We start from the raw sequence: 57,671 nt of genomic DNA, 5'->3' as shown, positions 1-57,671 counted from the left end.
ACGGTATCGACGCGCAGCCCCGGCAGATTGGCATCAATGTTGATATCCCGCGTGCCGCTGCCGGTGTTGCCACTGGCGTTGGTGACCGAAGCGTTAATGGTCAAATCGCCATTGCCCAGTGCCTGGAGATCGGCTGCCGGAACGCTGACGCTCCAGCTTAAATCGACCTGAACTTGTGCAGTATAAGTATTGCCACCCAGCGTGACAGTAACCGTATCGCCTGCGGCGGCGCGGGTCACCGCCCCACTGATGGTTTGATCGGCGCCCGCTTCAGCGGCGTTGATAATATCGTCGCCCGCCACGGTGTTGATGGTGACGCCCGGCAGGCCGCTGTCGACCAGTAAATTTGCCTGGCTGCTGACCGTGTTGCCCACTGCACTGGTGGCGCTGGCGCTGACGGTATAGTTGGCCTGACCTAAGGCTGCCAGATCGCTCGCTGGTACGGTTAACGTCCAGTTGCCTGCTGCGTCGGTGGTGGCACTGTAGTTATGACCGTTAAGCGTGACGGTCACCTGTGCGCCGGTCGCCAGCCCGGAGCTGCTGCCGCTGATGGTCAACGGCTGGCCTTTTTCATCGGCGTTCAAAACGTTATCGCCGCTGATGGCGTTAAAGGTAATTGATGGCAGACCGGTATTGACCGTCACCTGATGGGTGGCGCTGCCGCTGTTTCCGGCGGCATCGGTGACACTGGCGTTAATGGTGACCGTACCGTTCGCCAGCGCCGAGACGACGCTTGCCGGTACGCCGACACTCCAGTTACCGCTGGCATCCAGCACGGTGGTAAAGGTATTTGTGCCGATAGTCACCGTGACGGTGCTACCGGTTGCCGCGCCAGTGGCGGAGCCGCTGATAATCTGCGCCTGGGCGTGTTCTGTGGCATTGATGACATCATCGCCCGCTACCGTGTTGATGGTGACGAGCGGAACGGAAGTATCAACGGTCAGATTGTGGTTAACGGAGGCCGGGTTTCCGGCTTTGTCGCTCACCGCCGCGCTGACGGTGTAGTTACTGGCGGTCAGGGCGCTTAACGCTGTTGGCGGCACGCTGACGCTCCAGCTACCGTCCGTTTGTACCGTGCCGGTATAATTTGCGCCATTGAGCGTGACGGTCACCGTTTGCCCCACTTCCGCCGTACTGCTGCCGGTGATGGTCAGCGCCGTACCGGCTTCGGCGGCATTAAGAATATCGTCGCCCGCAATAGTGTTGATGGTCACCGTTGGCGCGCTGGCATCGACGCTGTAAGCGTGGGTCGTGGTGGCGCTGTTGCCGTTAACGTTGCTGACGCTGGCCTGCGCGCTGGCATCGCCATCACGCAGGGCGGCCATATCCGCCGCCGGAACCGTGGTACTCCACGAACCATTCGCAGCCACCGTGGCGCTGTAGGTTTTGCCGCCAAAGGTGACGGTGACCGTTTGCCCGGCTTCCACGCCGGACGTGCTGCCGGAGAGCGTTAACGCCGCGCCTTTTTCGGCGGCGTTAATCACATCATCGGCGGTAATGGCGTTGATGCTGACGGCAATCGCCGTGAGATCGACGGTGACCGGATGCGTGACGCTGACCGGATTTCCGGCAGTGGTGCTACCGCTCGCCGTAATCGTGACCGTCCCCGCAGGCCAGGCGCTGACATCCGCCGCCGGAACACCGACGCTCCATGAACCATCGGCTAAAACCGTTGCGCTATAGGTCTGGTTATTAATCGAAACCGTGAGTACCGCACCCGCAGCCAGACCGGAGCTGCTGCCGGTAATCACCAGCGCCTGCCCGTGCTCGATGATATTAACCACATCATCGCCCGCGACAGTATCGACCCGCAGACCGGGGAGATTCGCATCTATGGTGATTTCACGCGTGCCGTTACCGGTATTGCCTACGCTGTTCGTCACCGTGGCTGAAATGGTCAGCTCGCCGTTGCCCAATGCCTGTAAAGCGGCTGCCGGAATATTAATACTCCAGCTTAAATTCGCCTGCACCGTGGCGGTGTAAGTCGCTCCGCCGAGCGTGACGGTCACGGTGTCGCCCGCCGCCGCGCCCGTCACCTGACCGCTGATGGTTTGATCTGCCCCGGCTTCGGCGGCGTTAATAATATCGTCCGTTGCCACAACGTTAATGGTGACGCCTGGCAGCGCGGTATTGACCTGTACGTTATGGCTGGCGGAACCGCTGTTGCCATCAACATCGGTTGCGGTGGCGGTCACCGTATAAGTCGCTTCACCAAGCGAACCCACCGCAGACGCCGGAACGGTCACGCTCCAGTTCCCGGAAGAATCGGCTGTGGTGGTGTAATTTTGCCCATTGAACGTGACGGTTACCTGCGTGCCCGCAGGCTGGTTGCTGGTGCCGGAAATCGCCAGATCCGCGCCTTTCTCCGTGGCGTTGATAATGTCGTCGACGGCAATCGTGTTAATGCCGAGCACGGGTGCGCCGAGCGCCACGCTAACGACGTGCGAGGCCGTGCCGCTGTTGCCTGCGGAGTCGGTGACCGTGGCGGTAATGGTTACATCGCCCTGCGCCAGTGCGGAAATCACGCTGGCAGGCACGCCGATGCTCCAGTTGCCGTTGGCGTCCAGCACGGTGGTATAGGTGGTCGTGCCAATGGTAACGGAAACCGTGTTACCGGTGGTCGCGCCCGTTGCCGAGCCGCTGATAACCTGTGCCTGGGCGTGTTCTGTGGCATTAATCACGTCATCGCCCGCCACCGTGTTGATGGTGACAACCGGAGCGGCAAGATCTACCGTCAGGTTATGCGTTGCCGAGGCCGGGTTGCCTGCTTTGTCGCTGACCGATGCACTGACCGTATACGAATTAGCTGTGAGGTTAACTAAATCGCCAGTCGGTACGCTGACGCTCCAGCTACCGTCTGCCTGTACATTGCCGCTGTAATCGACGCCGTTTAGCGTCACGGTCACCGTCTGCCCGGCTTCTGCCGTACTGGTGCCGCTGATAGTCAGCGCCGATCCCGCTTCAGCGGCGTTAAGAATATCGTCCGTGGCGATGGTGTTGATGGTGACAGAGGGCGCGGTGGCATCGACACTATAAACATGCGTTGCCTGGGCGTTGTTACCAGCTACGTTGCTGACGCTGGCTTGTACGTTTGCTGCGCCATCTGGCAAGGTTGCGAGATCCGCCGCCGGAACTGTCAAGCCCCAGCTACCGCCCGTTGCCACGGTGGTGGTGTAGCTTTTGCCGCCGAAAATAACGGTAATGGTCTGCCCCGCTTCCACGCCGGAGGTGGTGCCGGAGAACTGCAAATCACTGCCTTTTTCGGCGGCGTTAATCACATCGTCGCCGGAAAGTATATTGATGGTGATAGCGACGGCGGCGAGATCGACGGTGACCGGATGGCTAATGCTGGTTGTCGTTCCGGCGGTGTTGGTGCCTGTAACCGTAATATCGACCGTCCCCGCAGGCCAGTTAGCGACATCCCCAACCGGAACGCCCACGCTCCAGGTGCCGTCGGCTAATACCGTTGCGCCGTAGGTGACGCCGTTGATTTCCACTGTCAGTGGCGTTCCCGCCGCCAGTCCGGTGCTGCTGCCGGTGACCACCAGTGCCTGACCGTGTTCGATAATATTAACCACATCATCGCCTGCCACGGTATCGACGCGCAGACCAGGCAGGTTAGCGTCTATCACAATGTCGTGCGTTGCGGTGCCGGTATTGCCTGTGGTGTTGGTCACCGAGGCGCTGATGGTCAGTTCACCGTTGCCCAGCGCCTGCAAATCTGCCGCCGGTACGCTGACGCTCCAGCTTAAATCTGGCTGCACGGTGGCAGTGTATTGGTTGCCACCAAGCGTGACCGTCACCGTATTCCCCGCTTCTGCCGTTCCCGTTACCTGCCCGCTGATGGTCTGGTTAACGGCGATTTCAGCGGCGTTGATAATGTCATCGCCTGCTACGGTATTAATGATCACCCCAGGCAGCAGCGATTCGACATTCACCGTATGCGTTGTGCTGCCGCTGTTGCCCGCGCTGTCGGTAGCGGTGGCGCTAATCGAATAAACCGCCTCGCCCAGCGCACCGACCGCCGAAGCTGGCACGGTAACGCTCCAGTTACCGGAACCATCGGTGGTGGCGCTGTACGCCAGGCCGTTCAACATCACAGTGACCGTGGTGCCGGTCGCCAGACCGCTGGAGCCGCCGCTGATGGTCAGATTCTGGGTTTTCTCGGTATTGTTAATGATGTCATCGCCGGAGACGGTGTTGATGGTCAGCGTCGGGCCACTGAAATCAACGGTCACATCGTGAGTCGTGCTGTCGCTGTTGCCCGCGCGATCGCTCAGGCTGGCGGTGATAGTCTGGCTGCCGGTGGCCAGCGCCGTGACATCTGCCGCCGGAATGCCGACGCTCCAGTTACCGGAGGCGTCCAGCGTGGTGGTGTAGTTTTTACCGTTCAGGTTAACCGTGACCACATCGCCCGCCGCCGCGCCCGTGCTGGTTCCGCTGACGACCAGCGCCTGCCCGTGTTCGATAGCGTTGATGATGTCATCGCCCGCAACGGTGTTAATGGTGAGATCAGGTGCGGTAACGTCCACTGCCAGCGCATGGTCGGCACTTGCCGGGTTACCCGCTTTGTCGCTCACCGTCGCAGTCACGGTATAGCTGCTGGCGGTTAATCCGCTTAAGTCCGTTGCCGGAACGTTCACGCTCCAGGTGCCATCCGCCTGAACGGTGGTCTGGTAAGTGTTGTTATTCAGCGTAACGGTCAGCGTCTGTCCGGCCTGCGCCGTGGTGGTGCCGCTGATGGTTATCCCCGCGCCAGCTTCGCTTACGTTGAGAATATCGTCGCCAGCGATGGTGTTGATGGTCACAAGCGGCGCGGTGGCATCGACGCTGTACGCGCGATCCGCCTGGGCGCTGTTGCCGTTAATGTTGCTGACGCTCACCTGCACGTTGCCCGCGCCGTCCGGCAACGCAGCGAGATCGGCAGGTAACACGTTCACCGTCCAGCTACCGTTGGCTTCCACGGTAGTGGTGTAATTTTTGCCGCCAAAGGTGACGGTCACCGTTTGCCCGGCTTCCACGCCGCTGGTGCTGCCGCTCACCACCAGCGTTTCGCCTTTCTCGACGGCGTTGATCACATCATCGCCGGAAAGGGTGTTAATGGTGATGGCAACCGCCGCCAGATCGACGGTGACCGGATGGGTAATGGTGGAGGTTGTTCCGGCGCTGTTGGTGCCGCTTACCGTAATATCCACCGTACCCGCAGGCCAGTTGCTGACATCCGCCGCCGGAACACCGAGGTTCCATGTGCCGTCGGCTAACACCGTCGCGCCATAAGTGACGCTATTAATCACGACCGTTAACGCCGTTCCCGCCGTCAGCCCGGTGCTGCTACCGGTGATCACCAGCGCCTGACTGTGCTCAATGCTGTTAATGACATCGTCGCCCGCCACGGTATCGACCCGTAAGCCAGGCAGATTGGCGTCGATTGTGATATCGCGCGTACCGCTGCCGGTGTTGCCAACGCCGTTAGTCACCGAGGCGTTTACGGTGAGAGAGCCGTTACCGATGGCCTGAATATCTGCCGCCGGAACGCTGACACTCCAGCTTAAATTAGCCTGCACCGTGGCGGTGTAGGTGTTGCCGCCCAGCGTCACGGTGACCGTATTGCCCGCCGCTGCGCCCGTCACCTGACCGCTGATGGTTTGCGCGTTACCGGATTCAGCAGCGTTAATAATATCGTCGGTCGCCACCGCGTTAATGGTGACAGCAGGCAAGGCGCTGTTGACCAGCACGCTATGGCTGGCGGAGTTGCTGTTGCCCGCGCTGTCTGTGACGTTCGCGGTTACTGTGTAGTTAGCTTCACCCAGCGCGCTAACCGCCGAAGCTGGCACCGTGGTGCTCCAGTTGCCGGAAGCATCTGTGGTGGCGGTGTAATTTTGCCCGTTCAGCGTCACTGTAACCGTAGTGCCCGCTGGCTGATTACTGGTGCCGGTGATTTGCAGATCCGCGCCTTTTTCCGTGGCGTTAATCACGTCATCCGTAGCAATGGTGTTGATGCCAATGGTTGGCGAGGTCAGATTCACGGTAACCGTGCGGCTGGCGTCATCGATGTTGCCTGCCGCGTCGGTAATGGTCGCGGTGATGGTTTGCGCACCGCTGCCCAGCGCAGTGACATCTGCCGCCGGAACGCCGACGCTCCAGTTGCCGGAAGCGTCCAGCGTCGTGGTGTAGGTTTTACTGTTTAACGTGACGGTGATGACATCGCCCGCTTCCCCGCCGGTGCTGGAACCGGAGATCACCAGCGCCTGTCCGTGTTCGGAGGCGTTAATAATGTCATCGCCGGAGACGGTGTTGATCGTTAATACCGGAACAGTGAGATCCACCGCCAGACCGTGAATTGCGGTCGCCGGGTTACCCGCCTTGTCGTTTACCGAGGCGCTGACGGTGTACGGGCTGGCGGTCAGATTGCTGAGATCTGTTGTCGGTACGCTGACGCTCCAGCTTCCGTCCGCCTGGACAGTGCCGGTATAGCCGACGCCATTAAGCGTGACGGTTACCGTCTGACCCGCTTCGGCGCTACTGCTGCCGCTGATGATTAGCGGATTGCCCGCCTCGGCGGCGTTCAGAATATCGTCAGTGGCGATGGTGTTAATGGCAAGCGTCGGTGCCGTGGCATCGACGCTGTAGGCGTGGGTTGCCGAAGCCGTGTTGCCGTTAACGTTGCTGACGCTGGCCTGCACCGTAGCGTCACCGTCGCGTAACGCGTTGAGATCGGCGGCGGGTACGCTGGTTGTCCAGCTACCATCGCCCGCTACAGTGGCGGTATAAGTTTTGCCGCCAAAGGTGACGGTGACGGTTTGCCCCGCTTCCACGCCGGAGGTGCTGCCAGAAAGGGTTAAATCTGCCCCTTTTTCAGCAGCGTTAATCACATCGTCGCCGGAAACGGTGTTAATGGAAATCGCCACCGCCGCCAGATCGACGGTGACCGGATGGGTGATGGTGACCGGGTTTCCGGCACTACTGGCGCCTGAAACCGTAATATTCACCGTCCCCGCAGGCCAGTTGCCCACATCTGCCGCCGGAACACCGACGCTCCACGTGCCATCGGCTAATACTGTCGCAGCGTAAGTGACCGTGTTAATCACCACCGTCAGCGCCGCGCCCGCAGCCAGCCCGCTGCTGCTACCGGTTATCACCAGCGCCTGAGTGTGCTCGATGCTATTGACCACATCATCGCCCGCCACGGTATCGACGCGCAGACCAGGCAAATTGGCGTCGATAGTAATATCTCGCGAACCGCTGCCGGTATTGCCCACGCTGTTGGTCACCGAGGCGTTAACCGTCAGGTCGCCATTACCGATGGCCTGAATATCCGCTGCCGGAACGTCCACGCTCCAGCTTAAATTGCCCTGCACGGTGGCGGTATAGGTTTTCCCGCCAAGCGTTACGGTGACGGTATCGCCCGCCGCTGCGCCCGTCACCTGGCCGCTGATAGTCTGGGCGGAACCCGATTCCGCCGCGTTAATAATATCGTCGGTCGCCACCGGATTAAGGGTGACGCCAGGCAGCGCGGTATTGACCTGCACATTATGACTGGCGGAATTGCTGTTACCCGCGCTGTCGGTGACGTTCGCCGTCACCGTGTAGCTGGCTTCGCCCAGCGCGCCGACAGCAGAGGCTGGCACTGTGGTACTCCAGTTGCCTGCGGCGTCTGTCGTCGCGGTGTAATTTTGCCCGTTAAGCGTCAGCGTAATTGTGGTGCCTGCGGGCTGATTACTGGTGCCAGATATTTGCAGATCCGCGCCTTTTTCGCTGGCGTTAATGACGTCATCGGTGGCGATGGTGTTAATGCCAATAGTCGGCGCGGTAAGGTTAACGGTAACCGTGTGCGTCTCGCTGTCGCTGTTGCCTGCCGCATCGGTAACGCTCGCCGTTACGGTCTGTGAACCGCTGCCTAGCGCGGTGACGTCCGCCGCCGGAACGCCGACGCTCCAGTTGCCGGAGGCATCAAGCGTCGTGGTGTAGGTTTTACTGTTTAGCGTAACGGTGACGACATCCCCCGCTTCTCCACCGGTGCTGGAACCAGAAATCACCAGCGCCTGCCCGTGTTCGGCGGCGTTAATAATGTCATCGCCGGCAATGGTGTAGATGGTGAGTACCGGAACGGTGAGATCCACCGCCAGATTATGCGTGGTGCTCGCCGGGTTGCCCGCTTTGTCATTGACCGTCGCCGTCAGGGTATGGCTGCCATCCGTCAACGCTGCGAGATCTGCCGCCGGAATATTGATGCTCCAGGTGCCATCGGCCTGTACCGTTGCCTGATATGTCTGCACGGTTGGGCTATTGAGCGTTACCGTAACAATCTGCCCCGCTTCGGCGGTGGTGCTACCGCTCACCGTCACGCCCGCATCGGCTTCGCTGCCATTGACGATATTGTCGCTGGCAACGGTATTAATAATGATGGTTGGCGCACTGCTGTCGACGCTGTAGTTATGCACCGCCGAGGCGCTATTGCCGTTGACGTTGCTGACGCTGGCCTGCGCGGTGGCGGCACCATCAGTTAATGACGCTAAATCAGCGGCGGGTACGGTGGCAGTCCAGCTACCATCGCTCGCCACGCTGGCAGTGTAATTTTTCCCGCCAAAGGTCACGGTGACCGTTTGTCCGGCTTCTACGTTAGTGGTGGTGCCGGAAAGGGTTAAATCAGCGCCTTTTTCTGCGGCATTAATCACGTCGTCCGTGGCGATGGTGTTGATAGAAATAGCCGCCGGAGTGAGATCGACCGTCACTGGATGAGTGATGCTCACCGGATTTCCGGCACTACTTTCCCCGGACACGGCAACCGTCACCGTCCCCGCAGGCCAGGCGCTAACCTGCGCCGCCGTGACGCCGACGCTCCAGCTACCATCGGCCTGCACCGCAGTGGTGTATTCCACATTATTAATCGTGACGGTAAGCGGCGTGCCTTCTGCCAGCCCCGAGCTGCTGCCGGTGATGACCAGCGCCTGCCCGTGTTCGATGATATTGACCACATCATCACCCGCCACCGTATCGACCCGTAGACCAGGCAGATTGGCGTCAACGGTGATATCCCGCGTACCGCTGCCGGTGTTGCCGTTTTCATTGGTGACTGAGGCGCTCACCGTCAAATCACCATTGCCCAGCGCCTGGATATCCGCCGCCGGAACGCTCACGCTCCAGCTTAATCCAGGCTGTACGGTGGTGGTGTAGGTATTGCCACCCAGCGTAACGGTTACCGTGTCGCCAACGGCAGCTCCAGTCACCTGCCCGCTGATGGTTTGCGCTACGCCCGCTTCGGCGGCGTTAATGATATCGTCGGTTGCTACCGGATTAATGGTCACGCCGGGCAGCGCGCTGTCGACCAGGAGGTTATGGCTGGCGGTGGCGCTATTGCCGATACCGCTGGTCACCGCTGCTGTCACCGTATAGTTGGCCTGGCCTAATGCGGTTACCGCCGATGCCGGAACCGTCACGCTCCAGTTGCCGGAGGCGTCGGTCGTCGCCGTATAATTTTGCCCGTTCAATGTCACGGTGATGGCGGTATTAACAGGCTGATCGCTGGTGCCGGTAATTTGAACATCGGCTCCTTTTTCGCTGGCGTTAATCACATCGTCGCCAGCAATGGTGTTAATACCAATCACCGGCGCGGCGGTATCGACCGTGACGGTCAGTGACTGGCTGCCCGTGTTTCCGGCTTTGTCGGTTACCGAGACGCTGACAGGATAACTGCCGTCCGCCAGCCCACTGACCACCGAGGCCGGAACGCCCAGACTCCAGTTGCCGGAAGCATCCACCACCGTGGTGTAATTCTCATTATTCAGCGTCACGGTGACGATATCGCCCGCCTGTGCGCCAGTGACCGTGCCGCTGATGATTTGCGCCTGGGTGTGTTCCGGCGTGTTGATGACGTTATCGGTCGCCACCGGATTAATGGTCACCACCGGCGGCGTGGCATCCACCAGTGCCACGCGTGAAACGCTGGTCGGGTTACCGGCGATATCGTTCACGCTGGCGGTGACCATGGCGTTGCCGTCAGCCAGCGCGTCAACGTTGGCGGCGGGAACGGTCACACTCCAGGTGCCGTCTGACTGCACGGTGCCCTGATAGGTCTGCCCATTCAGCGTGACCGTTACCGTCTGCCCTGGCTGGGCGTCGGTGGTGCCGGTGATAGACAAATCTTGTCCGCTTTCAGTGGCATTAATGATGTTATCGGCGGTCAGCGAATCGATGCTTAAGGCCGGAGCCTGGCTATCGACGGTAATCGTGCGGGAGGTGTCGCCGGTGTTACCGCTGGTATTAGTGACAGTTGCGGTGATTTCCGTTGCGCCATCTGACAGGCTACTGACTGTACTGGCGGGTACGGTCAGGCTCCAGGAACCGTCGTTCTGTACTGTGGTCGTCAGGGTTTGCCCGGCGAATTTCACCACCACAGTTTGCCCGGCCTCGACGCCCTGGGTAGTGCCAGTCAGCGTCAGCGGCGAGCCTTTTTCTGCGGCGTTGATAATGTCATCGCCGGAAACGATGTTGATAGCGATCGCCACTTCACCCGCATCAACAAACACGTTGTGGTCGATAGAGACCGGGTTACCTGCCGGGTCTGTTGCACTGGCCGTCACGACGACCGTGCCTGCACTGAGCGCCTGCAAGTCCGCAGCCGGAACGCCCACCTGCCAGTTGCCGTTGCTATCGGTCACGCCTTGATACGTTTCGTTGCCGAGCGTTACCGTCACGGTGGTGCCCGCAGGGAGATGACTACTGCTACCAGAAATAACCAGATCTTGCTGCTGTTCGAGGGCGTTAATAACGTCATCGCCGGAAATAGTATTGATACGCAGACCCGGCAGCGTGGCGCTGATGGTGATATCACGTTCACCATTACCGGTGTTGCCGTGTCCGTTCGTCACAGAGGCGTTGATTGTTAATGCGCCATCGCCCAGCGCCTGTAAATCAGCCGCCGGAACGTTCACACTCCAGGTGAGGTTGCTCCCCACCGTCGCCGTGTACGTATTGCCACCCAGCTCAATGGTTACAGTATCGCCCTGCACTGCGCCCACTACGCGCCCGCTCAGGGTTTGATCTGCCGCCGCTTCGGCATTGTTCACCACGTTGTCGCCCGCAAAGGTGTTGATAATCACCTGCGGCAGCACCGTATCGACCAGTAAGTTGCTTTGCGCGGTTCCCGTATTGCCGGTCACATCCGTGGCGCTGGCGGTAACAATATAGTTGGTGTTTGCCAGGTTCAGGACATCGCTTACTGGCACGCTCAATGACCACACGCCGCCGTTAACCTGCGCACTATAAGTGACATTATTCAGCGTCACGTTAACCGTGCCGCCATCGGGCAAATTGCTGGTCCCGCTTAACGTTAGCGGCTGCTGAGACTCCAGCGCATTCAGTACGTTATCACCGCTGATGGGATCTATCGCCACCTGCGGCGCGACGCCCGCCAGGGTGATGTTATGAGTCGCTGTACCGGTATTTCCGGCAGCATCGGTAACCGTGACAATAAGGTCGTTAGGCCCACGCGCCAGCGTGCGGGTTACCGCTGGATCCAGAGCGACATTCCAGGTGCCGTCTGCCAGCACCACACCGGTCAGAACCGTGGCACCTAATTTGACGGTGACCGTGTCGCCAGGTGAAGCCCCACTGACCCGCCCGGAAATAATCTGTGCCACAATCTGTTCAGCGGTGTTAAGAACATCGTCACCCGCAACGGTGTTAACGCTGACCACAGGCGCACTGGTGTCTACCGTGAAATTTGCGCTGTTGCTGGTGGCGTTTCCTGCCCGGTCGCTGACGCTGGCATTTACGGCGTAGTTACCCTCCGTCAGTGCCTGCACTTCTGCGGCAGGCAGCGTCACCTGCCATGTGCCGTCGCTACCGACGATTGCTGTATGGCTTTTACCGTTTACTGTCAGGGTAACGGTTTGCCCCGCTTCAGCATTCGATGTACCACTTAACACCAGCGCGGCGTTATGTTCTGCGGCGCTGACAATGTTGTCCTGAGCGATAGCATTGATGGCAAGCGTCGGCGGCTGGGTATCGACTGTTAATAGTTGCGCACCAGTGACCGTATTGCCCGTGGCATCTTTACCACTAACCAGTACTGCCTGGTTCCCTTCAGCTAACGCCTGCGCATCGGCAGTCGGCACCTGCACGCTCCACGCGCCGTTAGCCCCGACGGTAGTCGTGTAAGTTTTGCCGTTAAGCGTGACGGTGAGTTCTGTTCCCTGTGCCAGATGGCTACTGCTGCCAGAAAGTGTAAATCCGCCAGCCTGCTCGCTGGCGTTAATAATGTTATCGCCTGCGGTGGTGGCAACCTGTACGGCGGCCTGACTGTTGTCGATAGTTAACGTTATCGAACCGGCATCGGTGATGGTGTTGCCGACAATTTGCACGACTGACCAGGTATGTTCACCGGCACTTTGTGTAGGTAAAGAAACGCTCCAGTGCCCGTTGCTGTCTACCTGTGTACTGGCGATGGTGTTGCCGTTGCTGTCTTTGATCTGGATGGTCGCCCCCGCCTGTCCGCTGCCGCTAAAGGTTGGCGTGGTGTCATCGGTGGTGTCATTGGTAGCGAGAATGCCGCGCTGGTCGCCCTGATTATCGGTCACTAAAAATGACGGGGTAGCATTGCCTGGTTCGGCTGGCGGTGGGTTATTAACCACTTCAGTTTTCGAATCATCACCACCACCACTTGCCAGCAAAGCGCCAAGCGCGCCGCCACCTACCGCTGCACCCGCTAACCATCCCCACGGGAAGGTGCTCGCCTGAGCAACGGTATCAAGAAATGGTGCAATACTTTCAATGGCTGCAGTATGGGCTACCAGCTCCACAGGGGCTAAACCACCCGCAGCAGTATCAGCAAAAGTGACATGTGTAAGCTGTTGTCCATCGGCAAAGACCAGCTCCGATTGTTCAGTTGAATTAGCCGCTTGCAAAAAATAGCCATTGCAACGGACAACCGTACCATCCTGCATATAAATCAGTAGGTCATTTCCTTCGCGAACATAACGTGCGACGGCAGATGCCTGAGCATGAACCTGCACCACAGATGGCTCATAAATAACAACCGTGACGTCGCCCGGATTAATCAGCGTTTGTTTGACGGATGTTTTACGCGAAATAACATCAATAATCAGGCTCATAATGGCATTCCTGATAAATGGCGCACATCCTTAGCGAGTCCATTTATCTTAATAAGACAAAGGGTTACTCTAAATAATTCAAGTTGCAGAAAGGTGGCAAGCGAGAGGATACGCAGCCGCAATTCATGCTAACCTGAAGCATGACGAGTAAAATCACTTAATAACGATGTAGCCCTACTATTAATAATGGCAGGATTATTTCAAGTCGGGTAAGTCGTTGTATAAGCCTTGTTTAATTCCCGCTAATGGAATCAGGTTATTAACCGCAGCGGCATAATTAACTGCTGCGACCCAACCATCATAATTGGCATTTATTTCAGCCGATTGCGCCTGAAAGACATCTTGCTCGACGGTTAATAGATCATTCAGACTGCGTTTGCCTAATTTATATTCATTTTGGTACACATCTCGCGTTTTGTGCGCGCTTTCGGATTGCGCTAAACCTGCTTCTTCACGACCCCGTGCACCGGTCCAGTTGGCATACGCCACCGACGCCCGTTGCAGCACATCCAGTTTTGCCTGTTCGACCTGCGAGGCAGAGATTTTTTGTTGCCCTTCGGCTTGTTGCACCTGAGCAGAAACCGCGCCACCCTGATACAGCGGCGCATTGACGTTCAACTGTAACTGGTCGTCCCAGTACGAACGGTCACTGGTCTGGTAGCGCGTTTTGCCCCCCTGAATACTGAGCGTGGGCCAGTATTGCGCTTTGGTTTTTTCTACCCCGTACTGAGCCGACTGGCGTAAGTTTTCTGCCGCCAGCACCAGTGGGATGGACTGATAATCGATATTTTTTAGCGATACTGGCTGTTCGGCTAATTCGCCTGGCGGCGCGGCTATCGCCTCCGGCTGTACGCCGGTCAGCACCACCAGTTGTGCTTTGGCGCTGGCCATCTGTGCCTGATATTGCTCCAGCGTCGAGCGCATTCCGGCAATACGCGTCTGGGCCTGTAATTCATCAGAAGATGAGTTCAGCCCGGCATTGGCGCGCAGTGCCGCCATGTTATAGACATTTTCCAGCGAGTGAATATTGCGTTGCGCCGCGTCACACAAAGCCTGATAACGGCTAACTTCCATATAGGCGGTCGCCGTTTTCTCTGCGACATCGGTCAGGGTGGCCATTAATTTAAAGCGGTAGCTATCACGAGCGGCAGTTTGCAGTTTGATATTGTTGTTAGTTTTACCAAAGTCATACACCAGTTGCGTCAGGGTTATGCCATAAGAAACGTTGTTATCCAGCCTGCCGCTGGAGTCAGTTTGTCGCGACGGGCCTGCGTTGCCGGTTAAACCCACGTGCGGATACCAGGCACTTTTGGCTTCATCGATTTGCGCTTCGCCAATACCTATCTGCGCCGCCTGTTGGGTGACGTCAGGATTGCGGGCAAATGCGCGTAATATACTTTCCTGTAAGGATAAACTGGCAACCGGCGTAACCGCAGGGGCATTAGCCCATTGTGGTAACGGTGCAGCAAGCGCGTCTCCTCCCATCACAATAAAACTTATTAAAAATATCAGACCTTTATTTTTACGGTTTTTTAATTGTAATCGCGCCATAGGTAAGTCACTTCCTTCCAGGTCATTATTTTAACTGATCTTTATAACCAGCATCATTTTATTTAAGAAGGGTAATAACTTGCGCATCTCTTTCGTTTTTACTTCCCCCTTTAAAAGAAATGCAGTTGAAAAGCTTATACGTCATTTATTAATGAATACACTACGACTTTTAGATTACCATCATCCTTGTTAAGAATAATCCATACCAGGAAGTGATAGAAATCACAGTTTTATCGTCTATATATCTTTTTTTTGTGAATTATTTATTAAAGGCATAAGAAAGGAGATTAATTTAAGGATAAAAATAAAAGCGCAGTACAGAAAGCACCGCGCACAGAAAAGTTTATACCGTTTTATTCCGTTTCATTACCATTGCCACAATAAGGCTTAGTAATAGTGCGCCAATAATCCACATCAGCGCACTGCTGCCCTGTGACCACAGACTGTAAATAAACCCGATGATCACCAACAACATAACCAGCGTGCCAACAACAAGGATCGGTAACGAGGCGTGAATATCATGACGCAGGCGGATAGCGACCATAAACACCGCCAGGTAGCAGATCAAAAAAGTGGCACTGGCGACGCTGGCGAGCGAGCCTAAATTCAGCGCCGCCGTCATCAGCATAATCAACACCACTACGATGATGTTTCCCCAGGTACTCTGCCGCCACAGGGATTTATTCATTAATTTCGGCAGTTCGCGCTCGCTGCCCATATTGTCCATGATGTTAAACACGGCAAACAGGTTGGCGTTGATGGCTGAGGCCGTCGCCAGTAAAGCGCCGATGACCACAATCACATAACCCACATGTCCGAGCAACGGAGAAGCGGCTTGCGCTACGGCGGTATCGGCATATTTTTCTAACTCTAATGCCGAAACATCGCTAAGTAGCACCAGCGCCAGCGCAATGTAGAGTAGCGTGGTAACGCCAATCGCCACCAGAAACGCCCGTGGCATAATGACCGCCGGATCTTTCACTTTATCCGCTGCGTTTGCCATCATGCCAAAGCCCGCATAAGCAAGGAAGGTTATCCCAATACAGGAGAAGAACGCGCCGGAGCTGGGTGGTGCAGAGACAGAAATGTGCGCTGGTTGTAGCGACCAGACGCCTGCGACGATCAACAACAACAGGATCATCATTTTGATGCCGACGAGGATCACTTCCAGCCGCCCTACCGCATGATTGCTTAAGGAGTTAAATAGTGTCATCAGCGCAATGATCGCCAGTGCGTACAGCAAAATAAGATGCTCATCCTGGCTGCCTTCATGCAAAAACTGCACGGCATAAGCGCCAAAGGCACGAGCCACCATCGCGATACTCACCGCCAGCGTCATCAGGTACAGTAACGATAGAGCCAGCGAAAAGACGCCATTACCTAATCCCCGACGAAAGAAGTCAATAATCCCGCCGTTACTGGGGTAACTCGCCCCAAGCCGCGCGTAGGCATAACCGGAAAACATCGCCACAATACCGCCAAAGGCAAAGGCGACCCAGGTCGAGGCTTCCATTAACAACGCGGCCTGCCCCAGCAGGGCAAAGATCCCCGCCCCCACCATCGCCCCAATGCCGATGGAAACGACATTCCATAGCCCGAGGGGTTTGTTATCGTTATCACCTTCCGTGTTCATCATGATCAGCCCTTAAACACGTTATAGCCGAGTTGTTTAGCGACCGATGCCACCATTTTTTGTCCGCGAACACTGTTGCCTTCTTCATCCAGCGGTGGCGAGAACGCGGCAATACCCATCACGCCAGGTACGACCGCCAGAATACCGCCGCCAACGCCGCTTTTTCCGGGCAACCCCACGCGATACGCCCAGTCACCGGAGCGACCATACAGTCCTTCCATCATCATTTCGGCCAGGATGTACGGTACATTATCGGCCTGAAGAATACGTTTTTGGCTTAGCGGATTAACACCGCCCGCCGCCAGCGTCGCGCCAAGCGTCGCCAGTTCAACGGTATTGATAAGCGTGGAGCACTGACGGGTGTACACGTCGCAGGCTTCCATCGCATCGCAATAGAGGTATCCGGAGGAATACAGTAGCCAGGCAATTGCGCGATTGTGGAAGTTGGTGGTCTGCTCTGACTGATTCACTTCATCAGAGAGCGCCACCTGCTCCCCAGCCAGTTGTTGTTGGATGTGTAAAATCCGCTGCCAGCGTTGCTCGGCATTGTCGGCTTTGATCAGACTGGTAGTGGCGATAGCACCTGCATTCACCAGTGGCGACAACGGTTTGCCGCCATGAAGTTCTAAGGCGATGACTGAATTAAAAGGCAATCCGGTCGGGTCAGCGCCAATTTTGTCCTGAACCGCCTGCGAGCCGACATCTTCCAGCGCGAGGGCTAACGTACAGACTTTCGAGATGGATTCCAGCGCAAAGCGGTAATCACTGTCACCCGCGCGATAGACGCTACCATCGCAAGTCACAATAGCCACTGCCGCCAGTTGGCTGGGGACATTCGCCAGAAAGGGAATGTAATCGGCATTTTGTCCGCCGCTCAGTGAATGATATTGGGTATATGCCTGGTCCACTGCCTGCTGTAATTTTTTTGCATCTGACATCTTTTGTTACCTCCTTTTTATAGATGCGGGAGGTTATTCCTCACCCCGATGCCAATTTTCAGGCATCCTGATTTAACTTAGCACCCGCAAATTAACTACAGGAAAACAAAGAGATAATTGTCTGATTCTGATGGAAATTGAGCCAATTTTTTAATCTTCACTGACTTTTATCCTGGTGATTAATTAATTTCTTGACCTTCCCCTTGCTGGAAGGTTTACCCTTTATCTCAGTCAGTCAACACTGTCTTAAAGGAGTGAATTATGTCTCAAACAATCGACCTGACCCTGGACGGCTTGTCCTGCGGTCACTGCGTTAAACGCGTAAAAGAGAGTCTTGAGCAGCGCCCGGACGTTGAGCAGGCGGACGTGTCTATCACTGAAGCGCACGTTACCGGTACTGCCAGCGCAGAACAGCTTATCGAAACTATCAAGCAAGCGGGTTATGACGCATCAGTAAGCCACCCAAAGGCTAAACCGCTGGCGGAGTCATCAATCCCGTCGGAAGCACTGACAGCGGTTCCTGATGAGCTTCCGGCAGCGACCGCCGAAGACGATAGTCAGCAGTTGCTGCTGAGCGGCATGAGCTGCGCCAGTTGTGTCACCCGGGTGCAGAACGCGCTGCAAAGCGTACCGGGCGTCACCCAGGCACGGGTAAACCTGGCGGAGCGCACTGCGCTGGTGATGGGCAGTGCCTCCCCACAAGATTTAGTGCAGGCGGTGGAAAAAGCGGGCTACGGCGCAGAGGCGATTGAAGATGATGCTAAACGCCGCGAGCGCCAGCAGGAAACCGCCGTCGCGACTATGAAACGCTTCCGCTGGCAGGCGATTGTCGCCCTGGCGGTGGGTATCCCGGTGATGGTCTGGGGGATGATTGGCGAGAACATGATGGTCACTGCCGACAACCGCAACCTGTGGTTGGTTATCGGCCTGATTACGCTGGCGGTGATGGTTTTCGCGGGTGGGCATTTTTACCGCAGCGCATGGAAAAGCCTGCTGAACGGCGCGGCGACGATGGATACGCTGGTAGCGCTGGGTACAGGCGTGGCGTGGCTCTATTCGATGAGCGTCAACCTGTGGCCGCAGTGGTTCCCGATGGAAGCGCGACATCTTTATTACGAAGCCAGCGCGATGATTATCGGTCTGATTAATCTAGGCCATATGCTGGAAGCGCGCGCACGTCAGCGCTCTTCTAAAGCGCTGGAGAAATTACTCGATTTAACCCCGCCCACGGCACGACTGGTCACCGAAGATGGTGAAAAAAGTGTGCCGCTGGCTGAAGTGCAGCCAGGTATGTTGCTGCGCCTGACGACCGGTGATCGTGTGCCGGTAGATGGTGAGATTACCCAGGGCGAAGCGTGGCTGGATGAAGCAATGTTGACGGGTGAACCTATTCCGCAGCAAAAAGGCGAAGGCGATAGTGTCCATGCCGGGACGGTGGTGCAGGACGGCAGCGTGCTGTTTCGCGCCAGTGCGGTTGGCAGCCATACTACCTTGTCGCGGATTATTCGCATGGTGCGCCAGGCCCAGAGCAGTAAGCCGGAAATCGGCCAACTGGCGGATAAAATCTCTGCCGTGTTTGTGCCGGTAGTGGTGGTGATTGCGCTGATCAGTGCGGCAATCTGGTATTTCTTTGGTCCGGCACCGCAAATTGTTTATACCCTGGTGATTGCCACCACGGTGCTGATTATCGCCTGCCCGTGTGCGCTGGGGCTGGCAACGCCGATGTCGATTATTTCTGGTGTCGGCCGCGCAGCAGAGTTCGGTGTGCTGGTGCGTGACGCCGACGCACTGCAACGTGCCAGTACGCTGGATACCGTAGTTTTCGATAAAACCGGGACGCTGACCGAAGGGAAGCCGCAGGTTGTCACTGTGAAAACCTTTGCTGATGTTGACGAAGCGCAGGCGCTGCGTCTGGCGGCGGCACTGGAACAAGGTTCCAGCCACCCACTGGCGCGGGCAATCCTCGATAAAGCAGGCGATATGCAACTGCCACAAGTCAACGGCTTCCGCACATTGCGCGGGCTGGGCGTGAGCGGTGAAGCAGAAGGCCATGCGCTGCTGTTGGGGAATCAGGCGCTGTTAAATGATCAGCAAGTAGATACGAAAGCTATCGAAGCGGAGATTACCGCCCAGGCATCGCAAGGATCAACGCCAGTGCTGCTGGCGGTTGACGGTAAAGCGGTAGCCCTGCTGGCAGTACGCGATCCATTACGTAGTGATAGCGTGGCGGCGCTGCAACGGCTGCATAAAGCGGGATATCGTCTGGTGATGTTGACCGGGGATAACCCAACGACCGCCAATGCGATCGCCAAAGAAGCGGGGATTGATGAAGTGATTGCGGGTGTATTGCCGGATGGTAAAGCCGAAGCGATTAAACGTCTGCAAAGCGAGGGGCGTCAGGTCGCAATGGTGGGTGACGGTATTAACGACGCGCCAGCACTGGCCCAGGCGGATGTCGGTATTGCAATGGGCGGTGGGAGTGATGTTGCGATTGAAACCGCAGCGATTACTCTGATGCGCCATAGTCTGATGGGCGTTGCCGATGCGCTCGCCATCTCCCGCGCAACGCTGCGTAATATGAAGCAGAATCTGCTTGGCGCGTTTATCTATAACAGCATTGGGATCCCCGTCGCCGCCGGTATTTTATGGCCGTTCACCGGAACCTTGCTTAACCCGGTGGTTGCCGGGGCAGCCATGGCACTCTCGTCGATTACCGTGGTGAGCAACGCCAACCGGTTGCTGCGGTTTAAACCGAAAGAGTAAGTACGTCATTGCCGGATGCGCTGCTTCAGGGCGGCGCATTTGGCATTAACGCACGACTGCCGGATGCGGCGTGAACGCCTTATCCGGCCTACGGTTCGGGCACAAGTCTGTAGGCCTGATAAGACTCGACAGCGTCGCATCAGGCAATAGTGCTCAGGTGCCGGATGCGGCGTGAACGCCTTATCCGGTTTACTGGACAAAGCACTGTGCACAAGTGCAACAATCAACTCCATTTGCGCCATTCCTCCCCGCGCGCTAGCATGATATTTCACAAAGGGAGGTCGTATGGATCTGTTGTACCGGGTAAAAACACTTTGGGCTGCGCTGCGCGGTAATCATTACACCTGGCCTGCTATCGATATCTCTCTTTCCGGTAATCGTCATTTTCATCTCATTGGCAGTATTCATATGGGTAGCCACGATATGGCTCCCCTGCCCGCCCGGCTGCTCAAAAAACTCAAACAAGCCGATGCGCTTATCGTCGAGGCGGATGTTTCCACCAGCGATACCCCATTTGCCAATCTCCCTTCCTGCGAGGCGCTGGAAGAGCGTATCAGCGAAGAACAGATGCAAAACCTGCAACACATTAGCCAGGAGATGGGCATTTCTCCCTCGCTGTTTTCTACTCAACCGCTGTGGCAAATTGCGATGGTTCTTCAGGCGACACAGGCGCAAAAACTGGGGCTGCGGGCAGAATATGGTATCGATTACCAGTTATTGCAGGTAGCGAAGCAACAACATAAGCCCGTGATTGAACTGGAAGGGGCAGAAAATCAGATTGCCATGTTGCTCCAGCTTCCCGACAACGGACTGGCACTGCTGGACGATACTCTGACCCACTGGCATACCAACGCCCGGTTGTTGCAACAAATGATGAGCTGGTGGCTGAATGCGCCACCGCAAGATAATGAAATAACGCTGCCCAATACATTCAGTCAGTCGCTGTACGATGTGCTGATGCACCAGCGCAATCTTGCCTGGCGGGATAAATTACGCGCTATGCCGCCGGGGCGCTATGTGGTCGCGGTTGGCGCACTGCACTTATATGGAGAAGGGAATTTGCCGCAGATGCTGCGCTAAAAAAATGGCCAATATCGCTATTGGCCCGTCAAAGAGGAATTTCATATTTTTATTATTATGCCGTCACTTTAAGCGACGGTGTAAGTCGATTGTCGCTCAATCTCACCATCCTGCCAATACTCTTAGGCAAGATGACTCTTTTTTTTGGGCCGCCATCAGGCGTATGCTTTCTCCGTTTTTTGTTTGAGGCAGGAAAATTACGATGACACCCGCAGTTAAATTACTCGAAAAAAACAAGATTTCTTTCCAGATTCATACCTACGATCACGATCCGGCTGAAACTAATTTTGGCGATGAAGTGGTCAAAAAATTAGGTTTAAATGCGGATCAGGTCTACAAAACGCTGCTTGTCGCGGTGAACGGCGATATGAAACATCTGGCGGTAGCCGTTACGCCAGTCGCAGGTCAACTGGATCTTAAAAAGGTGGCAAAGGCGCTGGGTGCCAAGAAAGTGGAGATGGCCGATCCGATGGTGGCACAACGCACCACGGGGTATCTGGTTGGGGGAATTAGCCCACTGGGGCAGAAAAAACGTCTGCCGACGATCATCGACGCCCCCGCGCAAGAATTTGCCACCATTTATGTTTCTGGTGGTAAACGCGGGTTAGATATCGAACTGGCAGCAGGCGATCTGGCGAAGATCCTCGATGCGAAATTTGCCGATATTGCTCGCCGCGATTAAGCATTGTGCCGGATGCGCACATCCGGCACTTTCAGATTACTGCCAGCTTACCTCACCTTTCGGCTCATATGCGCTCGCATCCAGCGGCGAGTTTTTCTGGATATAGCCTTTCAGCACTTCAGCATCAATAAAGCCGGTATTCACATAACCCGGTTTGTTATCAAGGCGCGGATAACCATCACCACCGGTGGCATTGAAGTTTAATGTCGCCATGCGGTAAGTTTTCGCCGGATCGACTGCTTCGCCTTTGATTTTCAGGTCGTTCAGTTTGCCGTCTTTCGCCACAAAGCTGACGTTGGCAAATTGCGGATAGGCACCGGAATCCGGCTTCATTTGCGCGACGGCGGTCAGGTAATCAATCACCTCTTTACCCGTCATATCCACATACACCACCACATTGCCGAACGGCTGCACTTTCAGCACGTTTTTGTAGCTGATATTACCAGCCTCAATGGAGTCGCGAACCCCGCCGCCGCTCATCACCGCGAAGTCAGCGCCTGTGCGATCCATTTGTGCCGCCAGAATTAATCGTCCCATATTGGTCTGCACAAAACGGACTTTGCTGCGGTCACCTTCCAGGCGACCATTGGTTTCGCCAATTTTCACTTCCAGTTGCGCTTTGCCTTTGTTCTGGAACGGCGATAACAGCGAGATCATTTGCTGGTTCTCAGCGATTTCCGGGGTGTAAAGCACACGTTCACTTTTCCCGTCTTCCCAGGTCACTTTCTTCTTCAGATTCACCGGAATCAACTGGTAGTTGACCATTTTCATTTCGCCATTGCGGAACTCAAAATCAGCCCGCCCCACGTATTTCCCCCACTCATGCGCCTGCACAATCCAGATGCCGTTTTGTTGATCCGGTTTACAAGGCGTACCAGGAACATAATCGACCTGTTTTTTATTTTCCGCCGCCATACAGACCGGATCTTGCGAGTGACCACCGACGATCATCGCCAGCGATCCGGCAGGCAGGCTGCGCGCCATCTCTACATCGCCCGGAGCATTTGAACCGTGCTCACCATTGTCGTAATGCCCCATATGCGTGGCGGCGATAATAATGTCCGGCTTCTCTGTCTGTTGCAGTTCCTGAATCACCAGCTTCGCTTCGTCGGCAGGTTTACGAAACTCAATATCAGTGAAATATTCCGGGTTACCAATTTTCGCCGTGTCATCGGTCGTCAGACCAATAACCGCGATTTTCAGATCCTGACGCTTAAACAACGCCCAGGGTTTAAACAGGCGCTCGCCGGTACTTTTTTGATAGATATTGGCGGACAGCAACGGGAACTTAGCCCACTTTTCCTGCTGACGTAATACGGCGAGCGGGTTATCAAATTCATGATTACCGATCGCCATCGCGTCATAACCAACCAGATTCATGCCGCGAAAATCAGGTTCAGCATCCTGTAAGTCGGATTCCGGTACACCGGTGTTAATGTCGCCACCAGAAAGTAACAGCACGCTACCACCTTCAGCAGCGACTTCTTTGCGGATACCATCCACCAGCGTTTTTTGCGCCGCCAGACCATATTCGCCATATTCATTACGCCAGAAATGACCGTGGTGATCGTTGGTATGAAGCACCGTAATTTTGTAGGTTTTATCCTGCTCATAAGCCTGGGCGGTTTCACTCGCCAGTGTAAATGCGGCTAATAATGCTAATGCCACACCCCGCTGCAAAAACTTCATATTTCTCTCTCCCTGACCAGATATCAACGTGTTGAAAATTAGTATGACGCGACATAATAGACAAATCTGTGTGTGGTGATGGTAAATCTACATACAAAAATGGAAATTCTGTATTAAGCATTGAGACTTCCTTAAGACAGCGCATGCAGGTATGTTAGTCAGGTAATAATCACAAATAAGATAATTCTTTACATCGCAACCCTGAAAAAGTGACTTTCCTATGGCAATGAGTGAACAAACCCAGCCTGTGGCGGGCGCGGCTGCGTCAACCACTAAGGCACGCACATCGTTTGGTATTTTAGGCGCAATCAGCCTCTCGCATCTGCTGAACGACATGATCCAATCGCTAATTCTGGCGATTTATCCTCTGCTTCAGTCTGAATTTTCTCTGACATTTATGCAGATTGGCATGATTACCCTGACGTTCCAGCTCGCTTCCTCCCTGCTGCAACCGGTGGTCGGCTACTGGACCGATAAATACCCGATGCCGTGGTCGCTGCCGATTGGCATGTGCTTTACCCTGAGCGGCCTGGTGCTTCTGGCGCTGGCGGACAGTTTTGGTGCGGTTCTGCTGGCGGCGGCGCTTGTCGGTACAGGTTCATCGGTCTTTCACCCGGAATCTTCCCGCGTGGCGCGTATGGCGTCTGGGGGGCGTCATGGCCTGGCACAATCTATCTTCCAGGTAGGCGGTAACTTTGGTAGTTCGTTGGGGCCATTGCTGGCGGCGGTGATCATCGCACCTTACGGCAAAGGCAACGTCGCATGGTTTGTACTGGCAGCACTGCTGGCTATCGTAGTACTGGCGCAAATCAGCCGCTGGTACGCCGCGCAACACCAAATGAGTAAAAGCAAACCGAAAGAAGTGATTGTTAACCCGCTGCCACGCGACAAAGTGGTACTGGCAGTCAGCATCTTGTTAATCCTGATTTTCTCGAAATATTTCTATATGGCGAGCATCAGCAGCTATTACACCTTTTATTTGATGCAAAAGTTCGGTTTATCTATCCAGAATGCCCAACTTCATCTGTTTGCCTTCCTGTTTGCCGTCGCGGCGGGAACCGTCATTGGCGGGCCTGTGGGGGACAGAATTGGTAGAAAATATGTAATTTGGGGTTCTATCCTCGGCGTTGCGCCGTTTACCTTGATTTTACCTTACGCCAGCCTGTACTGGACGGGTATTTTAACGGTGATTATTGGATTTATCCTCGCCTCGGCGTTTTCCGCCATTCTGGTCTACGCCCAGGAGCTACTTCCGGGGCGTATCGGCATGGTTTCTGGACTCTTTTTCGGTTTTGCTTTCGGGATGGGAGGCCTTGGCGCAGCGGTTCTGGGGCTTCTCGCTGACCATACCAGCATCGAGTTAGTTTATAAAATCTGTGCTTTCCTGCCGCTTCTGGGAATGTTGACCATATTCTTACCTGATAATCGGCATAAATCCTGAATTCCCGGCAGCCAAAGGTAAACTTTGGCTGCTTCATTTTGCAGTAGCCATAAGCCTTTCCTCTTCATACACCTCATCACTTTTCCGATCCGTGCTTTTTTTGCGGCTAATTCCATTTTTCTGCAAAATTCAACAATTATTCATAAACATCATCAATGAAATTGTCATAAACTATTACCTGTAATTTTGGTTTTCCCGGCCAAAATATGGACAACTACCACCAGGAAAAGGAGACGGAATGCATCACGCCACCCCGCTTATCACCACAATTGTTGGCGGCCTTGTGCTTGCCTTTATCCTCGGCATGCTGGCCAATAAACTGCGTATTTCTCCTCTGGTGGGATATCTGTTAGCGGGTGTGCTGGCTGGCCCCTTTACCCCAGGTTTTGTTGCTGATACTAAACTGGCACCGGAACTGGCGGAGCTGGGCGTTATTCTGCTGATGTTCGGCGTCGGCCTGCATTTTTCGCTAAAGGATTTAATGGCGGTAAAGTCGATCGCCATTCCCGGCGCGATTGCCCAGATAGCCGTGGCGACGTTGCTGGGCATGGCTCTCTCTGCCGTGATCGGCTGGTCGTTGATGACCGGCATCGTGTTCGGCCTGTGCCTTTCCACCGCCAGTACCGTGGTACTGCTACGCGCGCTTGAAGAACGGCAATTGATAGACAGTCAGCGCGGGCAAATCGCCATTGGCTGGCTGATTGTGGAAGATTTGGTGATGGTTCTTACGCTGGTATTGTTGCCGGCGGTAGCGGGGATGATGGAACAAGGCGATGTTGGCTTTGCCACGCTGGCGGTTGATATGGGGATCACCATCGGCAAGGTGGTCGCATTTATCGCCATTATGATGCTGGTGGGCCGCCGTCTGGTGCCGTGGATTATGGCGCGGAGCGCTGCAACCGGTTCGCGTGAATTGTTTACCTTATCGGTGCTGGCGCTGGCATTAGGCATTGCTTTTGGTGCAGTAGAACTGTTTGACGTCTCCTTCGCGCTGGGCGCATTCTTTGCCGGAATGGTGCTTAACGAATCCGAACTTAGTCACCGCGCGGCGCATGATACGCTGCCGTTGCGCGATGCGTTTGCGGTGCTGTTCTTTGTCTCTGTAGGCATGTTGTTTGATCCACTGATCCTGATTCAGCAACCGCTGGCGGTGCTGGCTACGCTGGCGATTATTCTGTTTGGTAAATCAGTGGCAGCGCTTTTCCTGGTTCGTCTGTTTGGTCACTCCCAGCGTACAGCGTTAACCATTGCCGCCAGCCTGGCGCAGATTGGTGAGTTCGCCTTTATCCTGGCTGGTCTGGGGATGGCGCTGAATCTGCTGCCGCAGGCAGGGCAAAACCTGGTGCTGGCAGGCGCGATCCTGTCGATTATGCTCAACCCGGTGCTGTTCGCGCTGCTGGAGAAATATCTGGCGAAGACCGAAACACTGGAAGAGCAGACGCTGGAAGAGGCTATCGAAGAAGAGAAACAGATCCCGGTGGATATTTGCAACCACGCGATACTGGTGGGCTATGGTCGCGTGGGCAGCCTGCTGGGGGAAAAATTGCTCGCGTCTGATATTCCGTTAGTGGTGATTGAAACATCACGAACCCGTGTTGATGAGTTGCGTGAACGCGGGGTTCGCGCAGTATTAGGCAACGCTGCTAACGAAGAGATAATGCACCTGGCGCATCTGAAATGCGCGAAATGGCTGATTCTGACCATTCCCAACGGTTACGAAGCCGGTGAGATTGTGGCCTCTGCTCGCACCCAAAACCCGGATATTGAGATTATCGCCCGTGCCCATTATGACGATGAGGTGGCGTATATCTCCGAACGTGGAGCAAATCAGGTGGTGATGGGTGAACGCGAAATTGCCCGTACTATGCTGGAACTGCTGGAAGCGCCACCGGCTGGTGAGGTGGTGACGGGGTAATATATTGACATCATTGCCGGATGCGATGCTAACGCATCTTATCCGGCCTACGCGTGCCATCTTCCGTAGGTTGGATAAGGCGTTTACGCCGCATCCGACAGTCATCAGTTCGCTGGTTTAACGATCCCAGTAAGACTCTTCCAGACTGTCTTCACGCTCCGGCAGCCCGCGTGTTAAGCGTGGTGAATGCTGGTTCAAAACCTGATAACTGACGCGGTTAGCGTATTTACACACCTGCGCTAACGACGAATAGGTTAACCAGGTGAATTTATGCTTACTGGAATTTGGCACGTTGGTGCGGTGATAACTATTGGCGGTAATGTCATGCAACAACGCTGCCAGCGCCCCATCCCCGGCTCCGTTGGTGTTCATGATTTTTTCCGGCCCGCCCATATATGGTGCAATGTGCGAATAGACACGCAACGGATTCTGGCAATCTTTGTGCCGCATGGCGCGGCTAAACTCATACTGGTTAAATTCGGGTATGGCCCCCGGCAATAGCGGATGCTGGGTTTTGCGTTTCGCTTCGTCTTCAGTAAAGCCCGCCATATATAAACCAATTGGCCCCGCGGTGCACAGCACCAGATCTACCCAGTCCAGTGCCTTATCAGATGCCAGCAGCGGATCGCTCTCTCCGGTCAACGCTTCCGCTTCCTCTTCGTTCATCGCCAGAATAGAAACGTGTTCTTTGAGGAACGCCTGCCACCACTGTGGGTTCTCCGCAATAACAAATTTGGTTCCCAGCGTCAGCACCACCGGCACGTTGTATTTTTTGGCATATTCAATAGCTTTCATGGTCGCTTCCGGCATCGGTTCACCCGGCTTGCAGCGCACCAGATAGGACGTTAATACCAGCGCCGACGCTCCGGCAATGACATCTTCCGGAATACTTTCCGCACGTAGCTGGTTCATATGACCCGGGCTGATAGCAAAGGTACGTTCGCCAGACTCACCAATCAGCGTAAAGCAACGACCAATCGGGCCGTCCACCCCTTGCAGATAGTTAAGATCGGTTCGACTGGAGGTGTTACACAAGTAACGGTAGGCGTAGCTGCCAATTTCAATATTGCTGCACATTACGCCCAGCAGCACCGAACGGTCATCCGCCAGCACGGAGTAATTGTGCATGGTGTTACCAATGGTGCCACCCGCGAACTGATGGGTTATCAGGTTGTTCTGTTTCAGTTCCTGATAAAGTACTTCGGCAACATCATCTTCAATCACCAGTGAATGCCCGGCACTTAATCCATAACGCTCAATGAACTCATCATCCACTTTCGCTTCAATATCCACCAGCGTCTGGTCGATACCCACCACCCAGGCGGCGCTGGTTTCGTTTTCTGGTTGGATTTGCTGCAACAGCGGATCGCGTGCGTTTACAGGGAAGTAATGTTTGGATTTACGTTTACCGGGAAATTTCATGGTTGTTTTTACGGGTGGTTAACTGAGCGGCGAATGTTAACACAATCATGCCTGAACGCGCGAGACGCAGGCAGTTTCAATATCAGCAGGTGAGATCGCATTTTCATGGCAGTGGTTCCTTACAATGGCGTTATTTGAAAGGAGTTTTTTAATGAAGACGGAAAACAAATTATCCGTGCTGGAACTTATTTCTCCTGAAATGAAGGCCGTTGTTAATACTCTTCAGCCCGATTTACCGCCCTGGCCCGCAGCGGGAACGATTACTGAGCAACGGCAGCATTACACACTTGAGCGTCGATTCTGGAATGCTGACGCTCCAGAAATGGCAACCAGAGCTTACGCAGTCCCTACGCCTTATGGCCAGGTGGAAACACGGCTCTACTCGCCGGACGCAGACAGCACCGCGACGCTGTTTTATCTGCATGGCGGCGGTTTTATTCTCGGCAATCTCGATACCCACGATCGCATTATGCGGCTGCTGGCGAACTACACTCAGTGTACGGTGGTTGGTATCAATTACACCCTTTCACCAGAAGCGCGTTTTCCGCAAGCAATAGAGGAAATCGTGGCGTCCTGTTGTCACTTCCACCGACAGGCAAGCGATTATCAAATCAATATGTCACGCATAGGTTTTGCCGGTGATTCCGCGGGCGCGATGCTGGCGCTCGCCAGTGCTTTATGGCTACGAGATAAGCAGATTGATTGCGGTAAAGTTGTTGGTGTTTTGCTGTGGTATGGGCTTTACGGATTACGAGATTCCGTAACTCGCCGCCTGTTGGGCGGTGACTGGGATGGTTTAACGCAACAGGATTTGCTGATGTATGAAGAGGCCTATTTAGGTAACAAAGCAGACCGCGAGTCGCCATATTACTGCCTGTTTAATAATGATCTCACTCGCGATATGCCGCCCTGCTTTATCGCGGGTGCAGAGTTTGATCCGCTGCTGGATGACAGTCGCCTGCTTTACCAGACGTTAGCGGCACACCAGCAACCTTGTGAGTTCAAACTCTACTCCGGTACGCTGCACGCCTTTTTGCATTATTCACGGATGATGAAAACCGCCGACGATGCTCTACGCGACGACGCTCGATTCTTTAGCAATAGGTTGCAACCAGATTAGCCATCATTTCGATATGTTCCGGTGTAGCATTAAGCGCCGGAATATATTCATATTTTTTACCGCCCGCACCGAGGAAGACTTCACGGTTTTGCTCAGCAATCTCTTCCAGCGTCTCCAGACAATCCGCAGCAAAGCCCGGACACATCACCTGAATATGACCTACACCTTTTTCTCCGAGCATTTTCAGCGTTTCATCGGTATAAGGCATTAGCCAGGGTTCGCGACCAAAGCGTGACTGAAAGGTCATCATCACTTTTTCCGGTGCCATTCCCAGTGCTGAAGCCAGTTCACGGGTCGTTGTCCGGCAACGTTGCGGGTAGTCATCGCCTTCATCCGCATAACGCTGCGGAATGCCGTGATAGGAGAGCAATAGCAGATCCGGCTCGCCATGTTGCGCGAATGATGCACGAACGCTATTCGCTAAAGCATTAATATAATAGGGGTCGTCGGCATAATCGCGAATAAACGAAATGCCCGGAATACTGCGTTTACGCGCCAGAATGCGCGCCAGTTCATCCCATACCGCGCCGACCGTAGAACAGGAGTATTGCGGGTAGAGCGGCAGCACCACGATATGATCGACATGCTCCGCCAGCAGTTCATCCACCGCGCTTTCCAGTGATGGCGAACCATAGCTCATTCCCAGTGCCACCGGTATTTCCGGTAAGCGTTGTGCCAGCGCCTGCTGTTGCTGACGGCTGTAAACCATTAGCGGCGAGCCACCTTCCATCCAGACAGAAGCGTACAGTTTCGCCACGCGCGGCGAACGCAGCGGTAATATCACGCCGCGCAACAATGGCCACCACAACAGCCGTGAGGTATCAACTACGCGTTTGTCGCTTAAAAATTGTTTCAGGTAACGTTTTACCGCTTCAGGAGTGGGGGCATCGGGTGTCCCCAGGTTTGCCAGCAGGATACCGGTTTTTGTCTGACGCATTACCGCCTCTTATCGATTCAACTTGTTGATAATTGTAGCGGAAAAGTGAGGAATAAGAACTAATTGCTGTGAGAGGTATTGCCTGAGGAGGATAAGCAGACCTGCCCGAAAGTAGATCTGCTGACATGTACCATGCCTGATGCGGCGTGAACGCCTTATCAGGCAGAGTGCAAATCAATGGTGACTTAGATTAGCCGAGGATTTTTTCCAGAGCCGCGCGAACTTCAGCAACCGGTTTGGTGCCGTCAACTTTCGCGTATTTGGTGTTGCCCGCTTCTGCTTCTTTGGAGTAGTAGCCGATCAGCGGTGCAGTCATCTGATGGTATTCAACCAGACGTTTACGCACGGTTTCTTCCTGATCGTCTTTACGGGTGGTCAGCTCTTCACCGGTAACGTCGTCTTTGCCTTCTACTTTCGGCGGATTGAATTTAACGTGATAAACACGGCCAGACGGCGCGTGAACGCGGCGACCTACGATACGATCAACGATCAGTTCGTCCGGTACGTCAAATTCCAGAACGTAATCAACATTGATACCCGCTTCTTTCATCGCATCTGCCTGCGGAATGGTACGCGGGAAGCCGTCCAACAGGAAACCGTTACGGCAGTCTTCCTGAGCAATGCGCTCTTTAACCAGCGCGATCACCAGTTCGTCGGTGACCAGTTTGCCAGCGTCCATAATGTCTTTTGCTTGTTTACCCAGCTCGGAGCCAGATTTGACCGCGGCACGCAGCATATCGCCAGTGGAGATTTGCGGAATACCATATTTCTCCATGATGAACTGAGCCTGAGTCCCTTTCCCCGCGCCCGGAGCGCCAAGCAGAATGATACGCATTGCGAAAATCCCCTTAAAATGTGTCGAATTTTTTGAAAAAGCGATAAACGATACCACCAACAGGCGATTGCCTCAAGAAAGGCACCTTGGGCTGAAACGGTTAAGGGGGGGATAATTTAAGGAAAGGTGATAAAAAATGCCGGATGACGTTAAGGTCATCCGGCATCGTATTCAACGTTCAGGCCGGAGAAACGCAATCGCGTTACATCCGGTATTACATCAGGAAACCAGAAGCTGGTTCATACGACGAATAAACAGGTTCGGATCTTCCAGCGTACCGCGTTCTGCCAGCAGCGCCTGATCCAGCAGCAGTTCTACCCATTCGCTGAACTTCGCGTCATCTTCAGTATCTGCCGCACGTTTCACCAGCACGTGATCCGGGTTCAGTTCGAAGATATATTTCACCTCCGGCACTTTCTGACCCGCCGCGGCGAACAGTTTCGCCATCTGGGTGCTCATTTCGTCGGCGTCGGTCGAAACGATCGCTGGCGTATCGGTCAGACGGTGAGTCAGACGCACATCTTTCACACGATCGCCCAGCAGTGCTTTCACACGATCGATAAACGGCGTCAGCGCTTTTTCTGCTTCTTTCGTGCTTTCATCGACTTCGTCAGCCAATTTTTCCAGCGACTCATCAACTTTAGACACAGACTGGAACGGTTTACCGTCGAACTCAGTCAGATAGTTCATCATCCACTCATCGATGCGGTCGGAAAGCAGCAGGACTTCGATGCCTTTCTTACGCAGCAATTCCAGATGCGGGCTGCTTTTCGCTGCCGCATAGCTGTCTGCGGTGATGTAGTAGATTTTCTCCTGCCCTTCTTTCATGCGGGAAACATAGTCTTCCAGAGACACGGTCTGCGCAGAAGAGTCGGTATGGGTAGAAGCAAAACGCAGCAGTTTGGCAATCGCTTCCTGGTTGGCGAAATCTTCTGCCGGACCTTCTTTCAGCACCAGGCCAAACTGCTGCCAGAAGGTCTGGTATTTTTCCGCATCGTCTTTCGCCAGTTTTTCCAGCATTTGCAGAACGCGTTTGGTCAGCGCATTGCGCAGGTTACGCGTTACCGTGCTGTCCTGAAGGATTTCACGGGAAACGTTCAGCGGCAGATCGCTGGAGTCAATCAGACCACGCACGAAGCGCAGATAGTTCGGCATAAACTGTTCTGCGTCGTCCATGATGAACACGCGTTGTACGTACAGTTTCAGGCCATGTTTGTGATCGCGGTTCCACATATCCCACGGTGCCTGCGACGGGATGTACAGCAGGCTGGTGTACTCCTGCTTACCTTCGACGCGGTTGTGGCTCCAGGTCAGCGGATCGTTAAAGTCGTGGGCGATATGTTTGTAGAACTCTTTGTACTCTTCGTCAGTGATTTCCGACTTGTTACGCGTCCACAGCGCCTGCGCTTTGTTGATTTTCTCCCAGGAAATAACGGTTTCGCCGTCTTTCTCTTCGCGTTTTTCGATCTCTACCGGCAGCGCGATATGGTCAGAGTATTTGCTGATAATGGAGCGTACGCGCCAGTCATCAAGGAACTCATCTTCACCTTCACGCAGATGCAGGGTGATTTCAGTACCGCGATCTTCTTTGGTGATGTCGGCAACGGTGTATTCACCTTCGCCCGCAGATTCCCAGAACACGCCGTTTTCTGGTTTTTCGCCTGCCGCACGGGTGCGCACGGTCACTTTATCGGCAACGATAAACGCAGAGTAGAAACCAACACCAAACTGGCCGATCAACTGGCTATCTTTTGCCTGGTCGGAACCCAGCGATTCGAGGAATGATTTGGTGCCGGATTTAGCGATAGTACCCAGATGATCGATCACTTCATCACGGGTCATCCCCACGCCGTTATCAGAGATGGTCAGCGTGCGCTTGTCTTTATCGAAAGAGACACGAACGCGCAGTTCGCCATCACCTTCGTACAGATCCGGATTAGAGAGCGCACGGAAACGCAACTTGTCCGCCGCATCGGAGGCGTTAGAGATAAGCTCACGCAGGAAAATTTCTTTATTGGAATAGAGAGAATGGATCATCAGATGCAGAAGCTGCTTCACTTCTGACTGAAAACCACGAGTTTCTTGTCCTTTCATGTAGGTCTACCTCAATAATGCCATTTTTAAGGTTAAAAACGGGATGAGGGAGAGATGGGGACAAGGGGGAATAATTTCAAGCGAGAGCAGGTGATCCTGCTCTCGTTTGCTTAAAAACGAATCTTATGGCGTCCGGCAAGGGAGTGTGACAGCGTGGTGCCATCAACCATTTCCAGTTCGCCGCCAACCGGTACGCCATGCGCAATTCGACTGGCTTCAACGTCATATTGCGCGCAAAGCTCGGCAATATAGTTAGCAGTAGCTTCACCTTCGACCGTCGGGTTAGTTGCGAGGATCACTTCAGTGATTTTTTCCTCTGCCAGACGCTGTTCCAGGCGATCGAGACCGATATCGTCCGGGCCAATGCCATCCAGCGGTGACAAGTGCCCCATCAACACAAAATAGCGGCCTGAAAACTGCCCGGTCTGCTCAATGGCGTAGATGTCCGCCGGACTCTCCACCACGCAGATTTGGCCATTTTCCTGACGACGCGGATTTGAACAGATGTTACACACGTCCTGTTCGGTAAAGGTGCGACAATCGGCGCAGTGACCGATTTCCGACATCGCCCGGGTGAGCGCCTGCGCCAGACGCATCCCGCCGCTACGATCGCGCTGAAGCAGCGTGAACGCCATACGCTGCGCCGACTTCGGGCCAACGCCCGGCAGACAGCGCAGTGCTTCCATAAGCTGTGTTAACAGCGGGCTGGTTTGCATCAGAACGGCATCTTAAAGCCTGGTGGCAACTGCATTCCGGAGGAAACAGAGGCCATTTTTTCTTTCTGAGTTTCTTCGATGCGACGTGCTGCGTCGTTGAATGCCGCAGCTACCAGATCTTCCAACATCTCTTTGTCATCTTCCAGCAAGCTTGGATCGATCTCAACACGACGGCAGTTGTGCGCGCCGTTGATGGTCACTTTCACCAGACCTGCGCCGGATTCACCGGTCACTTCCAGCTTCGCGATTTCTTCCTGCATCTGCTGCATTTTTTCTTGCATCTGCTGGGCCTGCTTCATCAGGTTGCCCAGACCGCCTTTACCAAACATAGGTTTCTCTCTCAATCACGTTAAGGATGACGATCATAAGCTGTGCTTACGATCAAATGGGGCGGATACTTTCTTCATCCAGCTCCGCATCGAAGAATCGACGCAGGGTCTGAATATTATTATCCGCAATAATGGACTCGCGCGCCTGCGCAAGTTTTTCTTCGTATATCGCCTGACGCCACTCCAGCGGCGTGCGCACCGCGGGATTATCATCTTCAACGATAGTCAGTTCAACCGTTGAACCCTTTAATGTGCTCAACGCTTCAGCCAGTTTTTGCTGTGCACCGTTGTTATTCAGATGCCGCTGGGAGGAACGCAAATGCAGACATACCGCGTTGCCGTTCTCCTCTTTCCAGGCATTTAATGCCACCTGTTCGACCAGTTTTGGTAGCGAAAGTTGGCTCACCTGAGCGGCCCACGGATCGCGTTCAATGGCTTCTGCCGCCAGCTTTGCCGCCAGTTCCGGCGTTTTTTCATGCTCCAGCGCCTTTTTCAGCGCCTTCGGTGTGGCGACCACTTCTTTTTGCTGCATCACCGGGGTGGTAGCCTTCCAGCGATACGCTTCTTTTTTGACTGGCGCTTTTTCCAGCGCCGATGGCACCGGACGCGCCTGAACGCGATCGGTGACCGAAGCCAGTCTTTCCAGCGCAGCGTTATTCACCGGCCGCGCGCGGGTAGCGGCTGCCGGTTCACTCTTTTTTGCTTTGGTCGCTCCCTGTGCGCGCTGCAGTTGCTGACGCGCCGCCAGCACCTGGCTGGTGGTTTCTGAGAGCGGTACGGTCGGTGCCTGCTGCGGCGCTGATTGCGGCTGCGGCGGCACTTGCGATGACGTCATTACCGCCGTTGGCGCGACGGGCGCAAAGGACTGGCGCGGCGCTTCCGGTTCGGGTAGCGGCATACGCGGATGGAATGCCAGCGCGCGCAGCAACGTCATCTCAACGCCCATGCGGCGGTCCGGCGCATACGGTAATTCTTTGCGACCAATCAACAGCGTCTGATAGTAAAGCTGAATATCCGTCGGCGGTATGGTGCGCGCCAGTTCACGCATCCGCAGTTCGATGGCCGCCATGTCGTTACCCAGCGCGGCAGGCGAAAGCTGGACCATCGCAATGCGGTGCAGCAGGCCGAGCATTTCCACCAGCAACGCTTCCCACTCGATACCACGGGCTGCGGCATCGTTAATCAGCGTCATTACACGCTCGCCGTTGGCCCCAACCATCGCTTCAACCAACGACAGTGCCTGATCGTCGTCAAGCGTACCCAGCATCGCACTGACCGCCTGGGTTGAAACCTGACCGTCACCGCTGGCAATCGCCTGGTCGGTCAGACTTAAGGCATCTCGCAAGCTGCCTTCAGCGGCGCGCGCCAGCAATTGCAACGCCCGCGGCTCGTGAGCGATATGTTCTTCGTTGAGGATGTGCTCAAGCTGATGGCGAATTTGCTCGACATCCAGCGCCTTGAGATGAAATTGCAGACAGCGTGACAAAATCGTCACCGGCAATTTCTGCGGATCGGTCGTTGCCAGCAGGAACTTGACGTGCTCCGGTGGCTCTTCAAGGGTTTTTAGCAGTGCGTTAAAGCTGTGGCGCGACAGCATATGCACTTCGTCGATCAGATAAACTTTAAAACGACCACGCGCTGGCGCGTACTGGACGTTATCCAGCAGGTCGCGGGTATCTTCGACTTTGGTGCGCGAGGCGGCATCGATCTCAATCAGATCGACAAAGCGCCCCTGCTCGATTTCACGGCAGTTATCGCATACGCCGCACGGCGTTGCGGTAATGCCGGTTTCGCAGTTTAGCCCCTTCGCCAGCAGTCGGGCGATAGAGGTTTTTCCGACGCCACGGGTGCCGGAAAAAAGATAAGCATGATGAATACGCCCTAACGACAAGCCGTTCGCCAGTGCGGTCAGCACATGTTCCTGGCCGACGACGTCAGCAAAGGTTTGTGGGCGCCATTTTCGGGCTAAGACCTGATAACTCATTGGCAGGCTCTGAAACGCTGGAAGGTGGATTCACGAAGGGGTAATGCTAACACAGCCCCGTCAGAACGGCGAGGCTGAATGTACATCTTGTACTGCCCACGACGCGGGCTGGCAAAAATTAGTGGCCCGGGAACGGGACAAGGCTATAACAGGTGATGCCTTGATTTTCGAGACGCTGTTCACCGCCGAGATCGAACAGATTAATGATGAACGCAGCGTCGGTGACTTCGCCACCCAGACGACGGATCAGCTTCACGGTCGCCTCAATGGTGCCGCCAGTTGCCAGCAAATCGTCTACGACCAACACTTTGTCGCCTGGTTTAATGGCATCAACATGGATTTCCAGTTTATCGGTGCCATATTCCAGTTCGTAAGTTTCACTGATGGTTTCGCGCGGCAATTTGCCCGGTTTACGTACCGGTACAAAACCTACGCCCAGGCCCAATGCTACCGGAGCACCAAACAAGAAGCCACGTGCTTCGGTGCCCACAACTTTGGTAATACCCGCATTTTTGTAACGCTCAACCAGCAGGTCGATGCTGAGAGCGTAAGCTTTCGGGTCTTCCAGTAAGCTGGTGACATCACGGAACAGAATGCCGGGTTTTGGGTAGTCCTGAATGCTTTTGATGCTATTTTTGAGATACTCAAGCTGCTGTGCAGTCGCGGTCATAAGTGTATGCCTGCTTGTTACGGTGGTACTCACGGCGCGTTTTAAACGTATCAAAAGTAACTTTTGTTTAACCTTTGACCGCCTGCGCCTGTGCTCGAAAACGCCAGAATGTACTGGCTGTGGGCGATAATTGCAACAGCGATTGTTGTGCTTCGCCGTTTTTATTGCTTTTCATCAATCACCGGGATTCGCCACATAAAAATCAACAAACAACCGAGGATGATCAATAGCAGGATGCGTACCCACATCATATGTACAAACCACAACGAAATCGCAAAGGTTACGAGGATCAGTAAAATCGCTCTGGGCTTTGCACCGCGTGGCATTGCATGATATTTCTGCCAGAAGCGTAAATAGCTACCAAACCATGAGCGGTACAGCAACCAGGCGTGAAAGCGCGGGGAAGAACGAGCAAAACACCAGGCAGCCAGCAGGATAAACGGCGTCGTCGGTAATACCGGTAATACCACGCCCAGCGTACCCAGCACTACCGCCAGCCAGCCAATGATGATTAAAATGATTCGTTGCATATTAAGTGTTGTCAGCTTACAGAGTGGCTACTTTAGCATAACAATTATCATTTTCATTGAGGTCTTATCGTGAAAACTACCCTGCTGCTGGAAAAACTGGAAGGTCAGCTCGCCATGCTGCGCCAGCGTTGTGCCCCGGTGGCGCAGTTTGGCACGCTAAGCGCCCGTTTCGACCGGCATCTTTTTCAGACTCGCGCGACGACGTTACAGGCGTGTCTGGCTGAGGCTGGGGACAACCTGACCGCGCTTCATCACGCGGTCGAACGGCAACAACTGCCACAAGTGGCCTGGCTGGCGGAACATCTGGCAGCTCAACTGGAAGCAATTGCCCGTGAAGCGGCGTCCTGGTCGCTGCGCGAATGGGACAGCGCGCCGCCGAAAATCGCCCGCTGGCAGCGTAAACGCATTCAGCATCAGGAGTTTGAGCGGCGGCTACGTGAGATGGTTGCCGAGCGTAAAGCACGTCTGGCACAGGCGACCGATTTAGTCGAACAGCAGACGCTGCATCGTGAGGTTGAAGCCTATGAAGCACGCCTGGTTCGGTGCCGCCATGCGCTGGAAAAAATCGAAAACAGGTTAGCGCGTTTAACTCGCTAACAATGGAGAAAATATGTCACTGGAAAATGCCCCTGACGATGTGAAACTGGCCGTCGATTTGATTGTGCTGTTGGAAGAAAATCAGATCCCAGCCCGCACCGTGCTGCGCGCACTGGATATTGTAAAACGCGATTATGAAAAGAAATTAACGCACGATGATGAGGCGAAAAGTGATAAATAAATGGGGCCGCTAAATGTCCCCGCAGATTGCTGGTAAACGCAAAACTGCCTGATGCGCTACGCTTATCAGGCCTACACCGCTCCTGCAATATAATGAATTTTCGCGGTTTTGTAGGCCGGATAAGGCGGTCACTCCGCATCCGGCATGAACAACGCGCACTTTGTCATTAATCTCGGGGCAACTCAATGCTGCCCCTTTTGTTATTACCCTACCGCAGGCGTCGGATCATCGCCTTTGTAGTCGCGCTTCACTTCAGTCACTTCATCGCCCTTCTCGTTGTGCAGATGCACTTCAAGCTGGTTAAAGGCAATGTTGATGTCGTTTTCGCGGCACAACTGATCAATGGTGCGGTTCAGTTCATCGACAGTGCGGCTGCGGTCACGCAGTTCACGAACATACAAACGCAGCTCATGATCCAGCGTGCTGGCACCAAACGCAGTGAAGAAGACTTCCGGCATGGGTTCGTGCATCACCCTTGGATGCTCCGCCGCCGCCTGAAGCAGTACTCTGCGTACTTTTTCCAGATCAGAACCGTAAGCCACACCGAGGCGGATCACCAGACGGGTGGTGGTGTCGGTTAACGACCAGTTGATCAGACGCTCGGTAACAAACGCTTTGTTCGGGATAATCACTTCTTTGCGATCGAAATCTGTAATGGTGGTAGCACGAATACGGATCTTACTGACCGTCCCGGAGAAAGTGCCGATGGTTACTGTATCGCCAATGCGCACCGGACGTTCGAACAGGATGATCAAACCCGAGACAAAGTTACCGAAGATCTCTTGTAAACCAAAACCCAGACCTACAGATAATGCCGCCGCCAGCCACTGGAGTTTATCCCACGATACGCCAAGCGACCCAAACACGGTCATCGCGCCAACGGCTATGATGATGTAGTTAAGGATGGTAGTAATGGCATACGACGCGCCCTGACGCATATTCAGCCGCGACAGCACCAGCACTTCCAGCAAACCTGGCAGGTTGCGGATCAGCGCCCAGGCCACCATTGAGGCGATAATCGCAAACAGCAGGCTGCCCATCGTCACATTTTTCACCACCGCAGCCCCGGCTTCAGTGCCGTTGTAATGCCACAGGGTGATGCTGTCGAGATAGCTGAATACGGTGATTAAATCGGACCAAATCGCCCAGAACATCAAACCAAACAGCGCAAACATCAGCAACATCGTAATACGCAACGTCTGCTGGTTGACTTGCTCCAGCGCGATGGTTGGCTCTTCCGGCGGCTCGGCACCTTCGGCCCCTTCTTTCACCAGATTCTGCCGACGCGCCAGCGCACGACGCCAGGCGATACGCCGTGCCGCCACACTTAACCCACGCAGCACTGTCTGGTACAGCAAGTTCCAGACGATTACCAGATACACCGTTTCAATCCAACGCCCGGAGAGGCGCAGCGTAGTGTAGAAATAGCCTGTTGCAGTCAGCACCATCAGCGCAATCGGGATGATCGACAGCACGGTAATGGTGACCAGACGCATGGTGTGGGATTCTTTATCACGCCAGCTTTCACGGCACATTGGCCATACCAGGAAGGCGATCAGCAGCAGGTTAAAGAAAATCATCGCCTGCCCCAGCACATCATCCATCAAATGCAGCGGGGAGAGTTCTGCTACCACAGACCAGAAATGGATTGGCAACAACGCGAGGCTGATGCGAACAATCTGCCGACGCCAGTGGCTGGTCTGTTGCTCTGGCATACCAAAGTGACGAACCGCAACGCCGTTTTTCTCCAGCACTTTCCAGCACAGGCCAAACACCAGCCAGAAAATCGCCAGTTTTTTGCTGAACGCCCACAGTAATTCACTGATGTTGAGCTGCATGGTCAGCAGAATCAGACCAACGGCGAGAATAATCAGACACACCGGCAGCGCGCGAATCAGGTCGATAAGAATCGCTTTTGGTGTGTTGAGCTGGCTATCGTTACGCAGGGAACCTACGGCAGAAGCCAGTTTTTGCTGATACGCTTTCAGCCAACCCAGACGCCAGTGGATCAGCCCGGCAATTAACAGCAGCGGTAAACCGGCAAGGAAAGCGATAAATACGGCGGGCCAGGCTTTTTCCCAGTTCACCGTAATTTTCATCGACTTGAATTCATCCTGCAACGTTTGCGGGAACGCCTTAATCCAGTCCCAGTCCATCGGACGGTTACTGTTCACCCAGAAAATTTGTTGGGTCAGGATAGATTTCAGGTTTTTCGACACGCTCATTAACTGCTGCTGGTTGATTTGCAGGTTAATGGCCATCATCAGTTGGTTACCCAACTGTTTGTTTAGCTGATCCAGCAGTTCACGACGCATATCTACCACTTGCAACAGTGCGTCACGGACTTCATCGTTGACTTCGTTAGCATGGCCCTCTTCCAGTTTGGCCACATAAGCATCGCTCTGGAACAGTGCATCACGTTGCTGGTTGACTTCGAACTGTTCGAGACGCAAATCCGCGATGCGGTTGGTCATGTTTTCCAGTTCATCCGCCGACGGCAGCGTTTGTTGTTGTTGGTAAAGAATACGGGACAACAGCAGGCTGCCCTTCAGGACAGAAATCTGCTCTTTAATATTGCGTTCCGATTGCAGCGCCCGCTCCAGCCAGTTTTTAACTTTGATGTTTTGCTGCATCAACTGATTGCCGTTTTCTGTGGCGCTAATCAGACGCTGACTTAATTGCTGGTTAATTTCCAGTTCCTGCTTCACCAGCGGGTTAGCCTGAATACGCGCAGCTTCGTCCGGCGTTGCCGCTTCCTGCGCTGTTTTTTCAGTTAATGTCAGGCGCTTGCTGTTCACCGCCTCCTGCAACAGTTGCAGTTGATGTTCCAGACGCGTGCTGTTCGCCGTCACGTAATCGCGTTGCTTTTGTAGGGTATCCTGTAAGACGGTGTTCCCTTCCAGGCTTTTACGTTGCTGGTCAATCTCGGCATTCAGCAAAACCTGCTGCGCCTGCATCAACACTTTCTGGCTGGGACGTAAAGCCGCCTCACCAACCTCAGTGCCATCCAGACGGCTGCGAATTTGTTGCAACTGCTGCGAGGCGGTATACATCGCATTTTGCACGCGTTCGGGCTGCGTCTGTAATGAAACCAACTGGCTGTTATAAGAAGCCAGATCGTTTTGTGCGTTTTGCAACTCGTCCAGCGCCTGCGAAACGCGAGACTCCAACTGACGTAACGACAGCGTACTCAACGTCTTACGGGTTTCTTCGTCGTTATCCACATCGCCAAGCGCAGTTAACGCAGCAGTTGCCTGGCGCATTTTCTCTGGTGCTTCGGCAACTTTTTGCCGTAATTGCACCGTTTCTTCTTTTACACGCTCGATTTTCTCAAGAGTGGCTAATGTGTCAGTAACATCTTGCTGTACCAGCTTATCCTGGGCAGAAAGATCTTTTTGTTTATTAAGCGAGTCAAGTTGTGCCTGTAGATCCGCTTTCGTCGGTAGATCACCATTCGATGACGCCCGCGCAAAGGCCGTGTTCTGGCATAACAAGACCAAAACAAAAGCAATAAATGCTGAAAAAACAAAATGTCGTGATCGTTTGTAATACTGGAACATAGTCATGATGAGTGAAGGTTTCTGAACCTGAAGAACGACCTGAAATAGTCAAGCGGCTAGAATAGCACGGCGTGGAGAACCAGAATAGCAACAGCGAAAATGTCCAGGATAAATCCTGGAGTCTGATTCAGGATTTTTCGTTGGCGGCAGGTGCACGAAGCGTGGGACAAAGGAGATACATTTCCAGCAATATAGCAACGTAATCGCGGGCTTCTTTTTTGAGATCAAAAGATTGCGGGGCAAACAGCCAATTTTCCATTAAACCGGAAATATAGCCGCGCATAATAATTGCTGCGCGACGCGTCATTAAATCCGCGGGCAGCATTTTCGCTTCAATACAATGTCTTAACGTTTGTTCTATACGGTCATAACTTTCAAGACAGAGATTACGTTGTGCCTGCTGAACGACTGCCATTTCTCCGACAAATTCGCATTTATGGAATATAATCTCCATCAATAAGCGCCGCCGCTCTTCTGTCACCGTCGATTCAAGAACATGAATTAGTATTTCTCTTAACACAGAGAGTGGATCGCCAGGGAATTTTGCCTGATACTCAAGCTCTAGTTCACCAATATTGGATTCTGACAGCTCCCAGATCTCACTGAATAAATCCGACTTATCTTTAAAATGCCAGTAGATTGCACCACGCGTAACGCCTGCTGCTTTTGCAATCTCTCCCAGTGAGGTGGATGATACCCCCTGCTGTGAGAAAAGACGTAGAGCCACATCGAGGATGTGTTGGCGTGTTTCTTGCGCTTCTTGTTTGGTTTTTCGTGCCATATGTTAGTGAATTTACAGGCGTTAGATTTACATACATTTATGAATGTATGTACCATAGCACGACGATAATATAAACGCAGCAATGGGTTTATCGACTTTTGACCATTGACCAATTTGAAATCGGACACTCGAGGTTTACATATGAACAAAAACAGAGGGTTTACGCCTCTGGCGATCGTTCTGATGCTCTCAGGCAGCTTAGCGCTTACAGGATGTGACGACAAACAGGCCCAACAAGGTGGCCAGCAGATGCCCGCCGTTGGGGTAGTAACAGTCAAAACTGAACCTCTGCAGATCACAACCGAGCTTCCGGGCCGCACCAGTGCTTTCCGGATCGCAGAAGTTCGTCCTCAAGTTAGCGGGATCATCCTGAAGCGTAATTTCAAAGAAGGTAGCGACATCGAAGCGGGGGTATCTCTCTATCAGATTGATCCTGCTACCTACCAGGCAGCTTACGATAGTGCAAAAGGCGATCTGGCTAAAGCGCAAGCAGCAGCCAATATCGCGCAGTTGACTGTTAATCGTTACCAGAAGCTGCTGGGTACTCAGTACATCAGTAAGCAGGAGTACGATCAGGCACTGGCAGATGCACAACAGGCAAATGCTGCTGTCACTGCGGCGAAAGCGGCGGTTGAAACCGCACGAATCAATCTGGCTTATACCAAAGTCACCTCTCCGATTACCGGCCGTATAGGTAAATCGAACGTGACGGAAGGCGCATTGGTGCAAAACGGTCAGGCGACTGCGCTGGCAACCGTGCAACAACTTGATCCGATCTACGTTGATGTGACTCAGTCCAGTAACGACTTCCTGCGTCTGAAACAGGAACTCGCTAACGGCACACTGAAGCAAGAGAACGGCAAAGCTAAAGTGTCGCTGATCACCAGTGACGGTATTAAGTTCCCGCAGGATGGTACGCTGGAGTTCTCTGACGTTACCGTCGATCAGACCACCGGATCTATCACGTTACGCGCCATTTTCCCGAACCCGGATCACACCCTGCTGCCGGGTATGTTCGTGCGTGCACGTCTGGAAGAAGGGCTTAATCCAAACGCCATTTTAGTTCCACAACAGGGGGTAACTCGTACACCACGCGGCGAAGCTACCGTACTGGTGGTTGGCGCGGATGACAAAGTGGAAACTCGTCCGATCGTCGCCAGCCAGGCCATTGGCGATAAGTGGCTGGTGACTGAGGGTCTGAAAGCAGGCGAACGCGTAGTAGTAAGTGGGCTGCAGAAAGTGCGTCCTGGTGTCCAGGTGAAAGCACAAGAGATAACCGCTGATAACAACCAGCAAGACGCAAGCGGTGCTCAGCCTGAACAGTCCAAGTCTTAACTTAAACAGGAGCCGTTAAGACATGCCTAATTTCTTTATTGATCGCCCGATTTTTGCGTGGGTGATCGCCATCATCATCATGTTGGCAGGGGGGCTGGCGATCCTCAAACTGCCGGTGGCGCAATATCCTACGATTGCACCGCCGGCAGTAACGATCTCCGCTTCCTATCCTGGCGCTGATGCAAAAACAGTGCAGGATACTGTTACACAGGTTATCGAACAGAATATGAACGGTATCGATAACCTGATGTACATGTCATCCAATAGTGACTCCACGGGTACTGTGCAGATCACTCTGACCTTTGAGTCTGGTACTGATGCGGATATCGCGCAGGTTCAGGTGCAGAACAAACTGCAACTGGCAATGCCGTTACTGCCGCAGGAAGTACAGCAGCAAGGGGTGAGTGTTGAGAAATCTTCCAGTAGCTTCCTGATGGTTGTCGGCGTTATCAACACCGACGGCACCATGACGCAGGAGGATATCTCTGACTACGTAGCGGCAAATATGAAAGATGCCATCAGCCGTACATCGGGCGTCGGTGACGTTCAGTTGTTCGGTTCCCAGTACGCGATGCGTATCTGGATGAACCCGAATGAACTGAACAAATACCAGTTAACGCCGGTTGATGTTATTACCGCAATCAAAGCACAGAACGCCCAGGTAGCTGCCGGTCAGCTCGGTGGTACGCCGCCGGTTAAAGGCCAGCAGCTTAACGCCTCTATTATTGCTCAGACGCGTCTGACCTCCACTGAAGAGTTCGGCAAAATTCTGCTGAAAGTGAATCAGGATGGTTCCCGCGTACTGCTGCGTGATGTGGCGAAAATTGAGCTGGGTGGTGAAAACTACGACATCATCGCGGAATTTAACGGACAACCGGCTTCTGGTCTGGGTATCAAGCTGGCGACCGGTGCAAACGCGCTGGATACCGCCTCAGCAATCCGGGCTGAACTGGCGAAGATGGAGCCGTTTTTCCCGTCGGGTCTGAAAATCGTTTATCCATACGACACTACGCCGTTCGTGAAAATCTCCATTCACGAAGTAGTGAAAACCCTGGTCGAAGCAATCATCCTCGTGTTCCTGGTAATGTATCTGTTCTTGCAGAACTTCCGCGCGACGTTGATTCCGACCATTGCTGTACCGGTGGTATTGCTGGGAACATTTGCCGTCCTTGCTGCCTTTGGTTTCTCGATAAACACGCTAACAATGTTCGGGATGGTGCTCGCTATCGGCCTGTTGGTGGATGACGCCATCGTTGTGGTAGAAAACGTTGAACGTGTGATGGCAGAAGAAGGTCTGCCGCCGAAAGAAGCCACTCGTAAGTCAATGGGGCAGATTCAGGGCGCACTGGTTGGTATCGCGATGGTGCTGTCGGCTGTATTTATACCGATGGCCTTCTTTGGCGGCTCAACTGGTGCAATCTATCGTCAGTTCTCCATTACCATTGTTTCCGCAATGGCATTGTCAGTACTGGTGGCGTTGATCCTGACTCCGGCGCTTTGTGCGACCATGCTAAAACCTATCGCTAAAGGCGATCATGGGGAAGGTAAAAAAGGCTTCTTCGGCTGGTTTAACCGCATGTTCGAAAAGAGCACGCACCACTATACCGACAGCGTAGGCGGTATTCTGCGCAGTACGGGGCGTTACCTGGTGCTGTATCTGATCATTGTTGTCGGCATGGCCTATCTGTTCGTGCGTCTGCCAAGCTCCTTCTTGCCAGATGAAGACCAGGGCGTGTTTATGACCATGGTCCAACTGCCTGCAGGTGCAACACAAGAACGCACGCAAAAAGTGCTCAACGAGGTGACGAATTACTACCTGACCAAAGAAAAGAACAACGTTGAATCGGTGTTCGCCGTTAACGGCTTCGGCTTTGCAGGACGTGGTCAGAACACGGGTATTGCGTTCGTTTCGTTGAAGGACTGGGCTGACCGTCCGGGTGATGAGAACAAAGTTGAAGCGATTACCACGCGTGCAACGCGTGCCTTCTCGCAAATTAAAGATGCGATGGTGTTCGCCTTTAACCTGCCAGCGATTGTGGAACTGGGTACGGCAACCGGCTTTGACTTTGAGCTGATTGACCAGGCGGGCCTCGGCCACGAAAAACTGACCCAGGCACGTAACCAGTTGCTGGGCGAAGCAGCGAAGCACCCTGATCTGCTGACCAGCGTGCGTCCGAACGGCCTGGAAGATACGCCGCAGTTTAAGATTGATATCGACCAGGAAAAAGCTCAGGCACTGGGTGTTTCTATTAACGACATTAACACCACCCTGGGGGCTGCATGGGGCGGCAGCTACGTGAACGACTTTATCGACCGCGGTCGTGTGAAGAAAGTTTACGTAATGTCAGAAGCGAAATACCGCATGCTGCCGGAAGATATCGGTAACTGGTATGTTCGTGCTGCTGATGGTCAGATGGTGCCATTCTCAGCGTTCTCCTCTTCACATTGGGAATACGGTTCGCCGCGTCTGGAACGTTACAACGGTCTGCCATCCATGGAGATCTTAGGTCAGGCGGCACCGGGTAAGAGTACCGGTGAAGCGATGGCGCTGATGGAACAACTGGCGAGTAAGCTGCCTACGGGGGTTGGCTACGACTGGACGGGGATGTCCTATCAGGAACGCCTCTCCGGTAACCAGGCACCTTCGCTGTACGCGATTTCGTTGATTGTCGTGTTCCTGTGTCTGGCGGCACTGTATGAGAGCTGGTCAATTCCGTTCTCCGTTATGCTGGTTGTTCCGCTGGGGGTTATCGGTGCATTGCTGGCAGCCACCTTCCGTGGCTTAACCAACGACGTTTACTTCCAGGTGGGCCTGCTCACAACCATTGGGTTGTCAGCGAAGAACGCGATACTTATCGTCGAATTCGCCAAAGACTTGATGGATAAAGAAGGTAAAGGTCTGATTGAAGCTACTCTGGATGCGGTGCGAATGCGTTTACGTCCGATCCTGATGACTTCACTGGCGTTTATCCTCGGTGTTATGCCGCTGGTTATCAGTACTGGTGCTGGTTCCGGCGCACAGAACGCAGTTGGTACTGGTGTAATGGGCGGCATGGTGACCGCAACGGTACTGGCGATCTTCTTCGTTCCGGTGTTCTTTGTGGTGGTTCGCCGCCGCTTTAGCCGCAAGAATGAAGATATCGAACACAACCATACTGTCGATCATCATTGATAAAACTCGTAATCACTAAGGCCGCGCAAGCGGCCTTTTTAATACGTATAATCTTAAAGTCACAATGTTTACAGCTAAGGTTTCAAACGGAGGGTAGTTTTAACGCGGCATAAAATTCATAAAAAATGCCTATTGTTAGTTAATTTATATTAAGTCGCGCTAATAGGTATAATAACCCATAGACATCTAGAGGCTATTCTTAATTATTTGCGGCAATTCTTTATTTATTCATGTCAATTACATCATAATCAGAGCAATCCTGGGTATTAGTGTGACAAATTCCCATACCATTTTATCAGCCGCGATGCGAGAATCCTGATTACGTTATGAATAGCATCAAACTAACTGCTTTAGGCTTTACGTAGTTGGTGCCAGGATGAAGAAGTAAGCCTTTTCCCTCTCCTCCTCCTAATTGTAATTTTTCGTAATAATGCGATGAAAACCTTCAAAGAGTGGATTATAGTTAATCTAACAAATGTGAGGGCAAGTCCAGGTCAGTAAGTTTTCCCATCCCGAAAGGTGTCCGTTAGTTCAATCGCTAAGAAGGGGACGCGTTATGGATGAATACTCACCAAAAAGACATGATATTGCACAGCTTAAGTTTCTTTGCGAAACCCTGTATCATGACTGTCTTGCAAACCTTGAAGAAAGCAATCATGGTTGGGTTAACGACCCTACCTCGGCTATCAATCTGCAACTTAATGAACTCATTGAGCATATTGCAACCTTCGCGCTTAATTACAAAATTAAGTATAATGAAGACAATAAGCTCATTGAGCAGATAGATGAATATCTGGACGACACCTTTATGTTGTTCAGTAGTTATGGTATTAATATGCAGGATCTCCAGAAATGGCGGAAGTCAGGTAACCGACTGTTCCGTTGTTTCGTGAATGCCACGAAAGAGAATCCTGCAAGTTTATCTTGTTCGAATTATTACAACCATGGGTAGAAGTATGTCCGATAAACCTTTAACAAAAACCGATTATTTGATGCGTTTGCGTCGTTGTCAGACAATTGACACGCTGGAACGTGTTATCGAGAAAAATAAATACGAATTATCAGATAATGAACTGGCGGTATTTTACTCAGCCGCAGATCACCGCCTTGCAGAATTGACCATGAATAAGCTTTACGACAAGATCCCTTCCTCGGTGTGGAAATTTATTCGATAACTCAATTAGTATAAAATCAGGCTATAACAGTCTGTTTATTAAGTATATTCTATTTTTTCCATGAAGGCATTCCTCATGTGATCTCCATCACACAGAAGTAACGGGAACGTTCTCTTCATTGGCTTTTTGCATTACTGTGTTGCCGCATTTTCAGCAACCAGGATGTTTGTAATGAGCACAGAAAAAGAAAAGATGATTGCTGGTGAGTTGTATTGCTCGGCAGATGAGACTTTATCTCGCGATCGCCTGCGCGCTCGTCAGCTTATTCACCAATACAACCATTCCGCGCCGGAAGATCAATCACTACGCCAACAAATTCTCACCGATTTACTCGGCCAGGTTGCGGATGCGTATATTGAGCCTTCCTTTCGTTGCGACTATGGCTATAACATTTTCCTCGGTAAAGGGTTTTACGCAAACTTCGATTGCGTAATGCTTGATGTCTGCCCTATTCGTATTGGCGATAATTGCATTCTGGCTCCGGGCGTTCATATTTATACCGCTACACACCCTGTCGATCCTGTAGAACGTAATGCTGGTGGTGAACTGGGGAAACCGGTGACTATCGGTAATAACGTCTGGATTGGGGGGCGTGCCATCATTAACCCGGGCGTTACCATTGGCGATAACGTCGTAGTGGCATCAGGTGCGGTCGTCACAAAAGATATCCCGGACAACGTCGTCATGGGCGGCAACCCAGCCAGAATCATTAAAAAGTTGTAACTACAATTTGCAACTGTTATGCAAAATTGTGGCAAATCTGTTACTTTCTTCATATCATTCCCACGTTAAAATAGGGTGTTCACTGGAAAGTTGCAGATACCACGAAGGCAAAAGATGACTGAAATACAACGCCTGCTAACCGAAACGATTGATTCTCTGAATACGCGCGAAAAACGCGACAACAAACCCCGCTTTAGTATCAGTTTTATCCGCAAACATCCGGGGCTGTTTATCGGCATGTATGTTGCTTTTTTTGCCACACTGGCGGTAATGTTGCAGTCCCAAACGCTGTCAGATTCAGTCTGGCTACTGGTTGTGTTATTCATCCTGCTTAACGGTTTCTTCTTTTTCGATGTCTACCCACGCTACCGCTATGAAGATATCGACGTGCTCGATTTTCGGGTTTGCTATAACGGCGAATGGTATAACACGCGATTTGTCCCTGCTGCGCTGGTTGAAGCCATACTGAACTCGCCGCGTGTCGCGAATATCCACAAAGAACAACTGCAAAAAATGATCGCCCGTAAAGGTGAACTGTCTTTTTACGATATATTCACCCTCACCCGCACCGAAGTAACATCTTAAGTTAGGTTTTCCCACCAGGCGTAAACCTCTACGCCTGGTCAATTGACAACGATCGTTGCCACCTGTCACTGCATGAAATCCCCGTCCTAACCACTGATCTCTTGCCAGCCTTTTTTCACGATCAGATATACTTTCCCTACACTGTGTTAATAAGGACATGCTGGTGAGAACACGACATCTGGTCAGCCTGATTTCAGGTGTACTTATACTTTCAGTACTGCTGCCTGTCGGCTTAAGCGTCTGGTTGGCCCATCAGCAGGTAGAAGCGTCATTTATTGAGGAGTTGAATACCTATTCTTCCCGTGTCGCTATTCGGGCCAATAAAGTGGCGATGCAAGGAAAAGATGCGCTGCAAGAGCTGGAAAGATGGCAAGGTGGAGCCTGTAGTGAAGAACATCTCATGGAAATGCGCCGGGTTTCATACAGCTATCGCTATATTCAGGAAGTGGTCTATATCGATAACAACATTCCCCAGTGCTCTTCTCTGGAACACGAAAGCCCACCGGATACCTTCCCGGAGCCGGGGAGGATTTCAAAAGAGGGTTATCGTGTCTGGTTAACCTCGCACAACGACTTAGGTATCACCCGTTACATGGTTGCTATGGGAACCGCACATTACGTAGTAATGATCGATCCTGCCTCCTTTATCGACGTAATTCCTTATAGCTCATGGCAAATTGATGCCGCCATTATTGGCAATGCCCATAATACTGTCATAACCAGCAGCGATGAAATTGCCCGGGGCATTATTACCCAACTACAAAAAACGCCCGGTGAGCATATCGAAAATAATGGAATTATTTACGACATCCAGCCCCTCCCGGAGATGAATATTTCCATCATCACCTGGGCTCCAACGAAAATGTTGCAAACAAGCTGGTATCGGCAGGTCTTTATTTGGTTACCTGTTGGGTTATTAATTGGTCTGCTGGCAGCGATATTTGTGTTTCGTATTTTGCGCCGCCTCCAGTCACCGCATCACCGACTGCAAGATGCCATCGAAAACCGTGATATTTGCGTACATTATCAGCCGATTGTCTCCTTAGCCAATGGCAAAATTGTCGGTGCCGAAGCACTGGCACGTTGGCCACAGACGGACGGTAGCTGGTTGTCACCGGATAGTTTCATCCCGCTGGCACAGCAAACGGGTCTTTCTGAACCACTGACGCTGCTGATTATAAGAAACGTATTTGAAGATATGGGCGACTGGCTGCGACAACACCCGAACCAGCATATTTCAATCAATCTGGAATCTACTGTGCTCACATCGGAAAAAATTCCGCAACTCCTGGGGAAAATGATCAACCACTACCAGGTTAACCCTAAACAGATCGCGCTTGAACTCACAGAGCGCGAGTTTGCCGATCCGAAAACCAGCGCTCCGATCATTTCTCGCTACCGGGAAGCCGGTCATGATATTTATCTGGATGATTTCGGTACTGGTTATTCGAGCTTAAGTTATTTGCAGGATCTGGATGTCGATATTCTGAAAATAGATAAATCCTTCGTTGACGCACTGGAATATAAAAATGTCACCCCGCATATCATCGAAATGGCAAAAACGCTGAAGCTGAAAATGGTGGCGGAAGGCATCGAAACCAGCAAACAGGAAGAGTGGCTACGCCAGCATGGTGTGCACTACGGTCAGGGCTGGTTGTACAGCAAAGCTTTGCCAAAAGAAGATTTCATTATCTGGGCAAAACAGCATCTCTGAATTAGGGGCTGGCGGCACGCCGCACAGCCCGTCACGCTACTCGTCGATGATTGACTCGAACCCACCGTAAATCATCCGTTTGCCATCAAACGGCATTGATTCACCGAACTCTTTCATCCGTGGGTCAGACATCATTTTTTGATTGGCAGCGTCGCGGACCTCTTTTGAAGGATATTCAATCCAGCTAAACACCACTTCCTCATTCTCTTCCGCTTTCACTGCCATGCGAAAATCGGTCACTTTGCCGTTTGGCACATCGCTGGCCCAACATTCGACAATGCGAAGCGCGCCAAACTCTTTAAACAGTGGCGCGGCCTTTGCGGCCATTTCCCGGTAGGCATCCTTATTTTCGGCAGGAACAGCAACAACAAACCCATCAACATACTTCATCAGAAACTCCTCCGAAGCGTACTGCGCAGTCAGGCAATTCCTGCAGCGTCAGTCGTGATTAAAGTTTAGCCACATTGAGATTTTTTGACGAAACGGCGGGGAAACAGAAATGGGTGGGGGCCCTGCCAGCTACATCCCGGCACACGCGTCATCTGCCTTGGCTGCTTCCTTCCGGACCTGACCTGGTAAACAGAGTAGCGTTGCGGGAGAACCAACAGAGCCCCCATTGAGAGCGTTGAGAACCAACGCGCAGGCGCATTATCACTGCTGCCCCTGCTAATTGCAACCCATTGCGTGCCAGATGCTGCTTTCTTGCGCAATGCGGCTTCACTCAGGCGTTTTTCCAGATTATGCTGAAAAATTACCTCAGGAAGAAAAGATGGAAAAAGAAGATTCATTTCCCCAACGCGTCTGGCAAATCGTAGCCGCTATTCCCGAAGGCTATGTCACCACCTACGGTGATGTCGCAAAACTGGCAGGATCACCCCGCGCCGCGCGCCAGGTAGGCGCTGTGTTAAAGCGCCTACCCGAAGGCAGCACCTTGCCCTGGCACCGGGTGGTTAATCGCCATGGCACAATTTCGTTAACCGGCCCAGATTTACAGCGTCAGCGGCAGGCGTTGCTGGCAGAAGGTGTGATGGTGTCGGGAAGCGGGCAAATCGACTTGCAGCGTTATCGCTGGATTTATTAACCCTCTCCGGACGGAGAGGGTTAATGGCGCTTAGTATTGCGTAGGTGCTGGAACTGCCGAAGACGGATTCACTTGTGTCGGGGAAGTCGACGGTACAGTGGTTGTTGCGCCACCGCTGGCCTGAACCGGCACGGCGGTTTGCTGAACCGGCACTAATATCAGGTCAGCTTTGGTTCCGCCCTGATTGATCACCGGTTGAACGGTATCGGTGATAAACACCAGTTTGTCGTTGACGGTAACCGCCGCACTCAACAGGATACGCGCATTCGGCTGAACGTCTGCCGGGTTAAATGGCAGAACAAAACTGAACGGTGACTGTTTACCTTCGGTACGTACTGCTTTCTGCGCCAGAACTTTAGAAGGCGCATCCGCTAACGACGCGTCAGAAAGTGTCACGGTCAGCACGGCGTCAGGCGGCAGTGCGACTTTCTGACGGATCCAGACCGTACCGGAAACATTCGGTTGTTGTATAGCAGGTTGCTGTGTCGCTGCAATAGACGTATTTGCAGCCGGTGCTGGCGTCTGGATATCCGCGCTTTTATCCGCGCAAGCCGCCAACGCAATCGCAACCGCTAAACCACTGGCCATGTGCACGAGTTTCATTCACTTCTCCTTATTATCAATGCACCAGCGGGCTAACTTTCCTCGCCGGAAGAGTGGTTAACAAAATAGTAACGTCAATAAGTGTGGCACATGTCACGTATTAACGCCTGCATTTAGCCAGTAATTCAGACCATTGCACCCATCGGACCAGTAACAAAATTGCGTTATACTCAACTCACTTTGGCTTGCTGCGGCAGCTTTGTTACTGGAGAGTTAATATGAGTCAGGCCTTAAAAAATTTACTGACATTGTTGAATCTGGAAAAAATTGAGGAAGGACTCTTTCGCGGCCAGAGTGAAGATTTAGGTTTACGCCAGGTGTTTGGTGGCCAGGTCGTGGGTCAGGCGCTGTATGCTGCAAAAGAGACAGTTCCCGAAGAGCGTCTGGTGCATTCGTTCCACAGCTACTTTCTTCGCCCTGGCGACAGTAAAAAGCCGATTATTTACGATGTCGAAACGCTGCGCGACGGCAACAGTTTCAGCGCCCGTCGTGTGGCTGCTATTCAAAACGGCAAACCGATCTTTTATATGACGGCCTCTTTCCAGGCACCGGAAGCGGGTTTCGAACACCAAAAAGAGATGCCTCCAGCCCCTGCGCCTGATGGTCTGCCTTCGGAAACGCAAATCGCCCAGTCGCTGGCCCACTTGTTACCGCCAGTGCTGAAAGATAAATTTATCTGTGATCGTCCGCTGGAAGTCCGTCCGGTGGAGTTTCATAACCCACTGAAAGGCCACGTCGCAGCCCCCCATCGTCAGGTGTGGATCCGCGCGAACGGCAGCGTGCCGGATGATCTGCGCGTTCATCAGTACCTGCTCGGTTATGCCTCTGACCTCAATTTCTTGCCAGTAGCTTTACAGCCGCACGGCATCGGTTTTCTCGAACCGGGGATTCAAATTGCTACCATCGACCATTCCATGTGGTTCCATCGACCGTTTAATTTAAACGAATGGCTGCTGTATAGCGTGGAGAGCACGTCAGCGTCCAGTGCCCGCGGATTTGTGCGTGGTGAGTTTTATACCCAGGACGGCATGCTGATTGCCTCGACCGTTCAGGAAGGGGTAATGCGTAATCACAATTAAAAAACAGCCGGAGGTGAAAACCGTCCGGCTGTCAGATTGTTGGTAACGTGCTTTTGTTGATGCCGGTGGCGGCGTAAACGCCTTATCCGGCCTACCAATTCTTGTAAATTCAATAAATTGTGATTTTTATTGTCGGCCTGATAAGCACAGCGCATCAGGCAAATTTGTATTTGATTGCAGGTTACGCGTTATAGGCATTTTCGCCGTGGCTGTTGACGTCCAGCCCTTCACGTTCCTGTTCTTCCGGTACACGCAGGCCAACCGTCAAATCCGCCAGTTTGTAGCCGATAAACGCCACCACACCAGACCAGACGATCGTAATGGCGATACTTTCCAGTTGTACCAACACCTGATGGCCCATCGTCACACCTTCCGCGAAGCCCACACCGCCCAGCGAACTGGCGGCAAAAATTCCGGTCATGATACAGCCGACAATACCGCAAACGCCGTGTACACCGAAGACATCGCAGGGATCATCCACCCGCAGCAGACGTTTCAACATAGTAACGCCCCACAAGCCTGCCAGACCAGCTACCACGCCGATAATCAACGCGCCGCCAACACCAATGTAACCACAGGCAGGCGTCACGCCGACCAGACCGGCAATCGCACCAGAGCAAGCCCCCAGCAGAGAAGGTTTACCGCGCAGTGCCCATTCACCGAAGATCCAGCCAAGAATTGCCGCCGCCGTTGCTACCACGGTGTTAACAAACGCCAGTGCCGCAATTTCGTTTGCCGTGCCCGCAGACCCGGCGTTAAAACCAAACCACCCGATATAAAGAATGGCAGTTCCGGTAAAGACCATCGGCAGGTTGTGCGGTTTAAACGCCTCTTTGCCAAAGCCCACGCGTTTACCGACCAGATACGCGCCTACCAGACCGGCGATTGCGGCGTTAATGTGCACCACTGTGCCACCGGCAAAATCCAGCGCACCGTGGGAAGCCAGCAAACCGCCTCCCCAGACCATATGCGCAATCGGAATGTAAGAGAGCGTCAACCACACCACCACGAAGATTAACACTGCCGAGAAGCGAATCCTCTCCGCCAGCGCCCCGACGATCAAGCCAACGGTAATACAGGCAAACGATCCCTGAAACGCCACGTGGATATACTGATAGATACTGCCCATTACCGCGGTCAATTCGATATTTTTCAACATTAACCAGTTAATGTTGCCAAAGAAGTTGTTGCCCTCGCCAAACGCCAGTGAGTAGCCGTAAACCACCCAGAGAATACAAACCAATGCAAAGGTCACGGTCACCTGTGTCAGCATCGACAGCACGTTTTTACCGCGAATCAGGCCACCATAAAACAGCGCGATACCCGGAACAGTCATAAACAGCACCAGCGCAGTACAAATCATCATAAACGCATTGTCGGCTTTATCTGCCACCGCAGGAGCAGCCATTGCCAGTCCTGGCAGCATCGCCAGTGAAGCAAGCCCAGTTTTTATCGTCGCTATCTTCATTTTTCAGTCCTGTTGCTGTGTGCCAGAGATTACAGCGCCGCTTCGTCGGCTTCGCCGGTACGGATACGAATGACGCGTTGCAATTCAGCGACAAAGATTTTGCCGTCGCCAATTTTTCCGGTGTAAGCCGCCTTGCTGACGATATCGATCACTTCATCGAGTTGATCATCGGCAATCGCCACATCGATTTTTACTTTTGGCAGGAAATTGACGCTGTATTCCGCGCCACGGTACAGCTCAGCATGCCCTTTCTGACGCCCGAAACCTTTCACTTCAGTGACGGTCAGGCCCTGGATGCCAATGGAAGATAACGCTTCACGAACGTCTTCCAGCTTGAATGGTTTGATTATCACGGTCACCAGCTTCATAGATCCCCTCCGGTCAGAATTCGGTAATGGTTCTGCTACACGAAGAAGGTATTGCAAGCGGTGTGCCAGAAATGAAAAACGAGAGGGAAAGCAGGACGCAAAGGTGATTGAAAACAAAAACGCACTATGACAGTGCACAGTGCGTTGCATTTTTGCACCAACGATGAAATTTTGCGCTAATCAGGCGCTCAACGATTCCTCTTCACGTACGCTGGCAGCCAGTTCTTCTCCTGCAAGTTGCAGTTGGTACATCTGCCAGTAACGTCCCTGAGCCGCAAGCAGTTGCTGGTGCGTCCCCTGCTCCACGGCTTGTCCACGATGAAGCACCAGAATGGTGTCGGCATCAACAATGGTCGATAAGCGGTGAGCGATCACCACCAGCGTAGTATGTTCGCGCACCGCCGCCAGGGCGTGCTGAATCGCCTGTTCAGTACCGGAATCAATACTGGCGGTTGCTTCATCAAGGATCAGGATTTGCGGTGTTTCTACCAGCACGCGCGCCAGCGCCAGCAACTGTTTTTGCCCGACTGAGAGATTATTCCCCTGCTCGCCCAACGGCGTATAAATGCCATCGCTCATACTGCGCGCCAGCTCTGCCAGTTGCACCGTTTCCAGCGCTTGCCAGACGCGTTCTTCGGAGATATCACGCCCCAGCGTAACGTTCGCCAGGAAGGAATCCGCCAGCACAACCGGATCTTGCTGCACCATTGCCACGCCCTGGCGCAGCGCGCTGTGACTTAGCGAACTTAACGGACGGCCGTCGAGACGAATCTCGCCTTCCGTTAGCGGGTAATAGCCCATCAGCAAACTTGCCAAAGTGCTTTTGCCACTGCCGGTATGCCCGACCAGCGCCACAAAGTTGCGCGAAGGCACAGACAGATTAATGTTTTTCAGTACCAGATTGTCATCACGATAGGCAAACGACACATTATCGACGTCAATGGTGCCGCTCTGTAACGGGCGATCATCATTGCCATATTGCTGGCGCGGCCCGTCCATCAGTTCAAATACACGCTCACCTGCGACAACAGCCTGTTGCAGCATTGCCTGTTGCGTGGTCAGTTCGATTAATGGTTCGTTAAGTCGCCCCAGATAGCTGATAAACGCATACAACACGCCCACTTCAATAGTGCCACTGGCAGAGAAACCAAACAGCATCAACAAACCGCAAAGAATGAGCGATGAAAACAGACTAAGCAGTGGTCGCAGTAAAAAGCCGTCGAGCCGCAGGGTTTGCATTCGCGCCATATAGTGCGAACGGCTGGCCTCCCCCATACGTTCACCAAATCGCGCCTGCTGACGGAACTGCTGGATAACGCTCATGCCATTGATGATTTCGTTAAAACCGTCATTGATATCCGCCAGATAGGCGCGCACGCGGCGGACAATCGGCGTACTGTAACGCTGGTATATCACCATCACCACCAGCACGACCGGGAAGATCATTATTGCCACCAGCGCCATTCGCCAGTCGAGACTGAACATCGCCACCAGCATCGCACCCACAAGTGCGGCGCTACGCAAAACGGTTGCGACCACGGTAACGTAGAGATCGCGGATCACTTCTGTGTCATTGGTGACGCGGGAAATGACCTGCCCGACCGGCTGGGTATCAAACTCACTTAATGGCTGGCGTAGCGCAGCATCCATCACGTCGGTACGCAACTGTTGTACAACGCCAACCGCCGCCCGGTTAAACAACAACGACTGCGCGTAGTGCAGTCCGGCGGCAAGCAGTTGCAGCCCAACATACGCCACCGCCAGACCAACAACCATCTTCAACGGCAGATTATTTTTCGCCACCATAT

General features: G+C 53.3%; 38 protein-coding genes, 1 other RNA gene and 1 other annotated feature (2 of these 40 only partly in view). Of the genes, 17 read left to right on the top strand and 22 right to left on the bottom strand.

Features of this window, described 5'->3' with window-relative positions:
• The 4 genes from A1WG_RS06730 to glsA all read right to left on the bottom strand — a co-directional run.
• Positions 1-13,112 carry the 5' portion of an Ig-like domain-containing protein gene (locus tag A1WG_RS06730; RefSeq protein WP_001515909.1) on the bottom strand. It extends 8,557 nt beyond the left edge of the window, so the window shows 13,112 of its 21,669 coding nt (coding positions 1-13,112); the start codon lies at positions 13,110-13,112; its stop codon lies off the left edge, out of view.
• A 195-nt stretch (positions 13,113-13,307) separates the two neighbouring features.
• Positions 13,308-14,663, bottom strand: coding sequence for a TolC family outer membrane protein (locus A1WG_RS06735; RefSeq protein WP_016242603.1), 1,356 nt, complete (start codon positions 14,661-14,663; stop codon positions 13,308-13,310).
• Positions 14,664-15,006: 343 nt separating this feature from the next.
• A complete protein-coding gene (locus tag A1WG_RS06740) occupies positions 15,007-16,299 on the bottom strand; it encodes an APC family permease (protein ID WP_000982141.1) in 1,293 nt (430 codons plus the stop codon).
• Positions 16,300-16,301: 2 nt separating this feature from the next.
• Entirely contained in the window at positions 16,302-17,234 is a 933-nt protein-coding gene (gene glsA, locus A1WG_RS06745; protein WP_001515907.1) for a glutaminase A, read from the bottom strand.
• A gap of 261 nt (positions 17,235-17,495) precedes the next feature.
• Between glsA and copA the strand changes: the two genes are divergently transcribed.
• The 3 genes from copA to ybaK all read left to right on the top strand — a co-directional run bounded on the left by copA (position 17,496) and on the right by ybaK (position 21,759).
• The gene (copA, locus tag A1WG_RS06750) at positions 17,496-19,997 is read left to right on the top strand and encodes a copper-exporting P-type ATPase CopA (protein WP_000083928.1); all 2,502 of its coding nucleotides are present in this window, start codon (positions 17,496-17,498) and stop codon (positions 19,995-19,997) included.
• A 285-nt stretch (positions 19,998-20,282) separates the two neighbouring features.
• Positions 20,283-21,077: a TraB/GumN family protein gene (locus A1WG_RS06755; protein ID WP_000365166.1), complete on the top strand. Its 795-nt coding sequence runs from the start codon at positions 20,283-20,285 to the stop codon at positions 21,075-21,077.
• 202 nt (positions 21,078-21,279) lie between these two features.
• Positions 21,280-21,759, top strand: a complete 480-nt coding sequence (gene ybaK, locus A1WG_RS06760) for a Cys-tRNA(Pro)/Cys-tRNA(Cys) deacylase YbaK (RefSeq protein ID WP_000186624.1) — start codon at positions 21,280-21,282, stop codon at positions 21,757-21,759.
• Positions 21,760-21,795: 36 nt separating this feature from the next.
• Here the strand turns inward: ybaK and ushA are convergent, their stop codons facing one another.
• Entirely contained in the window at positions 21,796-23,448 is a 1,653-nt protein-coding gene (gene ushA, locus A1WG_RS06765) for a bifunctional UDP-sugar hydrolase/5'-nucleotidase (protein WP_001515906.1), read from the bottom strand.
• 220 nt (positions 23,449-23,668) lie between these two features.
• Here ushA and fsr point away from each other — a divergent pair, with 220 nt between their 5' ends.
• Together fsr and ybaL are read left to right on the top strand one after the other, a co-directional pair.
• The gene (gene fsr, locus A1WG_RS06770) at positions 23,669-24,889 is read left to right on the top strand and encodes a fosmidomycin MFS transporter (RefSeq protein ID WP_001251628.1); all 1,221 of its coding nucleotides are present in this window, start codon (positions 23,669-23,671) and stop codon (positions 24,887-24,889) included.
• A 238-nt stretch (positions 24,890-25,127) separates the two neighbouring features.
• Positions 25,128-26,804: a YbaL family putative K(+) efflux transporter gene (ybaL, locus tag A1WG_RS06775; protein ID WP_000546244.1), complete on the top strand. Its 1,677-nt coding sequence runs from the start codon at positions 25,128-25,130 to the stop codon at positions 26,802-26,804.
• A 117-nt stretch (positions 26,805-26,921) separates the two neighbouring features.
• On the opposite strand, the gene gsk is transcribed toward ybaL, so the two are convergent.
• The gene (gene gsk, locus A1WG_RS06780) at positions 26,922-28,226 is read right to left on the bottom strand and encodes an inosine/guanosine kinase (protein ID WP_000671588.1); all 1,305 of its coding nucleotides are present in this window, start codon (positions 28,224-28,226) and stop codon (positions 26,922-26,924) included.
• A gap of 151 nt (positions 28,227-28,377) precedes the next feature.
• Between gsk and aes the strand changes: the two genes are divergently transcribed.
• Positions 28,378-29,346, top strand: a complete 969-nt coding sequence (gene aes / locus A1WG_RS06785) for an acetyl esterase (protein WP_001515904.1) — start codon at positions 28,378-28,380, stop codon at positions 29,344-29,346.
• Here aes and hemH read toward each other — a convergent pair.
• The 8 genes from hemH to A1WG_RS06825 form a co-directional block, all read right to left on the bottom strand.
• Positions 29,321-30,283 (bottom strand): ferrochelatase, encoded by a 963-nt coding sequence (hemH, locus tag A1WG_RS06790; protein WP_001250069.1) that lies wholly within the window; start codon positions 30,281-30,283, stop codon positions 29,321-29,323. The two genes, aes and hemH, sit on opposite strands and share 26 nt — an antisense overlap.
• A 190-nt stretch (positions 30,284-30,473) precedes the next feature.
• A complete protein-coding gene (gene adk / locus A1WG_RS06795) occupies positions 30,474-31,118 on the bottom strand; it encodes an adenylate kinase (RefSeq protein ID WP_001313630.1) in 645 nt (214 codons plus the stop codon).
• A gap of 219 nt (positions 31,119-31,337) precedes the next feature.
• Entirely contained in the window at positions 31,338-33,212 is a 1,875-nt protein-coding gene (gene htpG, locus A1WG_RS06800) for a molecular chaperone HtpG (RefSeq protein ID WP_000678206.1), read from the bottom strand.
• Positions 33,213-33,322: 110 nt separating this feature from the next.
• On the bottom strand, positions 33,323-33,928 hold the full coding sequence (recR, locus tag A1WG_RS06805; RefSeq protein ID WP_001195021.1) for a recombination mediator RecR: 606 nt from the start codon (positions 33,926-33,928) through the stop codon (positions 33,323-33,325).
• Positions 33,928-34,257, bottom strand: coding sequence for a YbaB/EbfC family nucleoid-associated protein (locus tag A1WG_RS06810; protein WP_001515903.1), 330 nt, complete (start codon positions 34,255-34,257; stop codon positions 33,928-33,930). The genes recR and A1WG_RS06810 overlap by 1 nt, the downstream gene beginning before the upstream one ends.
• Positions 34,258-34,309: 52 nt before the next feature.
• Entirely contained in the window at positions 34,310-36,241 is a 1,932-nt protein-coding gene (gene dnaX, locus A1WG_RS06815; protein ID WP_001515902.1) for a DNA polymerase III subunit gamma/tau, read from the bottom strand.
• Positions 34,913-34,977 (bottom strand) — a sequence feature (DnaX frameshifting element). Its footprint overlaps the gene before it by 65 nt.
• A 118-nt stretch (positions 36,242-36,359) precedes the next feature.
• Positions 36,360-36,911 (bottom strand): adenine phosphoribosyltransferase, encoded by a 552-nt coding sequence (gene apt / locus A1WG_RS06820; RefSeq protein ID WP_001515901.1) that lies wholly within the window; start codon positions 36,909-36,911, stop codon positions 36,360-36,362.
• Between the two features lie 161 nt (positions 36,912-37,072).
• Entirely contained in the window at positions 37,073-37,441 is a 369-nt protein-coding gene (locus A1WG_RS06825; RefSeq protein ID WP_001188908.1) for a DUF454 family protein, read from the bottom strand.
• Positions 37,442-37,510: 69 nt separating this feature from the next.
• On the opposite strand from A1WG_RS06825, the gene priC reads away from it, so the two are divergent.
• On the top strand, positions 37,511-38,038 hold the full coding sequence (gene priC / locus A1WG_RS06830; RefSeq protein WP_000858960.1) for a primosomal replication protein N'': 528 nt from the start codon (positions 37,511-37,513) through the stop codon (positions 38,036-38,038).
• Positions 38,039-38,051: 13 nt separating this feature from the next.
• Positions 38,052-38,219: a pleiotropic regulatory protein RsmS gene (gene rsmS, locus A1WG_RS06835; protein ID WP_000051145.1), complete on the top strand. Its 168-nt coding sequence runs from the start codon at positions 38,052-38,054 to the stop codon at positions 38,217-38,219.
• A gap of 203 nt (positions 38,220-38,422) precedes the next feature.
• On the opposite strand, the gene mscK is transcribed toward rsmS, so the two are convergent.
• Positions 38,423-41,785 (bottom strand): mechanosensitive channel MscK, encoded by a 3,363-nt coding sequence (mscK, locus tag A1WG_RS06840; RefSeq protein WP_000177768.1) that lies wholly within the window; start codon positions 41,783-41,785, stop codon positions 38,423-38,425.
• Between the two features lie 121 nt (positions 41,786-41,906).
• Positions 41,907-42,560 (bottom strand): multidrug efflux transporter transcriptional repressor AcrR, encoded by a 654-nt coding sequence (acrR, locus tag A1WG_RS06845; RefSeq protein ID WP_000101742.1) that lies wholly within the window; start codon positions 42,558-42,560, stop codon positions 41,907-41,909.
• Positions 42,561-42,701: 141 nt separating this feature from the next.
• Between acrR and acrA the strand changes: the two genes are divergently transcribed.
• The 7 genes from acrA to A1WG_RS06880 all read left to right on the top strand — a co-directional run bounded on the left by acrA (position 42,702) and on the right by A1WG_RS06880 (position 51,264).
• Positions 42,702-43,895: a multidrug efflux RND transporter periplasmic adaptor subunit AcrA gene (acrA, locus tag A1WG_RS06850; RefSeq protein WP_001515899.1), complete on the top strand. Its 1,194-nt coding sequence runs from the start codon at positions 42,702-42,704 to the stop codon at positions 43,893-43,895.
• Positions 43,896-43,917: 22 nt separating this feature from the next.
• A complete protein-coding gene (gene acrB, locus A1WG_RS06855; protein WP_001132495.1) occupies positions 43,918-47,067 on the top strand; it encodes an efflux RND transporter permease AcrB in 3,150 nt (1,049 codons plus the stop codon).
• A 556-nt stretch (positions 47,068-47,623) separates the two neighbouring features.
• Entirely contained in the window at positions 47,624-48,019 is a 396-nt protein-coding gene (gene tomB, locus A1WG_RS06860; RefSeq protein WP_000344801.1) for an Hha toxicity modulator TomB, read from the top strand.
• 4 nt (positions 48,020-48,023) lie between these two features.
• A complete protein-coding gene (locus tag A1WG_RS06865) occupies positions 48,024-48,242 on the top strand; it encodes an HHA domain-containing protein (RefSeq protein WP_001280991.1) in 219 nt (72 codons plus the stop codon).
• Positions 48,243-48,413: 171 nt separating this feature from the next.
• On the top strand, positions 48,414-48,965 hold the full coding sequence (gene maa / locus A1WG_RS06870) for a maltose O-acetyltransferase (RefSeq protein WP_001515898.1): 552 nt from the start codon (positions 48,414-48,416) through the stop codon (positions 48,963-48,965).
• Positions 48,966-49,079: 114 nt separating this feature from the next.
• Positions 49,080-49,550 (top strand): YlaC family protein, encoded by a 471-nt coding sequence (locus tag A1WG_RS06875; RefSeq protein ID WP_001515897.1) that lies wholly within the window; start codon positions 49,080-49,082, stop codon positions 49,548-49,550.
• A 163-nt stretch (positions 49,551-49,713) separates the two neighbouring features.
• Positions 49,714-51,264 (top strand): EAL domain-containing protein, encoded by a 1,551-nt coding sequence (locus tag A1WG_RS06880; RefSeq protein WP_016242602.1) that lies wholly within the window; start codon positions 49,714-49,716, stop codon positions 51,262-51,264.
• Positions 51,265-51,300: 36 nt separating this feature from the next.
• Here the strand turns inward: A1WG_RS06880 and A1WG_RS06885 are convergent, their stop codons facing one another.
• Both A1WG_RS06885 and ffs read right to left on the bottom strand, forming a co-directional pair.
• Positions 51,301-51,654, bottom strand: a complete 354-nt coding sequence (locus tag A1WG_RS06885; RefSeq protein WP_000878149.1) for a DUF1428 domain-containing protein — start codon at positions 51,652-51,654, stop codon at positions 51,301-51,303.
• Positions 51,655-51,774: 120 nt separating this feature from the next.
• Positions 51,775-51,871, bottom strand: an RNA gene (gene ffs, locus A1WG_RS23600) — signal recognition particle sRNA small type.
• 162 nt (positions 51,872-52,033) lie between these two features.
• Here ffs and A1WG_RS06890 point away from each other — a divergent pair.
• On the top strand, positions 52,034-52,345 hold the full coding sequence (locus A1WG_RS06890; protein ID WP_000409903.1) for an MGMT family protein: 312 nt from the start codon (positions 52,034-52,036) through the stop codon (positions 52,343-52,345).
• 30 nt (positions 52,346-52,375) lie between these two features.
• Here A1WG_RS06890 and A1WG_RS06895 read toward each other — a convergent pair whose 3' ends face one another.
• Positions 52,376-52,948 (bottom strand): YbaY family lipoprotein, encoded by a 573-nt coding sequence (locus A1WG_RS06895; protein WP_001515895.1) that lies wholly within the window; start codon positions 52,946-52,948, stop codon positions 52,376-52,378.
• Between the two features lie 218 nt (positions 52,949-53,166).
• Between A1WG_RS06895 and tesB the strand changes: the two genes are divergently transcribed.
• On the top strand, positions 53,167-54,027 hold the full coding sequence (gene tesB / locus A1WG_RS06900; RefSeq protein WP_000075873.1) for an acyl-CoA thioesterase II: 861 nt from the start codon (positions 53,167-53,169) through the stop codon (positions 54,025-54,027).
• Positions 54,028-54,208: 181 nt separating this feature from the next.
• On the opposite strand, the gene amtB is transcribed toward tesB, so the two are convergent.
• From amtB to A1WG_RS06915, 3 genes are all read right to left on the bottom strand, one after another.
• Entirely contained in the window at positions 54,209-55,495 is a 1,287-nt protein-coding gene (gene amtB / locus A1WG_RS06905) for an ammonium transporter AmtB (RefSeq protein ID WP_001515894.1), read from the bottom strand.
• 29 nt (positions 55,496-55,524) lie between these two features.
• Positions 55,525-55,863 (bottom strand): P-II family nitrogen regulator, encoded by a 339-nt coding sequence (gene glnK, locus A1WG_RS06910; protein ID WP_000780338.1) that lies wholly within the window; start codon positions 55,861-55,863, stop codon positions 55,525-55,527.
• Positions 55,864-56,043: 180 nt separating this feature from the next.
• Positions 56,044-57,671, bottom strand: partial view of a SmdB family multidrug efflux ABC transporter permease/ATP-binding protein gene (locus A1WG_RS06915; protein ID WP_001256183.1) — the 3' portion only. It continues 154 nt past the right edge of the window; the window shows 1,628 of its 1,782 coding nt (coding positions 155-1,782); the start codon falls outside the window, past its right edge; it ends in the stop codon at positions 56,044-56,046.

It is taken from the genome of Escherichia sp. KTE96 (genome assembly GCF_000408525.1).
GTDB classification, from domain to species: Bacteria; Pseudomonadota; Gammaproteobacteria; order Enterobacterales; family Enterobacteriaceae; genus Escherichia; species Escherichia marmotae.
This window is presented reverse-complemented; position numbering and strand designations above follow the sequence as displayed.

Coding starts and splice junctions, on each gene's coding strand:
- htpG (WP_000678206.1), bottom strand. CDS start 33,212: ATGAAAGGACAAGAAACTCGTGGTTTTCAGTCAGAAGTGAAGCAGCTT.
- A1WG_RS06865 (WP_001280991.1), top strand. CDS start 48,024: ATGTCCGATAAACCTTTAACAAAAACCGATTATTTGATGCGTTTGCGT.
- dnaX (WP_001515902.1), bottom strand. CDS start 36,241: ATGAGTTATCAGGTCTTAGCCCGAAAATGGCGCCCACAAACCTTTGCT.
- adk (WP_001313630.1), bottom strand. CDS start 31,118: ATGCGTATCATTCTGCTTGGCGCTCCGGGCGCGGGGAAAGGGACTCAG.
- gsk (WP_000671588.1), bottom strand. CDS start 28,226: ATGAAATTTCCCGGTAAACGTAAATCCAAACATTACTTCCCTGTAAAC.
- A1WG_RS06825 (WP_001188908.1), bottom strand. CDS start 37,441: ATGCAACGAATCATTTTAATCATCATTGGCTGGCTGGCGGTAGTGCTG.
- glsA (WP_001515907.1), bottom strand. CDS start 17,234: ATGTCAGATGCAAAAAAATTACAGCAGGCAGTGGACCAGGCATATACC.
- fsr (WP_001251628.1), top strand. CDS start 23,669: ATGGCAATGAGTGAACAAACCCAGCCTGTGGCGGGCGCGGCTGCGTCA.
- A1WG_RS06885 (WP_000878149.1), bottom strand. CDS start 51,654: ATGAAGTATGTTGATGGGTTTGTTGTTGCTGTTCCTGCCGAAAATAAG.
- ushA (WP_001515906.1), bottom strand. CDS start 23,448: ATGAAGTTTTTGCAGCGGGGTGTGGCATTAGCATTATTAGCCGCATTT.
- tomB (WP_000344801.1), top strand. CDS start 47,624: ATGGATGAATACTCACCAAAAAGACATGATATTGCACAGCTTAAGTTT.
- aes (WP_001515904.1), top strand. CDS start 28,378: ATGAAGACGGAAAACAAATTATCCGTGCTGGAACTTATTTCTCCTGAA.
- A1WG_RS06755 (WP_000365166.1), top strand. CDS start 20,283: ATGGATCTGTTGTACCGGGTAAAAACACTTTGGGCTGCGCTGCGCGGT.
- maa (WP_001515898.1), top strand. CDS start 48,414: ATGAGCACAGAAAAAGAAAAGATGATTGCTGGTGAGTTGTATTGCTCG.
- A1WG_RS06740 (WP_000982141.1), bottom strand. CDS start 16,299: ATGATGAACACGGAAGGTGATAACGATAACAAACCCCTCGGGCTATGG.
- copA (WP_000083928.1), top strand. CDS start 17,496: ATGTCTCAAACAATCGACCTGACCCTGGACGGCTTGTCCTGCGGTCAC.
- A1WG_RS06875 (WP_001515897.1), top strand. CDS start 49,080: ATGACTGAAATACAACGCCTGCTAACCGAAACGATTGATTCTCTGAAT.
- tesB (WP_000075873.1), top strand. CDS start 53,167: ATGAGTCAGGCCTTAAAAAATTTACTGACATTGTTGAATCTGGAAAAA.
- A1WG_RS06895 (WP_001515895.1), bottom strand. CDS start 52,948: ATGAAACTCGTGCACATGGCCAGTGGTTTAGCGGTTGCGATTGCGTTG.
- hemH (WP_001250069.1), bottom strand. CDS start 30,283: ATGCGTCAGACAAAAACCGGTATCCTGCTGGCAAACCTGGGGACACCC.
- amtB (WP_001515894.1), bottom strand. CDS start 55,495: ATGAAGATAGCGACGATAAAAACTGGGCTTGCTTCACTGGCGATGCTG.
- A1WG_RS06735 (WP_016242603.1), bottom strand. CDS start 14,663: ATGGCGCGATTACAATTAAAAAACCGTAAAAATAAAGGTCTGATATTT.
- ybaL (WP_000546244.1), top strand. CDS start 25,128: ATGCATCACGCCACCCCGCTTATCACCACAATTGTTGGCGGCCTTGTG.
- ybaK (WP_000186624.1), top strand. CDS start 21,280: ATGACACCCGCAGTTAAATTACTCGAAAAAAACAAGATTTCTTTCCAG.
- A1WG_RS06810 (WP_001515903.1), bottom strand. CDS start 34,257: ATGTTTGGTAAAGGCGGTCTGGGCAACCTGATGAAGCAGGCCCAGCAG.
- acrR (WP_000101742.1), bottom strand. CDS start 42,560: ATGGCACGAAAAACCAAACAAGAAGCGCAAGAAACACGCCAACACATC.
- apt (WP_001515901.1), bottom strand. CDS start 36,911: ATGACCGCGACTGCACAGCAGCTTGAGTATCTCAAAAATAGCATCAAA.
- mscK (WP_000177768.1), bottom strand. CDS start 41,785: ATGACTATGTTCCAGTATTACAAACGATCACGACATTTTGTTTTTTCA.
- acrB (WP_001132495.1), top strand. CDS start 43,918: ATGCCTAATTTCTTTATTGATCGCCCGATTTTTGCGTGGGTGATCGCC.
- glnK (WP_000780338.1), bottom strand. CDS start 55,863: ATGAAGCTGGTGACCGTGATAATCAAACCATTCAAGCTGGAAGACGTT.
- A1WG_RS06890 (WP_000409903.1), top strand. CDS start 52,034: ATGGAAAAAGAAGATTCATTTCCCCAACGCGTCTGGCAAATCGTAGCC.
- recR (WP_001195021.1), bottom strand. CDS start 33,928: ATGCAAACCAGCCCGCTGTTAACACAGCTTATGGAAGCACTGCGCTGT.
- acrA (WP_001515899.1), top strand. CDS start 42,702: ATGAACAAAAACAGAGGGTTTACGCCTCTGGCGATCGTTCTGATGCTC.
- rsmS (WP_000051145.1), top strand. CDS start 38,052: ATGTCACTGGAAAATGCCCCTGACGATGTGAAACTGGCCGTCGATTTG.